Annotated in this window: 49 protein-coding genes and 3 pseudogenes (1 of these 52 cut by a window edge); 22 read left to right on the forward strand and 30 right to left on the reverse strand. The window is 58.9% G+C overall.

Going from position 1 to position 57454, the window contains the following annotated elements:
* The coding region (scpA, locus tag KX729_RS29010) for a methylmalonyl-CoA mutase (RefSeq protein WP_219745954.1) at positions 1-1769 on the forward strand (1769 nt) is incomplete at its 5' end.
* Between the two features lie 391 nt (positions 1770-2160).
* Here scpA and KX729_RS29015 read toward each other — a convergent pair.
* From KX729_RS29015 to KX729_RS29050, 8 genes are all read right to left on the reverse strand, one after another.
* Positions 2161-3108, reverse strand: a complete 948-nt coding sequence (locus KX729_RS29015) for a dihydrodipicolinate synthase family protein (protein ID WP_219746029.1) — start codon at positions 3106-3108, stop codon at positions 2161-2163.
* Between the two features lie 8 nt (positions 3109-3116).
* Positions 3117-4070: an ABC transporter ATP-binding protein gene (locus KX729_RS29020; RefSeq protein ID WP_219745955.1), complete on the reverse strand. Its 954-nt coding sequence runs from the start codon at positions 4068-4070 to the stop codon at positions 3117-3119.
* Positions 4067-5110 carry an ABC transporter ATP-binding protein gene (locus tag KX729_RS29025; protein ID WP_376776092.1) on the reverse strand — a complete coding sequence of 348 codons (1044 nt, stop codon included), beginning with the start codon at positions 5108-5110 and terminating at the stop codon, positions 4067-4069. Before KX729_RS29025 ends, KX729_RS29020 begins: the two co-directional genes overlap by 4 nt.
* Positions 5110-6027: a dihydrodipicolinate synthase family protein gene (locus KX729_RS29030; protein ID WP_219745957.1), complete on the reverse strand. Its 918-nt coding sequence runs from the start codon at positions 6025-6027 to the stop codon at positions 5110-5112. Before KX729_RS29030 ends, KX729_RS29025 begins: the two co-directional genes overlap by 1 nt.
* Positions 6028-6063: 36 nt before the next feature.
* Complete coding sequence (locus KX729_RS29035) at positions 6064-6939, reverse strand: ABC transporter permease (protein WP_219745958.1); 876 nt, start codon at positions 6937-6939, stop codon at positions 6064-6066.
* 3 nt (positions 6940-6942) lie between these two features.
* Complete coding sequence (locus tag KX729_RS29040) at positions 6943-7902, reverse strand: ABC transporter permease (protein WP_219745959.1); 960 nt, start codon at positions 7900-7902, stop codon at positions 6943-6945.
* A gap of 72 nt (positions 7903-7974) precedes the next feature.
* Positions 7975-9561, reverse strand: a complete 1587-nt coding sequence (locus KX729_RS29045; protein ID WP_219745960.1) for an ABC transporter substrate-binding protein — start codon at positions 9559-9561, stop codon at positions 7975-7977.
* Positions 9558-10289 (reverse strand): FadR/GntR family transcriptional regulator, encoded by a 732-nt coding sequence (locus KX729_RS29050; protein WP_219745961.1) that lies wholly within the window; start codon positions 10287-10289, stop codon positions 9558-9560. The genes KX729_RS29045 and KX729_RS29050 overlap by 4 nt, the downstream gene beginning before the upstream one ends.
* Positions 10290-10402: 113 nt before the next feature.
* Between KX729_RS29050 and KX729_RS29055 the strand changes: the two genes are divergently transcribed.
* The 3 genes from KX729_RS29055 (at position 10403) to KX729_RS29065 (ending at position 13200) form a co-directional block, all read left to right on the forward strand.
* Positions 10403-11926, forward strand: a complete 1524-nt coding sequence (locus KX729_RS29055; RefSeq protein ID WP_312992581.1) for a putative N-acetylmannosamine-6-phosphate 2-epimerase — start codon at positions 10403-10405, stop codon at positions 11924-11926.
* Positions 11927-12410: 484 nt separating this feature from the next.
* Entirely contained in the window at positions 12411-12566 is a 156-nt protein-coding gene (locus KX729_RS29060) for a hypothetical protein (RefSeq protein WP_219745963.1), read from the forward strand.
* A gap of 364 nt (positions 12567-12930) precedes the next feature.
* On the forward strand, positions 12931-13200 hold the full coding sequence (locus tag KX729_RS29065; protein WP_219745964.1) for a hypothetical protein: 270 nt from the start codon (positions 12931-12933) through the stop codon (positions 13198-13200).
* Positions 13201-13993: 793 nt separating this feature from the next.
* On the opposite strand, the gene KX729_RS29070 is transcribed toward KX729_RS29065, so the two are convergent.
* Both KX729_RS29070 and KX729_RS29075 read right to left on the reverse strand, forming a co-directional pair.
* A complete protein-coding gene (locus tag KX729_RS29070) occupies positions 13994-14218 on the reverse strand; it encodes a hypothetical protein (protein WP_219745965.1) in 225 nt (74 codons plus the stop codon).
* A gap of 826 nt (positions 14219-15044) precedes the next feature.
* Positions 15045-15311, reverse strand: a complete 267-nt coding sequence (locus tag KX729_RS29075; RefSeq protein ID WP_219745966.1) for a hypothetical protein — start codon at positions 15309-15311, stop codon at positions 15045-15047.
* 298 nt (positions 15312-15609) lie between these two features.
* On the opposite strand from KX729_RS29075, the gene KX729_RS29080 reads away from it, so the two are divergent.
* The 4 genes and pseudogenes from KX729_RS29080 (at position 15610) to KX729_RS29095 (ending at position 19746) form a co-directional block, all read left to right on the forward strand.
* Positions 15610-15831 (forward strand): DUF982 domain-containing protein, encoded by a 222-nt coding sequence (locus tag KX729_RS29080; RefSeq protein WP_219745967.1) that lies wholly within the window; start codon positions 15610-15612, stop codon positions 15829-15831.
* 126 nt (positions 15832-15957) lie between these two features.
* On the forward strand, positions 15958-16095 hold the full coding sequence (locus tag KX729_RS29085; protein WP_219745968.1) for a hypothetical protein: 138 nt from the start codon (positions 15958-15960) through the stop codon (positions 16093-16095).
* A 301-nt stretch (positions 16096-16396) separates the two neighbouring features.
* Positions 16397-17871, forward strand: a pseudogene (locus KX729_RS29090) (methyl-accepting chemotaxis protein); the annotation flags it as partial.
* A gap of 1629 nt (positions 17872-19500) precedes the next feature.
* Positions 19501-19746 (forward strand): hypothetical protein, encoded by a 246-nt coding sequence (locus tag KX729_RS29095; protein WP_219745969.1) that lies wholly within the window; start codon positions 19501-19503, stop codon positions 19744-19746.
* 36 nt (positions 19747-19782) lie between these two features.
* Here the strand turns inward: KX729_RS29095 and KX729_RS29100 are convergent, their stop codons facing one another.
* Positions 19783-20019, reverse strand: coding sequence for a DUF6894 family protein (locus KX729_RS29100; RefSeq protein ID WP_219745970.1), 237 nt, complete (start codon positions 20017-20019; stop codon positions 19783-19785).
* 785 nt (positions 20020-20804) lie between these two features.
* Positions 20805-21161 (reverse strand): hypothetical protein, encoded by a 357-nt coding sequence (locus KX729_RS29105; RefSeq protein WP_219745971.1) that lies wholly within the window; start codon positions 21159-21161, stop codon positions 20805-20807.
* Positions 21162-21674: 513 nt separating this feature from the next.
* On the opposite strand from KX729_RS29105, the gene KX729_RS29110 reads away from it, so the two are divergent.
* Positions 21675-22046: a hypothetical protein gene (locus tag KX729_RS29110; protein ID WP_219745972.1), complete on the forward strand. Its 372-nt coding sequence runs from the start codon at positions 21675-21677 to the stop codon at positions 22044-22046.
* Between the two features lie 160 nt (positions 22047-22206).
* Here KX729_RS29110 and KX729_RS29115 read toward each other — a convergent pair whose 3' ends face one another.
* A complete protein-coding gene (locus KX729_RS29115) occupies positions 22207-24081 on the reverse strand; it encodes a diguanylate cyclase (protein ID WP_219745973.1) in 1875 nt (624 codons plus the stop codon).
* Positions 24082-24236: 155 nt separating this feature from the next.
* Here KX729_RS29115 and KX729_RS29120 point away from each other — a divergent pair, with 155 nt between their 5' ends.
* The gene (locus KX729_RS29120; RefSeq protein ID WP_219745974.1) at positions 24237-26399 is read left to right on the forward strand and encodes a bifunctional diguanylate cyclase/phosphodiesterase; all 2163 of its coding nucleotides are present in this window, start codon (positions 24237-24239) and stop codon (positions 26397-26399) included.
* A gap of 849 nt (positions 26400-27248) precedes the next feature.
* On the opposite strand, the pseudogene KX729_RS29125 reads toward KX729_RS29120, so the two are convergent.
* Positions 27249-27482 (reverse strand): annotated as a pseudogene (locus tag KX729_RS29125) (hypothetical protein); the annotation flags it as partial.
* Positions 27483-27686: 204 nt separating this feature from the next.
* Here KX729_RS29125 and KX729_RS29130 point away from each other — a divergent pair.
* Entirely contained in the window at positions 27687-27983 is a 297-nt protein-coding gene (locus KX729_RS29130) for a BON domain-containing protein (RefSeq protein WP_219745975.1), read from the forward strand.
* 309 nt (positions 27984-28292) lie between these two features.
* Here the strand turns inward: KX729_RS29130 and KX729_RS29135 are convergent, their stop codons facing one another.
* The 7 genes from KX729_RS29135 to KX729_RS29165 all read right to left on the reverse strand — a co-directional run bounded on the left by KX729_RS29135 (position 28293) and on the right by KX729_RS29165 (position 35136).
* The gene (locus tag KX729_RS29135; protein WP_219745976.1) at positions 28293-29057 is read right to left on the reverse strand and encodes a FadR/GntR family transcriptional regulator; all 765 of its coding nucleotides are present in this window, start codon (positions 29055-29057) and stop codon (positions 28293-28295) included.
* Between the two features lie 30 nt (positions 29058-29087).
* Positions 29088-29801 carry an ABC transporter ATP-binding protein gene (locus KX729_RS29140; RefSeq protein WP_219745977.1) on the reverse strand — a complete coding sequence of 238 codons (714 nt, stop codon included), beginning with the start codon at positions 29799-29801 and terminating at the stop codon, positions 29088-29090.
* Positions 29788-30567: an ABC transporter ATP-binding protein gene (locus KX729_RS29145; protein WP_219745978.1), complete on the reverse strand. Its 780-nt coding sequence runs from the start codon at positions 30565-30567 to the stop codon at positions 29788-29790. The genes KX729_RS29140 and KX729_RS29145 overlap by 14 nt, the downstream gene beginning before the upstream one ends.
* Positions 30564-31532 carry a branched-chain amino acid ABC transporter permease gene (locus KX729_RS29150; RefSeq protein WP_219745979.1) on the reverse strand — a complete coding sequence of 323 codons (969 nt, stop codon included), beginning with the start codon at positions 31530-31532 and terminating at the stop codon, positions 30564-30566. Before KX729_RS29150 ends, KX729_RS29145 begins: the two co-directional genes overlap by 4 nt.
* The gene (locus KX729_RS29155; protein ID WP_219745980.1) at positions 31532-32407 is read right to left on the reverse strand and encodes a branched-chain amino acid ABC transporter permease; all 876 of its coding nucleotides are present in this window, start codon (positions 32405-32407) and stop codon (positions 31532-31534) included. Before KX729_RS29155 ends, KX729_RS29150 begins: the two co-directional genes overlap by 1 nt.
* 26 nt (positions 32408-32433) lie before the next feature.
* Entirely contained in the window at positions 32434-33552 is a 1119-nt protein-coding gene (locus KX729_RS29160) for an ABC transporter substrate-binding protein (RefSeq protein WP_219745981.1), read from the reverse strand.
* A gap of 192 nt (positions 33553-33744) precedes the next feature.
* Positions 33745-35136, reverse strand: coding sequence for an FAD-binding oxidoreductase (locus tag KX729_RS29165; protein ID WP_219745982.1), 1392 nt, complete (start codon positions 35134-35136; stop codon positions 33745-33747).
* Between the two features lie 142 nt (positions 35137-35278).
* On the opposite strand from KX729_RS29165, the gene KX729_RS29170 reads away from it, so the two are divergent.
* Positions 35279-36058, forward strand: coding sequence for a hypothetical protein (locus tag KX729_RS29170; RefSeq protein ID WP_219745983.1), 780 nt, complete (start codon positions 35279-35281; stop codon positions 36056-36058).
* A 9-nt stretch (positions 36059-36067) separates the two neighbouring features.
* Here the strand turns inward: KX729_RS29170 and KX729_RS29175 are convergent, their stop codons facing one another.
* The 5 genes from KX729_RS29175 to KX729_RS29195 form a co-directional block, all read right to left on the reverse strand.
* Positions 36068-37243 carry an alpha-hydroxy acid oxidase gene (locus KX729_RS29175; RefSeq protein ID WP_219745984.1) on the reverse strand — a complete coding sequence of 392 codons (1176 nt, stop codon included), beginning with the start codon at positions 37241-37243 and terminating at the stop codon, positions 36068-36070.
* Positions 37243-39120, reverse strand: coding sequence for a dipeptide ABC transporter ATP-binding protein (locus KX729_RS29180; RefSeq protein WP_219745985.1), 1878 nt, complete (start codon positions 39118-39120; stop codon positions 37243-37245). The genes KX729_RS29175 and KX729_RS29180 overlap by 1 nt, the downstream gene beginning before the upstream one ends.
* 1 nt (position 39121) lies before the next feature.
* Entirely contained in the window at positions 39122-39979 is an 858-nt protein-coding gene (locus KX729_RS29185) for an ABC transporter permease (protein ID WP_219745986.1), read from the reverse strand.
* Between the two features lies 1 nt (position 39980).
* Complete coding sequence (locus tag KX729_RS29190; RefSeq protein WP_219745987.1) at positions 39981-40997, reverse strand: ABC transporter permease; 1017 nt, start codon at positions 40995-40997, stop codon at positions 39981-39983.
* Between the two features lie 69 nt (positions 40998-41066).
* Positions 41067-42602 (reverse strand): ABC transporter substrate-binding protein, encoded by a 1536-nt coding sequence (locus tag KX729_RS29195; protein ID WP_219745988.1) that lies wholly within the window; start codon positions 42600-42602, stop codon positions 41067-41069.
* A 439-nt stretch (positions 42603-43041) separates the two neighbouring features.
* Between KX729_RS29195 and KX729_RS29200 the strand changes: the two genes are divergently transcribed.
* The 5 genes from KX729_RS29200 to KX729_RS29220 are packed head-to-tail and all read left to right on the forward strand — an operon-like array spanning position 43042 to position 48358.
* The gene (locus KX729_RS29200) at positions 43042-44655 is read left to right on the forward strand and encodes an AMP-binding protein (protein ID WP_219745989.1); all 1614 of its coding nucleotides are present in this window, start codon (positions 43042-43044) and stop codon (positions 44653-44655) included.
* Positions 44656-44713: 58 nt separating this feature from the next.
* Positions 44714-45151, forward strand: a complete 438-nt coding sequence (locus KX729_RS29205) for an organic hydroperoxide resistance protein (protein WP_246617946.1) — start codon at positions 44714-44716, stop codon at positions 45149-45151.
* Entirely contained in the window at positions 45151-46326 is a 1176-nt protein-coding gene (locus KX729_RS29210; protein ID WP_219745990.1) for a thiolase family protein, read from the forward strand. The genes KX729_RS29205 and KX729_RS29210 overlap by 1 nt, the downstream gene beginning before the upstream one ends.
* Positions 46326-47570 carry an SDR family NAD(P)-dependent oxidoreductase gene (locus KX729_RS29215; protein ID WP_219745991.1) on the forward strand — a complete coding sequence of 415 codons (1245 nt, stop codon included), beginning with the start codon at positions 46326-46328 and terminating at the stop codon, positions 47568-47570. The genes KX729_RS29210 and KX729_RS29215 overlap by 1 nt, the downstream gene beginning before the upstream one ends.
* Complete coding sequence (locus tag KX729_RS29220) at positions 47567-48358, forward strand: cyclase family protein (RefSeq protein WP_219745992.1); 792 nt, start codon at positions 47567-47569, stop codon at positions 48356-48358. Before KX729_RS29215 ends, KX729_RS29220 begins: the two co-directional genes overlap by 4 nt.
* Here the strand turns inward: KX729_RS29220 and KX729_RS29225 are convergent.
* On the reverse strand, positions 48337-48870 hold the full coding sequence (locus KX729_RS29225; protein ID WP_219745993.1) for a winged helix DNA-binding protein: 534 nt from the start codon (positions 48868-48870) through the stop codon (positions 48337-48339). The genes KX729_RS29220 and KX729_RS29225 overlap by 22 nt on opposite strands.
* Before the next feature lie 99 nt (positions 48871-48969).
* Between KX729_RS29225 and KX729_RS29230 the strand changes: the two genes are divergently transcribed.
* Positions 48970-49776 (forward strand): aspartate/glutamate racemase family protein, encoded by an 807-nt coding sequence (locus KX729_RS29230; protein ID WP_219745994.1) that lies wholly within the window; start codon positions 48970-48972, stop codon positions 49774-49776.
* Positions 49777-49802: 26 nt separating this feature from the next.
* Here KX729_RS29230 and KX729_RS29235 read toward each other — a convergent pair whose 3' ends face one another.
* Together KX729_RS29235 and KX729_RS29240 are read right to left on the reverse strand one after the other, a co-directional pair.
* Positions 49803-50729 carry an NADP-dependent oxidoreductase gene (locus KX729_RS29235; RefSeq protein ID WP_219745995.1) on the reverse strand — a complete coding sequence of 309 codons (927 nt, stop codon included), beginning with the start codon at positions 50727-50729 and terminating at the stop codon, positions 49803-49805.
* Positions 50730-50733: 4 nt separating this feature from the next.
* Positions 50734-51528 carry an aldolase/citrate lyase family protein gene (locus KX729_RS29240; protein ID WP_246617947.1) on the reverse strand — a complete coding sequence of 265 codons (795 nt, stop codon included), beginning with the start codon at positions 51526-51528 and terminating at the stop codon, positions 50734-50736.
* 169 nt (positions 51529-51697) lie between these two features.
* On the opposite strand from KX729_RS29240, the gene KX729_RS29245 reads away from it, so the two are divergent.
* From KX729_RS29245 to KX729_RS29255, 3 genes and pseudogenes are all read left to right on the forward strand, one after another.
* On the forward strand, positions 51698-52405 hold the full coding sequence (locus tag KX729_RS29245) for a GntR family transcriptional regulator (RefSeq protein ID WP_219745996.1): 708 nt from the start codon (positions 51698-51700) through the stop codon (positions 52403-52405).
* Positions 52405-53499: an LLM class flavin-dependent oxidoreductase gene (locus KX729_RS29250; RefSeq protein WP_219746031.1), complete on the forward strand. Its 1095-nt coding sequence runs from the start codon at positions 52405-52407 to the stop codon at positions 53497-53499. Before KX729_RS29245 ends, KX729_RS29250 begins: the two co-directional genes overlap by 1 nt.
* A pseudogene (locus tag KX729_RS29255) lies at positions 53496-53681 on the forward strand (flavin reductase); the annotation flags it as partial. The gene KX729_RS29250 and the pseudogene KX729_RS29255, both read left to right, overlap by 4 nt.
* 63 nt (positions 53682-53744) lie before the next feature.
* Here KX729_RS29255 and KX729_RS29260 read toward each other — a convergent pair.
* Entirely contained in the window at positions 53745-54485 is a 741-nt protein-coding gene (locus KX729_RS29260) for an SDR family NAD(P)-dependent oxidoreductase (RefSeq protein ID WP_219745998.1), read from the reverse strand.
* Positions 54486-56763: 2278 nt separating this feature from the next.
* On the opposite strand from KX729_RS29260, the gene KX729_RS29265 reads away from it, so the two are divergent.
* Positions 56764-57454, forward strand: the 5' portion of a protein-coding gene (locus KX729_RS29265) for an SDR family NAD(P)-dependent oxidoreductase (protein ID WP_219745999.1). Its footprint extends 68 nt past the window's final position; only the first 691 of its 759 coding nucleotides appear in the window; it begins with the start codon at positions 56764-56766; its stop codon lies beyond the right edge, outside the window.

The raw sequence follows: 57454 nt of genomic DNA on the forward strand, positions 1-57454 counted from the left end.
TCGGCAAGGCCGGCGTGGCGATCGACAGTGTCGAGGACATGAAAATCCTGTTCGACGGCATTCCGTTGAAGGAAATGTCCGTCTCGATGACGATGAACGGCGCCGTCATCCCGATCCTCGCCTCCTTCATCGTCGCCGGCGAAGAGCAGGGCTGTTCGCGCGCCGAGCTTTCCGGGACCATCCAGAACGACATCCTCAAGGAGTTCATGGTCCGCAACACCTATATCTATCCGCCCGAACCTTCGATGCGGATCGTCGCCGACATCATCGAATATACGGCGAAGGAAATGCCGCGCTTCAATTCGATTTCGATATCCGGCTACCATATGCAGGAGGCGGGTGCGACGCTGGTGCAGGAGCTGGCCTTCACGCTGGCGGATGGCCGTGAATATGTGCGCGCCGCGCTTGCCAAGGGCCTGAATGTCGACGACTTCGCCGGTCGCCTGTCCTTCTTTTTCGCGATCGGCATGAACTTCTTCATGGAGGCGGCGAAGTTGCGCGCCGCCCGCCTGCTCTGGTCAAAGATCATGGAGGAGTTCGAGCCGAAAAAGGCCTCGTCGCTGATGCTGCGCACCCATTGCCAGACATCGGGCGTCTCGTTGCAGGAGCAGGACCCTTACAATAACGTCATCCGCACCGCTTACGAGGCTCTGTCGGCGGTGCTCGGCGGAACGCAGTCGCTGCACACCAATGCGCTCGACGAGGCAATGGCCTTGCCGACCGATTTTTCGGCGCGCATCGCCCGCAATACCCAGCTCATCCTTCAGCACGAAACGGGCGTCACCAAGGTCGTCGATCCGCTGGCCGGCTCCTATTACGTGGAAAGTCTCACCAACGAACTGGCGGAAAAGGCTTGGGTCTTGATCGAGGAAGTCGAAGCCATGGGCGGCATGACCAAGGCGGTCGCCGAAGGCTTGCCGAAACGTCTGATCGAGGAGGCCGCGACACTGCGTCAGGCAAAGGTCGACCGTGGCGAGGAGATCATCGTCGGCGTCAACAAGTACCGCCTCGAAAACGAGGACGAACTCGACATTCTGGCGATCGACAACACCGCCGTGCGCAAATCCCAGATCAAGCGGCTGGAAGAGGTGCGCCGCCAGCGTGATCCGAAAAAAGTGGAGCAAGCTCTAAGCGCGTTGTCCGAAGTCGCCGGGACAGGCCGGGGCAATCTGCTGGAGGCTGCCATCGAGGCGGCTCGTGCCCGTGCCACGGTCGGCGAAATCTCCGATGCGATGCGCAGGAATTTTGGCGATCATTCCGCCGTGCCGGAAGTGGTGGGCGATATCTATGGCGCTGCCTACGAGGGTGATCCGGAATACGAGACGATCGTTACCCGGCTTGCCGACTACGGTAAATCCTCTGGAAAGAAGCCGAGGATCATGGTCGCCAAGCTCGGCCAGGATGGTCATGACCGCGGCGCCAAGGTGATTGCGTCGGCTTTCGGCGATATCGGCTTCGACGTTCTTGCCGGCCCGCTCTTCCAGACGCCGGACGAAGCAGCCGATCTTGCGGTCAAGGAAAAGGTGCAGGTGGTCGGCATGTCGTCGCTTGCTGCAGGTCACAAGACGCTCGCGCCGCAACTCGTGCAATCGCTAAAGGACAAGGGCGCCGAAAACATCGTCGTCGTGGTCGGCGGCGTCATTCCCCGGCAGGATTATGACTACCTGATGCAGAACGGCGTCGCCGCCGTCTTCGGGCCCGGCACCAACGTGCTGGATGCCGCCAATTCGATCATCGACATCCTCGAAGGCAAACGACGGAATACATAAGCGGCAAAGATCAGTGGCAAGTCCGCTAAGCACATGGTTGCGATGAGCGCGGAACCGATGAGAAAGAGTTTAACGTCCATGGCAGTCTCCTTTCTTCAAGGAAAGCGCCACTTGTCTTTGGCTTTAACGAGCATCACGCCTCAAAGTTATGCTGATGGTTGACCCGGCACGATATCTTTTTGTAGCGGAGCGCAGGGCCGCAGCGAGTAGCTACGCTTTTTACAAGCAGGGGTAGCCCCACACTCCGCGTGTCTAACCTCCCAAATCGCCGATAGTTTCAGTCTGCCGGCAGGAGCTGCGTGAAACGGTCGATCATCGTGGTCGGGCCTGGTCGGTGCACGATCGTGAGCCGCTAACGCTCTTGTCAAAGCGCCGATACGTCTTCCGTCAGTCAATCTGACGCGTCGGGAAAAAGCTCCGGAAGCATCGCAGTCACCGTCCCGCGCAACCGGCTGGCCGCTCGTTGCTCGATGAACCGATACGGCCAGCGCAAGCGAGTTCCGACCGGTCCCCAGCCACCGACCGCAGCGAGTAGCTTATCCAGTGCGGCGTTGGAATATCCGTGGTCTCGCCGAAACGGGACGATATGATCGTCCATGAAGGCGCAGATGCGGCTCTCGATTTGCAAGGCGGTCTCGATGTCGGTGCGCATCATATCGGTCCAGAGCTGCGCGCCCCGCGGATTGAGGCAAGCGACGTTCGAGAACGCGCCAGCGGCAATCCCTTGCTTGATACCCGTTGCCAGATGGTGGCCGGGAATGAACAGCGCGTATTCCTTGAGATGGCGTTTCGTCTGCGCATACCAATCTGCGTCTCCATCGGCCAGCTTGATACCAACCACCGAAGGGCAAGGGCCGCATACGTCCGCAAGCTCGCTCGGCGAAAGCACTCGTTTGGCATGCGGAGGATTGTAGAGGATGAGTGGGATGCCGTCAGCCGCGTCTGTGACACGTTTCAGAAACTCGATGGCTTCCGGATTGGTAAGGGGCCACCAGTCGGGGAGGATCACCTGGATGGCCAACGGCTTCAGCGGCACCGCTCGGCGCAGGCGGTTCAGCATGATGATTGGATCTGGCTGGCAGGCCCCGATCACGAAGGGCATGCCGGCAGCGTCGCAACGTCCCGCCAGCATGTCCTGTATCCGGTCGTATTCCGTTTCCGTTTGGTTGTGGAATTCGCCTGCCGTGCCGTTTGAATAGATACCGTCGACGTCTGCCGCGATGAGGATGTCGATCTCCGTGCCAAGCGTGCCGAAATCAATGGTGTCATCGTCTGCGATCGGCAGGAGCAGGCTCGCCCAGTTGCCTGCGATGGGATGGCGGCGTGTTTGCGTGGTCATCTCGTCTTTCAATCCAGGTCGTCGCGAATGCAGGCCTTGAAGCGGCCCGGTGCCATTTCGCGCAGATCGGGTACGATCTGCGCACAGGCGGGCAGCGCGAGCGGACAGCGCGTACGGAATACGCAGCCGCTAGGCGGATTGGCGACGCTTGGAATATCGCCTTTCAGGATCTGGCTTTCACGCGGCGCATCAGGATCAGGCGAGGGGATCGCCGAGAGAAGTGCCCGCGCATAGGGATGCAGTGGTTTGGCGTACAGCTCGGCGCTCGGAGCGATCTCCATGATCCGGCCAAGATAAAGAACGATCACGCGATCGCAAATATACTCCACGACTGCCAGATCGTGGCTGATGAACAGCATGGTCAGGCCCAGATTCTGCTGCAGGTCGCGCAAAAGGTTGATCACCTGGGCCTGGATGGAGACGTCGAGCGCCGAGACCGGCTCGTCCGCCACGATGAATTCGGGCGCGAGCGTTAGCGCTCGCGCAATGCCAATCCGCTGGCGTTGACCGCCGGAAAACTCATGGGCGTAGCGGCTGACGGCGTCCGGCGGCAGATCGACTTGCTCGAGTGCCTTGCGGGCACGGTCCATGCGCTCAGAGGACGTCGCGATGCCCTGGATTTTCAGGCCCTCGGTCAGGATTTCACCAATCGTCATGCGAGGCGAAAGGCTCGCAAACGGGTCCTGGAAAATATACTGCATGCGCGGCCGAGTGCGGCGCATCTCAGACTCAGAAAGCGTGGTCAGTTCGGTTCCGTCGAAACGGACGCTGCCCGCCGAAGGCTCGACAAGGCGTAGCACAGAGCGGCCTATCGTCGTCTTGCCGCTACCGGATTCACCGACCAGACCCACGGCCTCGCCCTTGCCGATATCAAAAGAAATGCCATGCAGGATCGTCAGGTTCGTGCCGCGCGATGTGTAATGTTTGCCCAGATCGCGCACGGATAAAAGCGGTTCGGTCATTGGCCTATCTCATCTGATATTTCTCGCCAGCGATTACAGCGGGTCTGATGGTGCCGATTGACGTCGAAGAGTGGTGGTACCGCCTCACAACAGTTTTGCTTGGCGAACTGGCAGCGCGGCTCGAAAGCGCAGCCCTTCGGCATGTTCATCAGGCCCGGTACCATGCCGGGAATGGCATAGAGCTTTTTGCCGGCCTGTTTCATTCGGCTTGCCTCGCCGATCTTCGGCATCGAAGCCAAGAGGCCCATCGTATAGGGGTGTCTCGGATTGCGGAAGACCTCGGCGACCGGTCCGGTCTCGACGATCCGCCCGGCGTACATAACCGCGACGCGATGGGCGATTTGCGCAACGACGCCGAGATTGTGGGTGACGAACAGCATGGCCATGCCGCGTTCCCGCTGCAATTTCTGCAGGAGGGCGAGTATCTGTGCTTGAATGGTGACGTCGAGCGCCGTTGTCGGTTCATCGGCGATCAGCAGCGTCGGATCGCAGGCGAGCGCCATGGCAATCGTCGCGCGCTGGCGCATGCCGCCGGAAAGCTCGTGCGGATATTGGCCAGCGCGGCGCACGGCGTCAGGAATGCCGACACTATCCAGAAGCGATACGGCCGCATCCATCGCCGCCTTCCGGTCTGCCCCGCGATGGATTCGGATCGGCTCCGAAATCTGGTCGCCGATCGTGTAGACTGGGTTCAGGCTCGACATCGGCTCCTGGAAGACCATGCCGATATCGTCGCCGCGAACCCGGCGCATCTCCCGCTCGCTGAGCGAGACGAGGTCGCTGACGGCACCGTTCTTGCGTTTCAGGCGCACGGTGCCGGCGGCGATCATGCCGATATTGCGGGTCAGCAGGCGCATGACCGAGAGGCTGGTCACGGATTTTCCCGAACCGGATTCGCCAACGAGCGCAAGTGTCTCGCCCGCTCCAACGGTGAGGTCAATCGCGTTAACAGCCGTCAGTTCTCCGGAGCGAATGCGAAAGACCGTTCGCAACCCCTTGACGTCGAGAATGGTGTCGGGCGCCTGCTGCATGGTGTCCATCAGGTCAGAAGACCGGCTGTGCGCAGGATTTCGTCTATCCTGGCGGTTTCAGCATCGTTAAGGGCGGCGCGTGGGCGCGGCATGAGGGCAGTATCGATGATGCCGAGGCTCTTCATCGCCGCCTTGAACGCGCCGATGCCCGATGCTCCGCCGCTGACGCGGCCGGCCCCGACCCAGACAATTTCGAAAAGACGGCACAGACGTTCCTGCTCCTTGCGGGCCGCAACCCAGTCACCACGTTGCGCGGCTTCCCAGAGGCGGATGTAACCATGTGGGTCGACATTGGCGATGCCGGGTACCACGCCGTGGGCGCCCATCAGAAGCGCGTTGTCGACGACAATCTCGGAGCCGGTCATCAGGAAGATGTCCTTGTTATCGGCAAGATCGAGAAGCAGATAACGGAAATTGCCGTCGTCCCCGCTGGAATCCTTGACGCCAATGATCGTGCCTTCCTTGGCCAACGTGACCGTGGTCTGGCGCTGCAGCTTCACGTGGACGCAGACCGGAATATCATAGGCAATCAGCGGTATGTCGACGCCGTCGCGGATAAAGCGGAAATGGTCGAGGATTTCCGCCTGGCTGGTCACCGTGTAGTAGGGCGCGGTGACGACAACGGCATCGGCACCGGCCGCCTTGGCGATCCTTGCATGGTTGATGACGAGGTCGGTCGTGGCGTCGATGACGCCGACGATCAGCGGCACCCGGCCGTTGATGACCGTGGCCGAGTGCTCAATGATCTCCTTGCGCGTGCGGGCGTCATGGAAAACCACTTCGCTGGTCGAACCCAGCACAAAAAGGCCGTGGCAACCTGCCTCGATCAGGTTTTCGAGCACCCGCGTATAGGACGGGTAATCGACAGTGAAATCCGTGTTCAGCGGAACGATGACGGGAGGAACGACGCCCTTGAACTTGCTCATTTTCGGTTTCTTTCAATCGTCGGTTTGAGACTACAGTCAGTGTAATTCGGCGCGGGGATCAAACGCGTCGCGCAGACCGTCGCCAATGAAGTTTATGGCAAGGACGGTAACGACCAGCGCACCGCCGGGGAAAAGCCATTGCCAGGGATACTGTTCGAGAACCGCGGTGGAGCGGGCAGCATTCAGCATGTTGCCCCAGCTCGCCGCTGGCGGCGCGATGCCGAGCCCAAGGAAGGACAGGCCGGCCTCGAGAAGGATAGCATTGGCGATCTGCAGCGTCGCGAACACCACAAGGATGTCGATCGAGTTCGGCAGACCGTGGCGGAAGAGGAGGTGCGGGAGACCAGCACCCATGCCTCTCGCCGCCAACACGAAGTCCCGTTCGCGAAGTTCGAGGAGCCGCGAGCGTACCATTCGCGCCAATAGGGGCCAGGATAGAAGCGAAATCACCAGAATCGTTGGCCAGATGCCTGTGCCGGCGATCGAGGCCAGCACCAGCAGGAAAATGACCGGCGGCAGCGTCATCACCAAATCAACGAATCGCATCGTCACCGCATCCGTCCAACGGCCGGCGAGTGCGGAAATGGCACCGACAAGAAAACCGATGGCCGCCGAGATCACCGTCGAAGCGGCCGCAACCAGAAGCGAGATGCGGCCGCCTTCCATCGCTCTGGCAAAAACATCGCGGCCAACACCGTCCGTACCGAACCAATGCTTGGCACTCGGACCCGCATTCATGGCCAGAAGGTCGATATCGTTCGGCTTGAAGCTCCACCAGAACGGGTAGGTCAGGATGGCAACCACCAGCGGGACGATCAAGGAGACGCCGGCCATCGCCGCGCGGTTTAAGCGGAAACGTTCGAAAGCGCGGGCAAGCGGGCCGGGACTGCGGTGAGATGTTCGTCCTAGCATGTCTCAGCCCACCTTGATGCGCGGATCGATCACCGCATAGGCGAGATCAGTGAGGATGTTGACGAAGATGACGCAGGCACCAATCACCAGCGTCGATCCCATGATGACGGGATAGTCGCGGTTCTCGACGGCATCGACCATCAACAGACCCATGCCCGGCCAGTTGAAGACGCTTTCAATGAAGATTGCCCCGCCGATGGCAAGGCCGATGGTCGACCCGATCAAGGTCACCACCGGCAGGAGCGCATTGCGCAGCGCGTGCTTGGTGATGACCCAGAATTCATAGACGCCCTTCGCGCGGGCGGTGCGCACATAGTCCTGATTCAGCACTTCGAGCATGGAGGAGCGCATGTAACGCATGATCAGTGCCGTCTGCGCTACCGCCAATAAAGCGGCCGGCAGGATAAGGTGATGCAGCAAGTCTGCGATTGAAAAATCACGGCCGGGCGTCAGCATGCCGCCGGAAGGTAGCCAATCGAAATAGACGGAAAACAGATAGAGCCCGACCAGCGCACTCAGGAACGGCGGGCTGGATATGCCAGTAACTGCAAACAGTGAAAAGGAAAGGTCAACGACCGAATTTCGGCGAACCGCACTGATCATGCCGCTGGCAATGCCCGCGATGATCGAGATGACGATGGCGGATCCCATAAGCAGGACCGTTGGGCCGATCCGCGAAAAGACGAGGCTTAGCACCGGCTGGTCGGGCCGCTTGATCGAATAACCGAGATTGCCCATCACAGCTTGCTGCAGCCAGGCGAGATACTGCACCGGCAGCGGCGCATCAAGCCCAAGCGTATCGCGCAATTCCACAAGATCCGACGGCGACATCGGGACATTGGGATCGATATAGGCATCGATGGGATCACCTGGGGTAAGGCGCAGCATGACGAAAATGAGCATGCTTAAGGCAAGCAGCATGCCCGCCCCGATCAGCAGACGCCGGAGACTGTATTGCAGCATGGGAAATCCGTTCCTGTGAGCGTGGACGGATCAGCGACCCGCCCACACTTCGTTTCTCAGGAGTGGTTGCGCTTATTCGGCGATCGACCATTTTTCCGGATGCGCCTGGTAGGGGCCGCCGCCGGGGGCGGGGGTCCAGACGAAATCCTTCAGCTTTGCGGACGCGACGCCGTAGCGGTTCGCTACCCAAAGCGTTCCCCAAGGCAGGTCCTTGTTCATCACCTTGCAGACCTCTTGGTAACGGGCATCGCGCTTGGCAGCGTCGGTTTCACCAAGGGCTGCATCAAGCGCCTTGGTCAGGTCCGGCATGCGCACGCGGGCGACGTTCGGGCCGGCCGGCGGAATCTGCTTTTCGTTGAGACCGACATTGATACTGCCCGCATCCGGGCCGTTCTGTAGGCCAGCATAGACCATCTGGAACTGGGACGTATCGGGTGTCGGGTTGAGCACGATACTGTTGTAGGTCGGCGTATCGACCGCGCGTGGCGTAACATTGATGCCGGCCTGGCCGAGCATTGCCTGAACCGCAGCCATGACGTTGGCGGCTAGTGGCGTGGTGTAGTATGTCAGCAGCGTGATAGGCTTGTTGCCGTTGATCTGGTCCCAGCCGGCCTCTTTGAGAAGCTGCTTGGCTTTTTCCGGATTGTAGGCATAGGGCTCGATATTTTTCGGCACGACTTGTTCGGAAACATAGGCGCAATTCGCCGTTTTCGCGGCACCGCCGTACAGGCTTTGAATAATCGCGTCGCGGTTGATCGCATACATCACCGCCTGGCGGACACGCGCATCCTTCCAGATCGGGGAGTCATGGTTGAAGCCAAGATAATTGACGACAAAGCTGTCGCCTTCGATGATGCGAAAGTCCTTGTTGTTCTTGAACGCTCCAAGGTCATTCGAGTCCACATAGGTGAACTGGATCTCGCCGGCGCGTAGTGCCGCAATCGCCGCCGCCGGATTGGCGAAATAGCGGTTGATGACCTTTTCGAGCGCAGGTTTTCCGCCGCGGTAGTCGCTGTTGGCAGCCATTTCGACATATTGGTCGGTGACGTATCTGGTGAACTTGAACGGACCCGTGCCGATCGGCGTCGTCGACCACCAGGTATTCTTGGCCAATTGGTCCGGCGCGATCTGCGACAGCGCGTGTTCCGGTAGCATCATCACCTTGGTCAGCGTGTCCATCAAGCTCGAGGATGGAGCCGAAAGCTTGATCACCAGCGTTTTGTGGTCCACAGCCTCGACAGAGGAGACTGCCGTCAAACGCGCCGCCAGAACCGAACCGGTCTTGGCGTTCTGGGCGAGGCCCATGGTAAACTTGGCGTCCTTTGCGGTGAACGGCTTGCCGTCATGCCATTTCGCATCGGCAAGCTTGAACGTATATGTCAACTGGTCGGCACTGACCTCATAGGATGAGGCCAGCAGGCCGACCACCTTCTGCAGCTTTTCGTCATAGGTGACCAGCGGCTCGAAATAGACGCTGAGCCAGGTGAAGCCGCTCGTAGCTGCAAGCGGATTGAAGTTGCCTTGAAACCCTCCCGGGCCGACATCGAAGCCGCCCGACAGGGTCGCGGCCTGCGCGGGAGCGGTCAGCATTGGCATTGCGGTCGTGGCCATCATCGCGGCAATCGCGATGGCGGATGATATTTTCGACATTGCGTTCATTGTACTCCTCCCACATTTGAACTCGTTTTGTTGGCAGCGATCACCCGGGAAATGCCTTCGTAATGGCGGTCCAGGCGCTTTTGTGCTTCCGTGACGTTCTTCGCCTCCACCGCATCGACGATCGCTGCGTGATCCCTCCACGTTGCGATCGGGTCGACATTGTCGAGGTTCACGAAATCCGACGCCTTGTAGAAGGCGAGCCAGAAGACATCGATGAGGCGCCCAAGCGTATCGTTGTTCTGGCAGCGGAAAAGCAGAGTATGGAAAAGCTGGTCCTCGTCTGCGAAGGACCTGCCGCGCTCCGCCAGAACGCCCATCCGATCGACGGTGATGCGCAATTCGGCAATATCTTCGTCACTGATCATCTCAATCGTCTTGCCGATCAGGCCGACTTCGAGGGTGCGGCGGATCTCGATGACTTCCTCGATCTGGCGAAGGGCGCCACCAAGGCCATAAGCAAGATTGTCGAGAAGCGGTTCGAACGAGAACGCCTTTACGAAAATGCCAACGCCGCGGCGTGATTCCAGGACACCGAGTGATTCGAGCGCCTTGATGCCTTCACGCAGAGAGTTGCGGCTGACGCCGAGTTGGTTGGCCAGATCCGCTTCCGCCGGCAACAGCGTGCCGGGCTTGAGGCCATTGTCGCCTATAAAGGCGCGAAGACTTTCCTGCACGGAAACGTGGAGGAGCGGCGCGCGGGCCAACGGCTTGATGGACTTGAGCGACATGCCAGTCTCATTTCCTATCTTCATCATGCGAGGCGAAGACATATCCACTTGTAGGATATCTGTCAATCGGATATCCCTTTCGCGCTCAGTGTGTGAGATTTAAGGAGGAAGAGGTGGTGCTGCAGGGCTTGGTGGTTTCGTGTCAACCGGTTCCCGCCGGTCCTCAGGACAATGCCGATTTCGTGGTCGGCTACGCCAAGGCGGCACTGGCATCAGGGGCGGTGGCGCTTCGGATCGAGTCGATCGCTTATGTCTCCGCGGTTCGCGCGGTCACCGATGCGCCGATAATAGGTCTCATCAAGCGTGACCTACCCGATAGTCCGGTACGCATTACACCGTTTGTGGCGGACGTTGAGGCGCTTGCGGATGCGGGAGCAGACATTATCGCCTTCGACGCAACGGATAGGGTTCGTCCTGCTTCCATCCAGGCGCTTATCGGTGCCGTCAAGGCCAAAGGGCGAGCCGCCATGGCCGACTGTTCCTGCCTTGACGATGCGCGGTATGCGCTCGCAGCCGGCGTCGATTTCGTCGGGACGACACTTTCCGGTTATGTCGGGGGGCCTGAGCCGAGAGAGCCGGACCTGACTTTGATCTCGGCAATCCGCGCATTGACCTCAAATGTGATCGCCGAGGGTCGTATCCGCTCTCCCGATCAGGCCGCCGATGCGGTGCGAGCAGGGGCTTCAGCTGTCGTTGTCGGCTCTGCGATCACGCGTACCGAGCATGTAACCAACTGGTTCAATGAGGCGGTTTCCAGAGCCCTTGTCGACAAGGACGAAGAAGCGGTTCTCGCGATCGATATCGGCGGCACCAAAACGATGGCCGCTCTGGTATCGGGCTCCGATGTGCTCGAAGTAATTACGGTCGCTACAGATCGAAGCACGGGGCCCGATCTTTGGCTGGCTGGCATCGCTGACAGCACCGCCGCATGGAACGGCCGTTATCGTCGCGTAGGCATCGCTGCAACTGGCCTTGTTCGCGAGGGCTGTTGGCGGGCGCTCAATCCGGCGACATTGACCATACCGGGGGACTATAACCTGAGCAAAAAGGCGCAGCGTGTGTTCAAGGCGCCCGTTTACGCGATAAATGACGCACAAGCTGCGGCTTGGGGCGAATACCGGTTCGGCGCCGGAAACGCAGAGGACATGGTCTTTCTCACCATTTCCACGGGCATCGGCGGCGGGATCGTTATGGACGGTCGGTTACGGAGAGGACTTGCGGGACATTTTGGACTTGTCCGCGGTCGCGCACCGGACGGTGAGCCCCTGGAAAACGTCGTTTCTGGGCGCTGGATGGCGGCCTGCGCCGCCCAGTCAGGTTATCCTGTCGACGCAATGGAAGTTTTCGCCCGGTGGCGTCAAGGCGAGGAATGGGCCACTAAAATCGTGTTGCAGTCGGCGAAGCATATGGCTTTGCTTTGCGAAGATATTCAACTGACGCTCGATCCTGAAACAATTGTCATTGGCGGAGGCATCGGTCTCGCCAAAGGCTTTATAGAGGAGATGTCTCGACACCTCTCATCGCGTTTTAGGCCGAACCTCGTGGCGGCCAAGCTTGATCGCCAGGCTGGTACAATTGGTGTTGCCGACCTGGTCAAAAACCAATACCACCGCAGGGCTCATATACTTCAACGGTAGTTTTTTTGGGTGCTGCAACTTTTGTGCGCCGTCGACCATCCATTGACCCACTCCCCTCGGCATAAGGAACGTCACGTCATTCGGATCGTTCTTCTCATGGTCAACCGCTCCACCGTTCAGAAAGTGCATAACTTCAGGATCAAGCTCAAGATTAATGAAATCAGCGCGGTCATCCGGGCAACTGGGCCTAAGCGTCAGTCGCATCGTTTGTAAGACAGAAATTTTGAGCATTTCACATGTTAACATCAACCGGAGCCACTGACCAAGCGGTTCACGAACGACGGTCACTTTTCGTCAGGCACGCCCGTCCTTCGGACGAATCGCAACTAACTCCAAAGAAAGGCTTCCGTTACGCCGTCACTGAAGAAGGCGGCGAAGAGGCCGCCAGATAATCAAGTGGATTGAGTTGCGACACGGCTAGTGTCAGTGCCCCTTGACTCTCACGCCAACCAGAACATAATGAGAACATCAAAAAGGATGTCTCATGGGCGTAGTGCTGAAATATCTCGTCTTACCTATCAAAAAAGCTCCCGCCAGCACCGTCCCTGCTGAAGTGCGGCAAGCCTCGGATGCTGCTTCTGCCGAACGAATTGCACCTTCCGCTGGCCCGGTGTTCGAACAGGAGGTGTCCAATGGATGATGGGCTGAGACATCTTGCAGAACCGATCTGCGGAGCTTGCGGAGGCGGCCTTGAATACGACGGCGGCGAACCTCGGCCGGAGGACGTTGTCGCCTGCGAAAAGTGCGGCGCCTCTGCCACATACGCGGAGGTCGCCGAAGACCTCACTGCATTTTACGATGAATGGAACCGGGGCGTACCGCATCCCCAACGCCGGTTTGCCATGCGCATTGTTGCCGTTGGTCGCGAAGAGGATTTTACATGCAAGCCGGTTCGCCTGAACTACTGAGCGACCTCGCTTGGGCGGTAGAAGCTGAACTAGCCTTCCACGACGGTGACGCAAAAGCGGCTATTGCAGCGTTGATCGAGGATCGCAGGCAACTTCATGACCAACTGGAGCTCGCCGATGCCGCCATCAGCAGAGGCTACACTCGCGGATGGCGGCCAGGGCATGGCCGGTGATACCCGCACCGCCGTCCTCGACCGCATTCGTGACCTGCCGGAAGTCGCAAGTCTGTATGAGTTCGCGGTGGTCGTGAATGCTGGCCATGACCAGGACCGCATCGTCAATGTGCTCTTTCAACTGGCCAAGGAGGGCGCGGTCGAATTGCTGACGGGGAACCGACTGCGGCGGAAAAACCTCCCCAATATGTGAGCTTGCGCCGCATTTGACTCGACCTTTCCAATTTTTTGCTTACATTCGCACTATCGTCACCCGTTTTTGAGCTGTGACGGCAGGGGGATTCGACGCGCTCTCGCTCGCTAGGAGCCAGCATGATGACCCCGCATGGATTGCAGGATAGGTATTTCGTTGTTCAGGAGATCGATCGGACTTGGTCGATTTGCGACCGAGATATTGTCGAGGTGGAGCGAAATCATCGTATCGTTACATCACTGACGCCCGAGCACGCGATCCGACTTTTGCGGAAGCTGAACGAGGCTCAAAGCGAAGCGGTCCTTTGAAATCGAGCTTGCGGTTTCGGGTGCCGACCGAAGCAGAAAGTCCCGCTGAGTTGCGCCGCGGGGGGGATCGAGTCTCAGACAGCCCGGCATTGGGTTAGGTCGCCCGCAAAGATCGTTTTAGCCTTAGGCAGGAGTTTGTGATCTGATTTCGCGATAGTCGTCCAAAAATCACGACCCAGAGCGCTCCTCATCACCAGATACCGGACTACCGGTTCGCCCATCACGGGCCGCCTTATTGATAGACGGAAACGCACGCCTTCCACTTCGCGCTCAATAAGTTCTCGAGTCATATTGTTCCCCTTTTCTCAACCTTGGGATGAAACAAGGGTTTTTGCATTGATTTACATCAAAACCTTTTCTCGCGAAGGTCGCTTTAATGCGTGCGGCGGAACCAAATCCCGGCCCCTGCATTTTATGTCCGTCGCGGCGGCATGCTCGTCCCCCTCCGCAGAGATCTCTCAATCTCCGCCGCCGCGACGCCCCCCTCAAGCAAGCCTCTCCGCCGTGTAGCTCTTGATCAGCGTCTCGCCGACCTGGCAGACATTCATAAAGCCACCGACGTTCGGCGAGCCTGCCTGGTGCCGCATGAGCGCCGGCATGCCCGCAACCGGATCGTCAGCGAACCGATCGAAGACCCCAGCCGGTACCGTTGGCGTGACGAGGCAGTAGGGTATGTCCTGTTTTTTACCATCCGTATTCGCTGCTGACACGATTAGGGAGGCCGGACCATCCTTGCCCCAGCCAGCGACAACAATTTCGACGTCGTCGAAGCCGAGCCGGCAGTATGCGTCGAAAAGGAATGCTCTCGCCGAGTGTTATCGAAGGCGCCGACGCAGATCGCGCCGACAACCGAGCGGGTTCAATAGTTTAGCTTTATCGGCATAAGCCAGCGACGGCGACAGACGCCTGCAAATACTTATCCGCCGGATCGCCGCTCTCCGACTCTGGTTCGACCGCGAACCGCGACGATGCTGGTGTTCCGCCCATTGAGCCGAGGCACCGCAACAGCAGCGTCTGCCCCGGTACGCCGAGCTCGCCGGTTGCGTGACGCCGTGTGCTCTGTTCCAAGCATTCTAGTATTTTCTTATGTCGGCCGAGAGGCTGACGACGAGTTTTTCAAGGTCGGTCGCGGGCATCAGCGGATGCCTCTAATGCGCGCACGACGGCGCGCCGCCGCCGGAGCGGTGGTGAAATGGTTCATGGAAAACCTTTATAGCACGGTGGCCGCGATTGATTGGCGCCGCGGAATATGCTTAAATCCCTTTAGATCAAGGGGATATGGTCATGATGACCGCGATGACATGGCCGGAATTTGCAGCGCTGACCGTTGTGCCAACTCTGCTGGCCTTGGTAGGGCTGGCCGTAGCATTTCTGGGAACGGACGATCGGACGCGATTATAACGTTCGCCTATGTTTCAACTTTCTCGGGGAGAAGACATGATGTCATTTCTGCTTGGATGGATGATGCCGTTTGGATTGGCCGCAACGGCAATCGGGCTGGCTTACGCTCACGAGCGGCTTATGCGGCGCGGCTAGTCAGAAATACTTGTCCGCCGGATCGCCGCTCTCCGCTTTTTGTTCGACGGCGAAACGCGATGACGCCGGCGTTCCACCCATCGATCCGAGGCACCGCAACAGCAAGGTTTGGCCCGGTACGCCAAGCTCGCCTGATGCGTGACGTCCCTGAAGGATGCTCGCGCCGCGGACTGTAATACGGCGCGGCGGCTGCCATTCGATTTCAGTTGCGGATAGAACGCACGGCGTGTCGCGCCGGTCAAACACAGGCGTTTCTTCTAATTCCAAGGCCATCACTCCTGGATTGGTAGATCTGCGGGCCATTCGGCCTCATCGTTAGCGAGCTCACGGAGAGCAAATCTATCTAATGTTGGCGCGGCAAACGGCGTAGTGCGACTACGAAAAATATTGCTGGCGTTCACATCGGAGTGGGTCAAACGGCCGCAGTTCGGATTTCGAATTTTGCGGACGGGAAAAATTGCCTAGGCCGCCGGTTCAGCGGCAAACGGGCCGAGCGATCGCTTACACCCTCCCGTTCTTGCTTCCGCCGAGCCGCGCCCTATGTCCTCATCAGGAGGAAACGACAATGAATGATAAAATTTGGGATCAACCTGTCAGAGTAGGCGACGCTTTGATCTTCTCGCCGATCGATGCGCACCGCTTCCTGCAATCACAATGGCCGGACCGCAAGGACATGGCTTTCGCCGACGCTGAATCAGCCATTCGAGCGGCGCTCGACGGTCGCGTCACGGTTGATGAAGCACGTGTGAAGTTCGAGAAGGCGTTGAAGTCAGCCCATCTCAACTGAGCCAAAAAACCCAATGATTTCTCGCGCTCGTGCGCTTGTGCGCGCGTGTGTCAGGATTTTTTGTAACCGCCCGGAACTTCGTCCTCTGCTCAGCGTTCACGCGCGAGAATTTTCAGGGGGCTGAAGATGAAGCTAATTCTTCTACTAACTGCCATGGGTTTTTTTGCGGCGGCAATCGCCGCGACTGTCACACTGCCAGGAGGCTACAAGCCGAAGCCGTTTAGTTTTGCGGCTGACATCGGATCGGTCGAGACCGCGAGCTGAGGCAAAAATCTGTAATTGCGTTTGCGCTGTAGGATGCCGCCGGTCTGCGGTTGAGCGATGGGGGACCGTGAGGCGCCCCTGGGGCAGGGACTGCTATCACTCTGTGGATTGTTTCACACCCATAGGTGCCGACAGAGATACGTGATGCTACCTTGAATTACTGAGGAGTATCGGCACAGAATTCGTCGATCCTGCGATCATTGCGCGTCTTGATGGTTTCATGCAGTCGACAACAGGCAAGGCTTTGCAGCAGACGATCGATGACATGACCAAGAATACTGCTGTGGCGCCTTCGCCCGCCAGCCTTGAACGCTGGACGAAGGATATGGCTGATCGGCGCAATTTTGTTGGTCAGCTGCTGTTAGATACGGCGACCAAGGTTCACGCCGAAGCCAAATCGAAGTTTGAAGACGCCCGGTTTATTCTAGCCAAGATGATCGGCGGGCTCGCCATTTTCGTCGTCGCTGCAATCGCTCTGTCGGTTTCTATTGCAGGCTTCCTCTCGCGTTCGATCCGTCGCATTGGCGAACGGATGTCGAGCCTTGCTGCCGGCAATACGGATGAGGTTATCCCCTTTGCCAATCGCAGGGACGGTATAGGTGACATGGCTCGCTCGGTTGAGGTGTTCTGCAAGTCTGCTATCCATAACCGCGATCTTGAGACTGAAGCGGACGCTACCCGACGTCGTTCGGAAACCGAGCGTGCCGAACTGCAGCAGCAGACAGAAGCAGAAGCGGAAGCCCGTCTGACACAGGCAACCGGCGCACTTGCCACGAACCTTCGAAGCGCTGGCGCCGCAATTCGAAGGCCTGCGTCACGACTTCAATACGTCGGTCCGCCAGTTGCGTGATGCACTGCTCAGCGTCGGCAACTCGGTCGCCACCGTCAACAGCGGCTCGAAGGAGATTTCCGACGCGTCTGACAACCTGTCGAAGCGCACCGAGCAGCAGGCTGCCTCGCTCGAGCAAACTGCCGCGGCACTGGAGGAGATCACTTCCAACGTCGTCTCGACGTCGAAGCGCACCGCCGAAGCCCGCGATGTGGTGCGGGATTCCCGCATCCGCGCCGACCAGTCCGGCCTGGTGGTCCGCAATGCGGTCGCAGCCATGGAGCGGATCGAGAAGTCGTCGCAGCAGATCGGCCAGATCATCGGTGTCATCGACGAGATCGCCTTCCAGACCAACCTTCTGGCGCTGAATGCCGGCGTCGAGGCGGCTCGCGCCGGTGAGGCCGGCAAGGGGTTTGCTGTCGTCGCTCAGGAAGTCCGTGAACTGGCACAGCGTTCGGCAAATGCCGCCAAGGAGATCAAGGGCCTGATCTCGAACTCGGCCGTGGCCGTGTCCGAAGGCGTCAAGCTGGTCAGCGATACGGGCGAGGGGCTTGCAGCCATCGAGAAGCTGGTTCAGACGGTGACCTCGCATATGGACGCGATCGCGACCGCCGCTCAGGAACAGTCGGTCGGTCTTGCGCAGGTCAATACCGCAAGTCAACCATATGGACCAGTCGACCCAGCAGAATGCCGCAATGGTTGAGGAGATGAATGCTGCGGGTGCCGGCCTGGCGCACGAAAGCACCAAGCTCAGCGATCTGCTTTCGCAGTTCCGGCTTGGGGGCGCTGCCGCTTCAAGCCAGTTGCGCGAGACCGCGAACCGCATGCGTGCTCCGGTTTCGCCTGCACGTCCCGTCGCCCCAGCGCCGAGCCGTCAGGCTACCCGTGCGCCGGTTTCTTATGGTAATGCCGCAGTCGCTCAAGGCACCGACGACTGGCAGGAATTCTTAGCTTCGACTGAGATTGATAGCGGCGGATCGCTTTACGACCCAAAGAAGGCTGTCTGCCGCCGTCGGCGAAATCGACCCTGTTTCGGTCCATCGATTAGATCCGGCCGATCGTTCAGCTCGAATGAGAGTTGACCTCTATCTGGCATGTCCAATCGTGGTTATCGAGGCAATTGCCGCGTTTGACGGCTTCTTGAACCGCATAACCGGTGTCCATATGTGGCGAGATCCAATCTGGCAGCAAGGCAATTGCAGGAGCTTCCTCCTCAAAGACACAACACTGGTGGGCTCATCCGCAATCATCGAACGAAAGGTCGCTTTGCAAGGTATGAAGGCGTCACGCGAACGTCACAAAATGGCTGGCGCCAACGGTGAGAGCGTCACGGAATGGGAAACACGAGACCCAACTCGAGCAAAACTCGGTCTGGTCCTTGTAAGCCTGGAGAATAGCCAAAGTGTGTGGGGCGTCCTGAAGCCTGCAATTCTAGGAACTGGGGGTGCCGGACCTCAGGCCGCCAAGAGATAGGTAGAATGAACTTTGATATTCGTCAATTTCGAACAGAAGCGGTTCGAGTTTGAGATTTGGATCGCACATCCCAAATTAACCTTGAAGCATAACCTTAATTAGTGAATTCTATTGAAAGGTCGTGCGTTTCGCGTTTTTTTCAAGGTGCGGAGGCTGTCATGGATATCAAACTGTTTCTCATCGGGTCGGCACTTCTCACAATCGCTTGGATAGGGGGCGTAGCTATGGTGTTCTGGTCTTTCTGGCCGGTCCTATAGTGAAGCGTACAGTTTTGAAGTGTGGCTTGGCGAAAAGTTGCAGGCGCCTTCCGATCGTCTGGTTCGTCGCATCGCAAAATAGACGACAGTGGCTTTCGGGCCGAGCCGGACGCGCTTGCTCTATTCTTGATCGTCGATCGAACCCGAACACGACGGTGGTAAAACCGGCGAAGGAACGCCAAGCGTCATCGGAGGCGAAACGCCTTGCAGGCGGTCACAATTCTCCGCGTGCAACCGCATAAATGTGCCAACGTCCAGAGCCAACCCTGATCTCCGCGATCTCAATGAATGAAATCAAAAAAGCGATCAGCGCTTCCCGGATGAAACGTCTTGTCGCCATCAAACGTAGATAGGATGCAACGGGGAACTTTCAGCCCGATCGTGGCTCGCCGTTGGCTATGCGGTTCTATCGATTACGCAAGGTTATCAGATATATGCAGGACAGCGCACATCGACGCGTTCGGATCGCCAGGGATTTTGACAGGGCAGCAATGGCGTTTTCACATTCACTTCCCTCGTTCCTGATCAACTGGTCGCCATGCACGCACAAAATTATCAAATCATCTCGCCGCGTCCTATCAGCGATGAAAACGCCTTTCGAGACGTGTCCGTCAGTTGCTGCTACGCAGAAGGCCTCACTCGCTGAAGGCCATATATCTGTATCGAGAATGCGGACAGCCGGATTCGTCTATCGGTTAGTCGCGGAGAAACACGAGCGTTCCGTGCCTATGTCAAAGTACATAGCCAGCGTTTTTGTATTACGTTATTAGTATCTGATGACGGCTGGAAGCTTGAGGGCCGACGGTTATGTTCAGCTAATACCGCCCCACATTCAGGAGGCGCGTGATGAAACGCTCATGTGTAGACGTAATCCCTCGCAACGGCCAATACATTGTGCGGATCATTGAGAACGGTGAGACGAAGGATCACACGTTTGATTTTGAGCTACACGCGCAGGCATTCGCCGATGGCCAGCATTTCCGCCTATTAGCGCTGGAAGCCCAACCGATGGTGGATGCCGCTGAATTTGAGCGTAAGCCCGATGCCTCGCCGCTTTCGCACGATCGTAGTCGAGGTCCAGCCGTTCGATAACAACTAAGCTCGTCTGAGAACTGCTTGGGCTGCGGCTCACGACTGGTCGGTCGTATCTTGCACGGTCAAATTACCCTTGTATACGCTGCGACCTGCAACATCTCGAACGTTGACGCGGATCCGTCGTTCGCCATCACGCGGCAGTTCGTCCTTGGCAAGATCAACAAGGAACCTGCCAGCTTCTTCGATGACTTTATCAGAAGAGATTTCAATGCCGGTATCGTCGCTATGGCTGTCTGGTCCATTGTCGATATCAAAGAAAAATCTAGGCATTTACGCACCACACTCGTTTGATGTGATCAAAGCATTTATACCGGGCTTTGGTTCCGAGGATTTCGCAATGGCGTCGCGGCCGCCGGCCCATGGTCGATATCATTTTCCTTCGCTAGGTCGGTGAGTTCTGCTTCCAGTTGCCGACCGTAACCGTTTGCTAGCCGATATTCGCATACGCGCACGCTTTGTGCTGTACCTCGGAATCTCCACCTGGCTTTGGGCGAATCCTCTTCGGTAACATACCAGCTTCGTCATCCATGGAACGACAGCCTCAGACGGCTCAGTGAGCCCGGTTTTGCCGCCATGCACCTGATGGAGTGTATTGTCCACGAGGTCAGCTTCCTATTCTTCAGGATCGGCTTTCGCGTAAAGGTAGCGATTAGCAGTCACGCGAGGAGGCGCAACTGGTGACATCAGGTGTTGGGCGGTTGCACAGGAGCTTACATCTTAGGCCCGGCAACCTTGCTTGACATGTTGTCTATGTCTTGTTCCTTTTACGACGGCCTGCCGCCAAAGGGGCGGCATAAGCCGAGCTATCGACCCCACTCCATGCCTTTTGGGCGTCTTGTCGCTCACGATGTTTACTACGAGCTTATGGTTGAATTGAAATTGACGAGGTGTGTTCTCGCGACGTCGCATGCTGGGAGGACAACTCGCGAGCGGCAAAAGCGATCACAAGCAGGCTGGCCGCTACGACAATGACCGTCCTGATGCCCATCTCCTCCGCCTTACAAAAAAAAGAGCCCGGCGATGCCAGGCTCCTACGCTCATTCAATGCCCAAGCTTTACTTGCCACAAGCCGGGTTGGTTGAAGTCGTGTCGTTAGCAGGAGCGCCCTGCACGCCTGCGCCCGGAGTGCCAGGTGCGCAGTTCGGGTTCGAGCCGGATGCCGAGCTACCCGAAACGCCACCAGAGCCCATCGTGCCCGAGTTGCCCATCGTACCGCCGGTGGTGCTGCCGGTCGTGGTTTTGTCAGCCGGAGCTCCCGTCGTGGCCTGTGTATCGGTTTTCGGGGCAGACGTGCCGGGCGAAATCGTCGCCGCACCGGATCCGCCGCCCTGGTTGGAGTTGCCGCTCTGGGCAAATGCCGACGTAGCCATACCGATCGAAAGTGCCGTTACTGCAAGAATCTTGAAAGACATGTGTTCCTCACCATTAGGTTTATAAACCCTACATCCACCAAACCCGCCGGACTGCACTTCGTTCCAGGGAACAGCAGTTGAAGTTGAGGGTTTTGCAGCGGGGCAGGAGGAAAACACTTGCCCCTCTCACCGGGAAGGGCTCGCTTCGGCGAGCCCTTCTTTGAACCACCGCGATACGTGGTCCGAATGAGCAAATTCTTCTCACCCGTTGACGATATGCCGCCTGGTCTGCGTATCCTTCATGGTGCTGCCAATCGCGGCTCAACGCGGATCGATAATACATTATGACCATCCACGCAGTAATATATGCACTGTTGAGGCGGCCCTTAACGTGCGGTATTGGCGGGCTCAAGGTCCGACATGAAAACAGCGCCGAAGACGTCAACAGAGAAGCCGGGACCCTAAGCCAATCAATATAGGACCTGATACTGATATTGGGGGTGTGATGGCCTTGACGGCGCGGGTCGTTGCGGTCGATGACGTCAACTCGCGCGAAATTGAGAGCAGTCCCCCATGCCCTATTACCTGGTTACTCAGACGTCGCTGGTGGAAGGCGAGGATGAGGTCAGGGCAGCTCAGAAGGTTCTGGCGAAGTTGCAGTCGGAAGGCTCGACCGAATTTACCGTGAAGTTCGATGCAGAGAACATCCGGCGAGTGAGGGTCGCCAACCATTTAGCCTCAGAGCTAAACCAGCAAATTCCGTATAGCCCAACCCAATTCGTGGAGGCGCTCCCGGAAAAGATCACGCATGGCGCGCCGGTTTTAACCCAAGGTGAAATGCGCGACCCCACGCAGTCGAACCTATCCGCTAAAGGCATCGTGTTTGGACTGAGCCTATTTGGCGCTGGCCTAATCACGGGGCTGGTTGCAGACTTTCTCAATTAAAACCGCTCGTTATGGGATCGCTGCGTAGTGTCTCTTGTGGAGTAGCCACCGCTTTCGGTGCCTGCTGTTGACCGTTTTGAGTCGGTACTATTCACTGGCATCGCGTTTTCCATGCTTACAGGGCCCCGTGACGCTCAGTACTTCTTCAAGCTTCGCGGATTCACACCGCAATCGACGCCTGTTGGGCGACATGCACGCCGCTCACAACCCGATTGCGACCATGCTTCTTTGCCCGATAGAGCGCCATATCCGCGGCGCCAAAGAATTGTTGGGAATTAAGGGGAGAGGTGGCTGTCACGTCCAGCGTTGCAGCCCCAATGCTGACAGTCACGAATTCAGGGGAGTTCCCGGCATGAGGAATGGCAAGCAACCGGATCATTTTCCGGATTTTCTCCGCAACCGCCACCGCGCCTTGCTCATCCGTGTCCGCAAGGAGAACAGCCATTTCTTCCCCACCGTAGCGGCAAGAAAGGTCAGTCGGTCGCTGGACACATCTTCGGATGACCGCCGAGAGTTGGCGCAAACACTCGTCGCCGGCTGCGTGACCATAAGTGTCGTTGTAAGCTTTGAAATGATCGGCGTCGATCATCAACAGCGACAGCGGCGCGCGGCTTCGGCGCGCTCGCTGCACCATTTCCTCGAAGCGGATGTTGAACGTCCGGCGGTTTGCAAGCTTCGTTAATTCGTCTGTACTGGCCAGAGCGTTTAGTTCATCTTCGATTGCTTTCTGGCGCGTTATATCGCGGCTGATCGCCACGGCACGTGATGGCGCGTTTCTGGTCGATGGAAGCTTATTGAGGACCGTCTCAAGCCAGACTTCCTCGCCAGTCGGTTTCGTATGCTTGAGCACGAATTTTTCATGCCGCGAACCGGCCTTTATCCGATCCGTCACATCTCGGACGATGATCTCGGCCTCTGCATCAAGCCCTGCAAACACGCTTTTTCCCACAAGCCTGTGCGGCTCGATACCTAGTATGTCCGCAGATGACGGCGAAACATATTCGCGAATGCCATTTTGATCAAAACGAGCAATCACGTCGCTCGAGGATTCAGCCAATAGCCGGAATTCTGCCTCACTTGAGGCCAGCATCGCCTCGCTCTTCTCCCGCATGGCCGAAACATGTCGCCAGACACCAATCGCCACAAAGACGGCAAGCATCAGCAATGCCGTGTAGGTCCACCGAATGCGCGCAGTTTGGAGCCACTGGGCAAGGACTTGGCTTTCGGAGGCCGCAGCAAGCACGACGATCCCCGACCTCGCACTTTGCGTGTAAGCACCAATTCGCCATGTTCCGTCGAGCGGTGATTGGTACCGGTACGCGCCTCCGGGTGCCGCTTTGAGATAATGCGAGAACAGTTCCGTTGGGGAGATGTTTGCCCCCATCAGCGTCTCTTCCATCGGCCCGCGGGCTAAGATGATCCCGTCACCCCGGGCGATCAGAAAAGAGCCTTCGCTACCGACATTAAAGCGCCTGAAGAAATCGATGAAGTGACCGACTCGGACCGTGGAAACGACAGCCCCGCCGAAAACTCCGCCAGCCAACACGACTTTTTGCGTAACAGGGATCACCCACTCGTTTGAAAGACGGCTGACGATTGGCTTACCCACGACCGGCAACGGGAAAAGGCTTTTCTGATGGAATCTGAAATATTCCCTTTCCGAAAGGTCGATTGAGCCGGGTTGAAGCTGATCGGTAGACGCGATCAGTGCTCCTTCGGCGTCAATATAGGAGAGCGTGTCGAGTGTGGGGGATGCCTTCATTTGCTGCGTGATCAGTAACTTGATCTTCGACGGCATGTTAGGCACGCCTTGCTCATCCTTGATCTCTGCAATCATGCTCGACAAAGGCAGGCGAGACATTTCGATGAGATCGTCGGTGTGTTGGGCGATCGATTCTGCGGTCTGGCGCAGGGAGGCCTTCACCCGACTGACTTCGGTCGTCCAGTTGGAATATTCGGCCCATCCAAGCAGGGCAGCAAAGCCGCAGCATCCCGTGATAACAGCTCCTGCTAGCAATGTGGCTCTTGATATCACTGGGGCTCCTCGATGTATGTGACGAGTCTCTCACGTAGTGTTTTAGAAAGCCTAAATTGCGAAGCAGAAGTGCAGCATCTTGCTGCTCGTCCTTAATTAGTAATTGATAAAATGCGTGCATCCTGCCCTCTGAATGCCAATTGCAGGTCAGTGCCATGGAATTACTGTCGAATACGCGCGCTTCTTCAGAAAAGAGGCGCGTTGCCCTCGTAACGCTCTTTTTTACCTGCGTCATCGGTCTGATCGCCGGCCTCGTTTTCACGGCCGTGATTAATATGAGGGACCAAGCCGATCACATCGATGACGCCCGCGCAAGTCGTGCTGTCACAGCTGCCATTCGTTCTTTTCAAGCACGGATCAGTTCCACAGTCCGCGACAATGCCGTCTGGGACGACGCTTTCAAAAACATCGGATCTGCCGACGCAGCCAACTGGGTCTATCAGAACTGGGGCAAAACCAGCGAGGATTATCCTCTCTATGATGTTGTCGTTGTCCTTACCCCTAACCGAACCATCTTAGGCGCCTTCAAGAAGGGTGCGGAATTCAACGCCGCCTCCGATTTTGGTCAGAGCCTCACGCAATTGGCGGCGCGGGCGTCCACATCGGGCAAGCGCCCAGTTACCGCTTTCGTGCCGACAGCCGAGGGGATTTATCTGGTCTCGGCAGGCGCCATCCGGCCGTTCAGTGACAACCCTCCGGAGGGAACGTTAAGCACCCTTTTCTTTGCGAAACGCTTGACGCCTGAGGTTATTGGTCAGCTCGACGACACATTCGACATCGGCGGACTAAGGATCACGGCTTCCCCAGACCGCCATCTGTTGAGCATGCCGCTCCTCGGTGATAGCGGCCGCGCAGTTGCATATTTAGAGTGGCCGCGTCGGACCCCCGGAAGCCAGACATTTGATGGCGTCTATAGGTCGCTGCTTTTGGCGGGGGTACTGTTCATTTCTTTTATCTTGGCGATTATTGCGACGGCGGTCGCGATAATACGTAGTTTGCAGCGCGATGCTGTTTCTGCCACGTTCAGGGCTACACATGACGGACTCACAGGCCTGCTCAACCGTGCTGGCCTGCTAGATGGAATCGACACGGCAAAAATTTCATCTGGGGAGCAACCTGCGTTGGCGCTGATCGATTTAGACGGCTTCAAGGAGGTAAACGATGCCTGGGGCCACGCGATCGGCGACGAGCTCATCAAGCTCGTCGCACAGCGGCTCAAAGAGAACCTTCCGCATGCGAGAATGATTTGCAGGCTTGGGGGCGATGAGTTTGCACTCGTAGATGACGCTAACGATATCGGCGCCAACTCGGCTGCATTAATACAAGCGTTGCACGAGCCCTTCCGCATTGGCGGCCGCACGATTGAGGTGGGCGCCAGCATCGGTACAGCGTTGTTTCCTTCGGATAACCCTGATGGTTTCGAACTCCTGCGTCGTGCCGACATGGCACTTTATGAGGCTAAGGAAAGTGGTCGAGGACGCGTTGTCAACTATCGCACCGCCCTCGATTTCCAGCGCCACCAACGGACAGAGATGGAGGCCAAACTCCGGCTAGCGATAGATAGGCGAGAGGTCCGGCCTGCGTTTCAGCCACTTGTCGACGCCAAGACTGGTTCCTTGCGAGGCGTCGAAGCGCTCGCACGCTGGACGCCCGAGACCGGACCTGTCAGCCCGGACGTATTCATCGCTGTTGCTGAACGGGCCGGTCTCATCGACGAGCTTGGCCGGCAAATCGTGGAGATGGCCGTTGAAGTGGTGTCACCGTGGAATAACGTTGGATTGTCCATCAATGTCTCGCCGGTTCAATTGCGAAACCCTGACTTTGCCGCACTCGTCCAGACTATTCTCGATGCGAAACAATTCGATCCTAATCGATTGACGCTCGAGATTACAGAGGGGGTGCTGATGTCAAACCCAGAGCAAGCGAAGCGGACGATTGCACGGCTGAAGGCCATTGGGGTTAAGTTCGCGCTCGACGACTTTGGCTGCGGTTATGCCAGTATTGGCGCCCTGCGCGAGTTCGGGTTTGACCGTATGAAGGTAGACCGTTCGCTTGTTACTGCATTGAAGGATAAGAAGGGGGCCGGCGTCCTCAGTGCGACGCTTTCGTTGGCCAAAGCGCTCGATATTCCGGTAACTGCGGAGGGCGTTGAAACCCAAGAACAGGCGGATATCCTGACCAGATCCGGATGCGATCAGCTCCAGGGTTATCTGGTTGGAAGGCCCATGGGGTCCAAGCAGGTTGAGGAGGCTTTTCTCAACTCCATTGCTTCACGCCAGCGCCGCGCGACAGCCAACAAAAGGAAGCAAACCGGCTGATATGATGGTGGTCGTGTGGTCGCCAGCGTGTATCGCTTTGCCGGCCATCGTCTGGAAGTTAGCAGCCATGAAATAGGCCGACGAACCGCTTGCTCCGTTCGCTCGACATCGCAATTCGAGACCGCTAGCGCCAGGCTTATAGCTTTACAGGAGCCCTCGGCTTACAACCGACGGGCAGTAGGTTCGAAACTCGCAGTGCCGATCACATAAGTCAGGCTCGCTGCACAAAGTGCGCCCAGATGTGATACCCATGTGTCGCAGTCCCAATGGTCTCAGCAGCACAGGTTTCGGCCGATACGGATGGGGTATGCTAACTCTCGACGGCCTTGAGAGGAGCTAGCTGACATCTGAATCTTCTTCTCGGACAACTACAATCCGCATCGCGAACCGGCATTGCGAACGCGGTACACGGAATTCTACTCGTCGTATAAGGGTGTCGTACAGTCCGATGCGACCTCAGTAGAGTTAGCCGACCTTCAGCAGCTCTCGCAGGTAACTTTATCTCTGGCGCGCTTTGCCGCCCTCGTATTCCAAGCCGCTATCACAGATCGGCTTGGCGAGGTACCTTAGCCGTGGTCATGCATGGGATTCCTGTTCGAAGAGCGGGCCCGCTGATGGTGCTGGAGGCCGCAAGCGCTTCACAGGTGTGTGTGCCCCGCGCTTGACGCTTGTAGGCTCCGGTGGCGCTGTAAGGATCAGTGACGAGGCCTCGGGTATCAATGGCGGCGCTGGATCCGGCGCGGCCGTCGCAGGTTCAATCTTGTCGGTAACCGCATTGGATATCTCTGTCGGCATGGCGTCCGCGACCGGCTCCGGTTCGGCCTCATCGTCCGACGCAAACTCTACCATACTCGATAGATCGGCCGTTTCGCCATGGGAAGCTAGAAGACGCGCGCCGGTCAACTCACCGGACTCGTTATCAGCTATTGCCGACAACGCCACAACACCGACAAACCGGGACGCCATCGACGCCGCGATCCTTTCCGCGGACGCGGCGTTCGAGGCCTGCCGCATCTCCGTCGGGATGATCCCGGCGCGGGTCTTTTTGAAGGGCATGACAATGAATTTTTCGGCGGTAACCATAGGGAATCCTTCGCGATGTTCTTATTATGTTCTCGCGGCCAAGGGAGTCAAGGTGCTTTCTGGGCCTAGACAGCCGAACGCGTCGTTTGCATCTGGAGCGGCATTGTTGCCAATCAGAAATCACATATGGCGCCTAGACGGGAACATAAACACGAGACAACAGTTCATTCATCTGAGGTTCATGTTCATCAGGAGTACTCCCCAATGTTGCTTAATACGTTCAACGCCGGCACTGGCTTTAACTTCGGTCGCAATCCTTCAATTTCTTTTGCTAAGCCCGCGGTTGAAGCGGAACTTAAGTACTTGGCTGACTTCGATTCAACTTCGATCACCGTTGAAGAGAGTGGCTCTTACATTGTCCTTGAGGGCTGTGTGCGGTCGTCCAAGGACCTCTACCGTGCACTCAAGGTCGCAGGCGATGTCGTCGGCGCTGAGAATGTGATTTGCCAGCTCGCAGTTGTGGTCGATACGGCCACCCAAGTCGACATGATCCTCTACTGAGATTTGCGTCGACCAGCAAATAAGGATGTCGGCATCCGCGCCGCAACGAGCGCGGGACAGGGCGGGGAAGAAGAATTTTCAGGGCAATCATCTTAGCCACTACGTTGTGCGAAAAAAACGCACCGCCTCCCACAAAATAAGACAGCCGACCCACAGATATGGTGGCTAACTCTGCGGCGCTTGCCGCGAACCGACATGCGCGACTGAGACCGCCGTCCTGGCCATCTTAAACGGCATCGTCGATCCAAGCGTCCGGTGGTGATTGCTCTTCAACGGGCGGATCGGCTTCCGGGTCGCGATAGCCTCAGCTCAGTCGACGAGGCGCCGGCGATTGCGACGAAGCTTGCGACCGGTCTTCTTCTCCAGCGCCTGTTCCAGGATACCGAGACGACGTTCGGTGATCTCGGTAATGCGCTCGGGATCGGCGGATTCGATCGTCTGCATCATGGTCTCAACCAGATCGAGAGACAGCGTCAGGTCCGCGTAAACGTGTAGCGTGTCATGGCGCATCGGTTCTACCCAGCGCAGCAGCAATTCCATCAGATGCAGGACAAGGCCATTGCGTGTCGCCTGGGCAAGCGCCAAATCGAACCGCATAGTGGCGATAATCACCGAGCTGATAGCCTCCGGCGTGACGGCTTCCGTCTCGGATGAGGGCAGCGCATTGCGACCGAAACGGATCGCCTCGCGCATTCTCTCGAAATCGGCTTCCTCGGCATATTGCGAGGCGATCTGCGCCACCCAGGGCAGAATCAGCCGGCGCACCTCGATCGCTTCGTCGAAGCTTGTCGGCTTGATGTCGGGCGTCGTGAAAAAATCGAGCGGCACGACCTCGCTGGCCACAAATGTGCCGCCACCGGCGCCGGGCCGAACGGTCAGGAGATCGGCCTCAACCAGCTGCTTGACCGCCTCGCGCACCGTCGGGCGGCTGACCTGCATCTGCTCGGCGATACTGCGTTCGGAGGGCAGGCGGGACCCGATGCGGAAAAAGCCCGTCCGGATTGCATCGGCAAGTCTGCGCGCGACCTCCTCGCTCGGAAGCAGCACCCTGACTGGCTGAAAGTGTCGGTTCACCGGCAAATCTCTGTTCTGTTAGTTATCTGGTCAGGCCCCGAGATAAGCTTTTTCAATCGCCGGATCACGCGAAATCTCGTCCGGCGTGCCCTGGGCAACGATCTGGCCGAGTTCCATGACATAGACGTAGTCCGCAATCCGCATGGCCTGTTCGGCATTCTGCTCGACCACAAGGAATGTCGTCTTTTCGCGGCGCTTGATTTCAAGGATCGCCGAGAACATCGCCTCGAAGATCAGCGGCGCGAGGCCGAGCGAAGGTTCGTCCAGCAGAATGAGTTTCGGCCGCGCAACCAGTGCGCGGGAAACTGCCAACATTTGTTGTTCACCGCCGGAAAGCGACCAGCCGAGCTGGGTTTCGCGTTCCTTCAACCGAGGGAAAAGCTCGTGGACTTCCTGGAGGATGGCGTTGAAACCGCCCGGCCGCTTCTTTGTCTCGGCGGTGCGGGCGACGAGCAGATTTTCCTGGACGGTCAAGCCGGGAAAGATACGGCGGCCCTGCGGCACATGGCTGATGCCGAGCGAGACAATCTTTTCCGGCTGCAGGCCCTGGATGGGCTGTCCTTCGAACGTCACCACCCCGGAGGCCGGTTTCAGCAGGCCAGACAGTGTGTTCATCAGCGTCGTCTTGCCGGCGCCGTTGGCACCCAGAACGGCGACGATCTGCTCTGGCTTCACCTCCAGCGAGAGATCGCGCAGCACGGGCACGTCGTTATAACCCGCATAGAGCCTGTCAATTTTCAGCATGTCGCTTCTTCCGCCCGAGATAAGCTGCAATCACGTCCTCGTTTTCGCGGATGGAGCGCGGATCGCCCTCGGCAATCTTGCGGCCGAAATTGAGCGCCACGATGTGGTCTACGAGACCCATGATAAAACGCATGTTGTGTTCGATGACGATCACCGACGTGCCCTGCGCCGAGACGGTGCGAATGAAGGCGGCAAGCTCGTCCGCCTCGCCTTGGCTTAAGCCGGCGCAAGGCTCGTCCAGCATCAGCACCGAGGGTGACGAGGCGAGCGCGCGAGCGATTTCCAGGAGCCGGCGCTGGCCATAGGAAAGCATTGACGGCGGCTCGTTTATGAAACGGTCAAGGCCTACCAGCGAAAGCAATGAGCGCGCCTGTTCCTTCGCCTCGCGCTCCTCCTTCCGGGAGAAAGACGATCCGAATATGCTGCCGACCAGCGTCGAGCTCATGCGGCAGGTGCGACCGACCAGCACGTTGTCGCCAACAGAAAGGCCCTGGAAAAGTTGCAGGTTCTGGAACGTGCGCGCCATACCCTGGGTGGTGATGAGATAGGGTGCAAGCCCCGTGACATTGCGATCGTGTAGCGTCACTGAGCCATCTTCAGGCCGGTAGACGCCCGAAAGCACGTTAAGCAGCGTCGACTTGCCGGAGCCGTTCGGCCCGACCAGTCCCAGCACCTTGCCTTTTTCGAGTTCGAAGCTGACGCTATCGAGCGCGGTCAGGCCGCCGAAGATTTTTGTAACGCCGGCAACTTTGAGGACCGTGCTCATGTCGAGGTCCTCGCACGCTTGAAGAGACGTTTTCCGAGACCCGCAAGCCCGTCAGGGAGCAGGAGCACGCACATCCAGATCGCCACGCCGAAGGCAAGGAGGTAATATTCCTTCACGAAACGCAGCGCCTCGGGCAGCGTGATCAGCAGCGCCGCGCCGATGACCGGACCGATGATCGTGCCGCGCCCGCCGATCAGCACCATGGCAAGCAGGATGATGGTGAGGCCGAGGCTGAAGAATTCCGGGCTGATGAAACGCACCGTATGGGCGTAAAGGCCGCCGGCGATGCCAGCAAGAACGGCGCTGATCGCAAAAGCCAGCATCTTCATCGCCGAGATATTGACGCCCGAGACATCGGCGCCGATTTCGGAATCGCGGATCGCGTTGAAGGCGCGGCCGAAACGCGAGCTTCGGAGCCGCCAGACAAAGAGGATCGTCAAAACGGCGAAGGCAAGCAGCAGGTAATAGAGCGGCACGGCCTGTCGGAACGAAAATCCGAGGATTTCCGGCCGCGGAATGTTGGAAATGCCGTGCGAGCCGCTCGTCAGCCATTCCATGCTGCGGATGACGAGGCGGATCACCTCGCCGAGCGCCAGCGTCAGCAGCGTCAGCGAATGGCCCTTGATACGCAGTGCCGGAATGGAGATGAGAAAGCCGATCAGGCCGGTCAGCACCGCGGCCGCCATGATGCCGACCATGAAGGGCGCACCGGTGGAGGTGACCATGATGGCGCTCGTATAGGCGCCAATCGCAAAAAGCCCGATATGGCCAAACGACAGGAGCCCGGTAAAGCCAAGCAGCACGTCGTAGCCGGAGGCGAGGATGATAAAGATCAAAGCCTGGTGCGCAATGCCGAGGTAATAATTGCTCTTTAGGACAAAGGGCAGGGCGATCGCCAGGGCGAGCAGTACGACGATGCCGATGGCGCGCCAGACAATATTGCGGGATGCACTTTGTGTGGTCATCACAGCTTCTCCGCAATCCGCTCCGGAAACAGACCGCGCGGCCGGAACAGAAGAACGACAATGATGATCAGGAAGGCGATGACGTCCTTGTATTCGGACGAGATATAGGCGGCGCCGAGCGCCTCGACGATGCCGATGATAAGCCCGCCGAATACCGCACCCTTGAGGCTGCCCCAGCCGCCGACGATGGTGGCAGCAAGCCCCTTCAGCATCAGGCCAAAGCCCATCGTCGTGGTGACGACGAAAAGCGGCGCGACGAGGAAGCCGGAAAGCCCGGCGAGGCCTGCAGAGAGACAATACGCAAAGGTGCGCATGCGGCGCACCGGAATGCCCATCAACCGTGCGGCATCCGGATCCTGCGCCGTTGCCTGAAGGCGAAGGCCGATATCGGTTTTGGTCAGGCAAAATTGCAGCACGCTGATCAAGGCGATCGCCAGCACGATGATCAGGACGTTGTGCGGGAAGAAGGAAATGCCGCCGAACTCGACGGTACCATTGCCGAAGAAGGTTGGCAGGGTCAGCGGGTAGGGACCCCAGACGAGTGTCGCCAGCGCACCCATCGACACCGAAATGCCGATTGTGGCAGTGACGATGGTGAGGAAGTGCCGCCCTTCCAGCGGCCGGAATACCACCCACTGGAAGACGTAGCCCATGATGACGCACAGGATGACCGTGCCGATCAGCGCTGCCCAGAGTGGCAATCCGACGATGCTGTACAGCGTGACGCCGAAGAAGCCGCCATAGGTGACCCATTCGCTGTAGGAGAAATTGACGACGCCGGCAGCGGCAATCGTCAAGGTGAAGCCGAGCGCCACGAAGGCATAGATACAGCCCATCGTGACGCCGGCAATCAAGACTTGCAGGAACGTGTCCATCTGACCTTCTTCAGGCGATCGATTGCTTACTTGATGGTCGCGGCGAGCGTGAGCTTGCCGTCGCCGATCTGCACGATCGCGACGCTGCGGCCACCATCACCCTTGTCGGCGTAGCTATAGGTATTGCCGATACCGGCATAATCCTTGATCGTCCGCATTTCCTTGACCAGCGCCTCGTGATCGGTGCCGACCTTGGCGATCGCAGCAGCAACCATCATGACGCCGTCGTAATATTCAGCGGCCGAATAGTCGGAGTCGATGTTGAACTTCTCGCGGTAACGCTTGGCCCAATCGGCCCGCGCCGGATCGATCGCCGGAACCGAGTCCACGGTGCCATAAATGCCGTTGGCCGAGTCGCCCTGATAGAGCTTGATCGTCGTCGGCAGCACGCCGGCATTCGAGAAGATGACCTTAGAGGTGAGGCCGAGCTGCTTCAGCTGCTGGACGGCGACCACGAAATGTGGCGGGTCGCCGGAGACGATGACCACGTCTGCGCCGGCATCCTTGATGCGCAGGATTTGCGGAGTGAAGTCCCGGTCGGCAACTTCGAAGCTTTCGACGGCAACCGGCTTGACCGATTTATCGGTCAGCACGGACTGGATCTGGTTCAGCCAGCTATTGCCGAATTCGCTGTTGGCGCGCAGCACGGCGATCTTCTTGCCACCGAGATTGTCGATGGCAAAACGCGCCGCGGCCTTGGCGACATAAAGGTCGCTGGTGCGGACGCGGAAGAGCGGCTCGACGCCCTTCTTGTCGAGAGCGAGCTGGGCGGAAGCGGCGCCGGTCAGCGTCGGAATGCCTTCGTCGCCGATCGTACCCATCTGCGACAGCACGAAACCACTGACGGTGGTGTTCATGATCGCCGACGGCTCCTGGTCCAGGATGCGGTTATAGGCGTTGATCGCGCCGGTCTGCTCGCTGCCGGTGTCCTCGATGATCAGCTGGATCTTGTTGCCCTTGATGCCGCCCTTGGCGTTGATGTCCTCGACGGCCATTTTGGTGCCGTTCACGAGCGGCGCCTCACCGCCGGCAAACGGGCCGGTGGTACCGATGACCATGCCAAGTTTGATGTCGTCGGCGAAAGCGACCTGCGCGAAGCTCATGGCAAGCGCTGCGGCGATGACGGATTTCGAAAGAATGCGCATGATTTCCCTCCTGAAAACGCGCTGCACTCTTGTGCTACCGCGCCGTTGCTCGATGGCGGCATTTCTGCCGCCGATACCCCTTTGTTGAAAGGTATGATCCATCAACCAAATTTGGCTGTCAACTTTACCTTTGGTTTTCGAAAAAAAATTTCAAGTTTCAAGCAAGCTTTGAAACCGGTAGCGGCCGGCGTCTCAGAGCGTCAGAACCTTGCCCGTGTTGAGAACGTTATTCGGGTCGAGTGCCTGCTTGATCTTCGCCATCAGCGCCAGTTCCTCCTGCGTCCGCGAGAGCTTGAGATATGGCTTCTTCAGCAGTCCAATCCCGTGTTCGGCGGAGATCGTGCCGCCTTCGCTGGCGACGAAACCGAAGACGAGTTCGCTGATCTCCTTGTGCGGCTGCTCCTTGCCGGCAGAGGGAATGTTGCAGACGACATGCAGGTTGCTGTCGCCGATATGGCCGTAGCTCAGCGCGATCGCATCCTGCCAGCGCGCCTTCATCGCCGCCTCGATGTCATCCACCACCCTGCCGGCAGCGCTGGTTGGCAGGCCGACGTCGAAGGCCGTCAGCGGCCCCATCAGCTTGCTGTATTCTGAAACGCTCTCACGCACCGCCCATAGATCGCGGGTTTCGCGTTCGGAAGACGGCAGGACGGCATCGGACACCCAGCCTGATTCCAGCGCATCGGTGAGGACCTGCTCGAGCAGCAGACGGTTTTCCGATGCATCGCGGCCCCCGGTTTCGATCAGCACGTAGACGCCATACGGCTCGTTAAATGCTCGGCGCAGATCCGGCAGGCTGCCGGTCATGAAGTCGTAGAAGCTCGGCCACATTACCTCGAAAGAGGTAAGGGCAGAACCCATGCGCTGGCGGGCGCTTTTCAGAAGTTCCAGCAAAGACGGGAAATCCGGGCAACCGCAGAAGGCGCTGGCAAGCTCGGCGGGCTTCGCCTGCAGCCGCAACACGGCACGGGTGATGATGCCGAGCGTGCCTTCCGAGCCGATGAAGATTTGCTTCAGGTCGTAGCCGGCGTTGTTCTTTAGCATTTTGTTGAGTGAGGTGACGATCGTGCCATCCGGTAGCACGACTTCCAGGCCGAGCACATGTTCGCGCGCCATGCCGAAGCGGATGACGCGATTGCCGCCGGCATTGGTGGAAAGATTGCCGCCGATCATGCAGGAATCGCGCGCGCCGAGATCAAGCCCGAGGAACAGGCCTGCTTCTTCGGCCGCCTTCTGGGCAACCCCCAACACCACGCCGGCTTGCACCGTCATGGTCGCCATGACGGTGTCGATTTCCTCGATGGCGTTCATGCGATCCAGTGAAAGAGCAACTCCGCCTTCGATCGGTCGCGCGCCGCCGTTGAGGCCGGTCAATCCGCCTTGCGGGGTTAGCGGCACTTTGAACTCGTTGCAAATCCGCATGGCGGCCGCCACCTGCTGCGTCGTCCGGGGCCGGACCAGGGCAAGCGGTAGGACTGCAGACAAGCCGGCCCAATCATTATGATAACGAAGCGGGATATCGTCGCCGAAGAAGACGTCTGACCCAAGCTCGACCTTTAGGGCTTCGACGATATTGCTAGGCATGACTGCTCCATCCGCATATAGGCAAATTCGTGACCGTTATTGGTCAGTCGAACATACCTTTGACCGATCCGCAACCGCATTCCTACGTGCTGCGCCATAAAATAGTTTAAGTCTAAACTTGTTTTTTGTATCGGGCAGCCTGATGATGCGCCATCCGATGGGGAACGAGAGGGCCGGCAAAGATGGGCGCTTCTCGGAAAAGCAGGAGGATTTCGCCATGCGCTTTGCCTATTTCGCCTTTTTCGAAAATACCGATAGCAGCAAGCTTGCTGTCAGCAAGGCTGACGTTGAAACCGTCGCCGAGATCGTCAAGCTGACGCCGGGCCTGACTTCAGCCAATCTTTACACGCCGGAAGTCACCAAGGACATGTACAACAAGGACGAACAGTCCCCGGTTTTCGGCATGCAGCTGCATTTCAACGAGCTTTCCGAACTGGAAGATGCGATGGCGCCAGCCGGTCACCTGCAGCAGCTTGCAGCCAATGGCGTGCTTTCCAGCATTCGTGGTGCCAGGGCGACGCAGCAGGCCATGTATGCGCGGCATTTCCCGGTCGATGACTCGACTGTCGATATCGCCAGGAACGGCAACCCGTGCTCCTATGTCGTTCACTATCAGGGGCCGGCGGAGGACCTGAACGTCTGGATGCATCATTACGTCACCCATCATCCTGAGGTGATGCGGACCTTTCCGGGGATCCGCAAGATCGAAGTCCTGTCGCGGATCGATTGGTGTGGCTTCCTGCCCTGGGAACGGGTTAATCACATGCAGCGCAACCGGGTTATGTTCGACAGCCCGGCGGCCCTACAAGCCGCGCTGCAATCGCCGGCGCGCATTGCCATGCGCGAGGATTTCAAGACCTTCCCGCCCTTCGAAGGCGGCAATTCGCACTTTCCGATGGAAACCCGGATCGTCTTGCCCTGAGAGCTGCGATTACAATCTCAAGCGGTCGCGGTCCAGTTCCGCGATCGAGCGGCAACCGATCAGCGCCATGGTGCGGCGGGTTTCTTCTTCGAGGATCGTGAGCGCGCGTGCCACACCCGCCTCACCACCTGCAGCGAGACCATAAAGTGCGGCCCGGCCGAGCATGATGGCATCGGCACCAAGTGCCAAGGCCTTGACGATATCCGTGCCGCGCCGGAAGCCGCTATCCGCGAGTATGGCAATCCTGCCCTTCAGCCGATTGGCGATCTTCGGAAGAATGTCGATTGGCGACGGCGCGCCATCGAGCTGACGGCCGCCGTGATTGCTGATGACAATCCCGTCCGCGCCGGCTTCGGCCGCCAGTTCCGCATCGCGCGTCGACATCACGCCCTTGATGATCAGCGGCCGCTTCCAGATCTTTCGGATATGCCGGATGTGGTTCCAGCTGAGATCAGGTTCGACCTGTTCTCGCGACCAGATGGCGGTGCGGGCAAAAGTCTGCTGGTCTGCAGGCAGGAAATCCAGAAGATTACCGAAAGGCGGAATGCCGCGCGCCATGACCGATATCGCCCAACGTGGATGGAAGAGCATGTCCAGTTTGTGGCGCAGCGTCGGGTCCATGCCGGAGCGATAGTTACGGCGGTCCCATTCGCGATTGCCGAAGGTCGCGGCGTCGGTCGTCACCATCAGCGCCTGGCAGCCGGCTCTTTCGGCACGGCCGACCAGGTCCTCCATGAAAGTCTGCGAGCGGAAGACGTAAAGCTGTATCCAGTGCGCAAGATCGGGAATGCCGGCAAGCTGCTCGATCCGCATGTTCGAGACGGTACTCTGGGTGAAGGTCACGCCGGCTTTGGCCGCCGCCTGCGCCAGAAGCCGGTCACCCTCATATTGCAACAGGCCATTAAAGCCGGTCGGCGCGATGATGAAAGGCAGGCGCATCTTTCGGCCGAGAACGGTCGTCGAAAGGTCAGGCACACCGACACCGGTCAGTGTCGAGGGACGGAAGCCGATCGCAGAAAACACGTCGCGATTGCGGCGCAGCGTCAGCTCGTCCTCCGCTCCGCCTTCCAGATATTCCAGCACGAAGGCGGGCAGGCGGTCGCGTGCCATGGCCTGCAGATCGGCAATCGTCACCGCCCGCTTCACATCCCGGCCGCCGTAGTATTTCCTGCCTGCAAATGCCATCACTCGACCTGATATCCCGCTTCCGCCAACACCGGCGACCATTCCGAATTGACATCATCCGGTGGCACGGCCGCAAGCAGGCTTCTCGTATAGTCGTGCTGCGGTTTGGAAAAAACGGCCTCGGTGCGGCCGCTTTCGACGACCTCGCCGCGATACATCACCATAACGCGGTCACAGAGATAGCGAACCACGGACAGATCGTGACTGATGAACAGCATCGAGAAGCCGTGCTCGTCGCGCAGCTTAAGGAGAAGGTCAAGAAGCTGTGCCTGAACCGAGACGTCCAGACCAGAGACGATCTCGTCGGCAACCAGGATTTTCGGCAGGGTGCAGAGCGCGCGGGCAATGTTGACGCGCTGCTTCTGCCCACCGGAAAGCTGTGAAGGAAAGCGCATCGCCGCATCCGGCGGCAAGCCGATCTCCTTGAGTAGTTCTGCGGCGCGAACCATGCGCTCGCGATGGCTGTTGAGCAGGCCGGTCGCCTCGTTTGCCTGCGTGACGATGCTGCCGATCCTGCGGCGCGGGTTAAGTGCAGATTGCGGATCCTGGAACACCATTTGGATATAATCGCGACGGAACGCCTTGTCGGCATTGCGATTGGCGGTAACATCGCGCCCGGCAAGGGTGATCTTGCCATCCGTCGGCGTGTCAAGGCCAACCACCAGACGGGCGAGCGAGCTCTTACCACTACCGCTCTCGCCGACGATGCCGACGAACTCTCCTTCGCCAAGCGTAAAATCGACGCTGTTGACGGCCTTGAAGCTGCTGCGGGAGGCGAACGGGCTCCAGGCGGTCGTATAGGCCTTGGTCAGCCTCTCGCCGTTGAAATGTATATTGGCCGACGCGATCTCGCGGCCGGGCGCCAGTGGCGGCGGCACGATATCCGGCGTCTTTTCGGTCCGAATACAGGCAGCGATGTGGTTCGGGCCGATATCGGCAAGCGGCGGTTCGGTCTGCGTACAGGCTTCCATCACATTCGGACAGCGGGAAGCGAAACGGCAGCCTTTCAGTTCCTTCAAGACGCGCAGGCCGGGCATGCGTTCGGGAAGAATGAAAAGGCCGCGGCGCGGGCCACTGATATTCGGGTTGGCGAGCTGCAGACAGCGCGTGTAGGGATGGGCGGGATCCGAGAAAAGCTGCTTCGCCGGCCCGCGTTCGGCCGGCCGGCCGGCGTAAAGCACCATGATCTCGTCGCTGATCTGCGAGGCGAGGCGCAGGTCATGAGTGATGAAAATGACAGCCGTGCCGTCCCGCCTCTGCATTTCGCCGATCAGCTTGATGATACGCGCCTGGATGGTGACGTCGAGCGCCGTCGTCGGCTCGTCAGCGATCAAGAGACGCGGGCGGCTCGCGAAGGCCATGGCAATCAGGATGCGTTGACACATGCCGCCGGAAAGCTGGTGCGGATATTTGTCGAGCAGTGCCGCGCCATGCGGCAGATGCACGGCCTCGAACTCCTTCAGCGCCCTCAGCTTCCAGCTTTCACCAGGTTGGAGGCCGATGCGCAACAGATGTTCTTTCATCTGCTGGCCGACGCTCAGAACCGGGTTGAGGCCCGACAGCGGCTCCTGCGGAATGAAGGCGATATCGCGGCCAAGCAGATCGCGGCGGCGATCCGCCCCCATGCCGACCAGATCTTCGCCGTCGAATTTCAGCGTTCCCTTGGTTACCGCAAAACCATGCGGCAGGAATTGTGAAATCGTGCGGCCGATCATGGACTTGCCGGCGCCGGACTCCCCGACAAGACCGAGTATCTTGCCGGGCTCGAGCGTGAAATTGAGATCGGTCAGGACGGGAAAACGTTCCTTGCCGCCGAGAGATTCGACGCAAAGGTTTTGCGCCGAAAGAATAGGGCCGGAGGGGGAAGGATTGGCCATATCAGGTGCGCTCCGTCTGCGTGAGGCGGGTATCCAGCGTGCGGCGCAGGCCGTCGCCGAGAATATTGAAGCCGAAAACGGCAAAGAAGATCGCCAGGATCGGCGCGATCAGATTGAACGGCGCCTCGTAGATGTTCTGGCGCGCATCGGCGATCATCTGGCCCCAAGCCGGCGTCTCAGAGCCGACGCTCATGCCGACGAAGGAAAGGATCGCCTCCACGATGACAGCGACGCCCATTTCCAGGCTCATCAGAGTGATCAGCAGCGGCAGCGTGCCTGGCAGGATTTCGCGGGTAATAGTGCGCCAGTGCGAGAAGCCGACAAGTTGGGCGGCCGAGACATAATCGCGACGCCGCAACACGATCACCTCGCTTCGCAACACGCGACAGAAGCGCGTCCAGTCGACCAGAATGATCGCCACGACCACGTTTCTGAGGCCCGTGCCGAGGCCGACCATCAGGATCAGCGAAAGAATGACCGGGGGGAAGGAAAGCCAGATTTCCACGACGCGGCCGATCAACCAGTCGATCCAGCCGCCAAAATATCCGGCGATATGAGCCAGGGTCGCACCGATGATCATCGCGCCGACCGAAGCCGTGAAGGCGACGGTGAGGGCGACACGGGCGCCGAAGATCAGGCGCGAGAGTACGCAGCGTCCGAGGCTGTCGGTGCCAAGCGGAAACATGAGGTCGCCGCCGTCCGCCCAGGCAGGCGGCGTAAGAATGGCAAGCAGGTTTTGCTCGTTCGGATCGTTCGGTGCCAGATAGGGCGCAAAAATTGCGCAGATGCCGAGAATGAAGATAATGACGAGGCCAGTCTGGACGCGGCCGGATTTCAGCCAAAGCGGAAGCGGTCTCATGTCAGCGCACCCTCAGTTTCGGATTGAGGATCAGGTAAAGGCTGTCCACCACGATGCTGATCACCAGCACGGCAATGCAATAGGTCAAGCCCGCGCCCTGGATGATCGGTAGGTCGGCGTTGCGAATGGCATCGACCATCAGGTTGCCCATGCCGGGATAGGAATAGATGATCTCCACCAGCAGCGTGCCGCCGAAGAGAAAGCCGAATTGCACGCCCATCAGACTGAGCGTCGGCAGGATGGCGTTTTTTAAGCCGTGACGGACAAGGATGCGCTTTTCGGAAAGGCCGCGCAGGCGCGCCTGATGAATATAATCATCCTGATAAGCATCAAGCAGGCTGGAGCGGAGCACGCGCATCAGCGACGGCGACAGCGCGATACCCAGCGCCAGACAGGGCAGGATCATGTGCTGCAAAGCGTTGATGAGGCTGGAGATATTGCCGGTGATCAGGCTGTCGAGCAGCAGGAAGCCGGTGACGACTGGCCGTTCGAATCCGGGGCTCAAACGTCCCGTGAACGGCAAAACCTCAAAGAACACGCCGAAGACGAGCAGCAGGAAGAGGCTCCAGAGAAACTCCGGGAGGGAGAGAAGCAAAATGGAGAAGAAATCCATCACTGCTTCCATACGGGTGCCCCGTACATAAAAAAGGAAAAGACCGCCGGCAATGCCGAAGACGGTCGCGACCATCATGGCAATGACCGCAAGCTCGATCGTCGCCGGCAGGGTGTTGCCGATCAGCGCAGTCACATCCTGGCGAAAATGGATGGAGCGGCCGATATTGCCGTGCAGGAGCTGGTTCAGCCAGATGCCATATTGTTCGTAGAGAGGTCGGTCGAGTCCCATTTCCGAACGCATGGCCTCGATCTCCTGCACCGTCGCATTCGGCGGCAGCGACATCGCCGCCGGATCGACCGGTAGGATGCGCAGGATGCAAAATAGAAGCGCGGACACAACAAGCAGGATCGGTATCGCGGTCAGCACGCGCTTTACCAACAGCTTGGCAATAGTCGCAAACATGCGCATGCCCCGTAGGAAGGATGTATGGAGAGGGGCCGGGTTGCCAGCCCCTGTATCGGTGCCGTGTGCTCAGGACCAGGACATGGTTTTGCCCAGAACCCAGGCATTGCCGTACTTGACGTAATTAAGGTTCTTCTTGCGAACCACAGTCTGGACGCTTTGTAGCAGCGGAATGTTGGCGCCGCTATCGACGATCTCCTTGGCGAGGTCCTTATAGCCCTGGATACGCTTCTCATAGACCGGTTCGGTGAAGAGCTTGAGGATCTTGTCGCCGATTTCCATGCCCTTCCAGGCGCCGAACGGCATTTTTGGGTTCATGAGGTAGCCCGAGAAAATTTCTGGGTCGCCGGTTGCGTTGTCGAAGCTGTAGAGCGTCGCTTCCGGCAGCTGGCCACCACGATTCAGTTCGAAATACTTGGAATATTCGATCTGCTGCAGTTCCACCTTCAGGCCGACCTTTTGCCACATCTGCACGAGGGCGCGGGCGATATCGAAATCGCTCGGAAACTGGCCATTGGTGGCAGCGAGCGTGAAGGACGCCGGCTTTTCGGCCGTATAACCGGCATCCGCAAGTAGCTTCTTGGCAAGCTCCGGGTCGTAGGGAAACTTGTAGTCCGCAACGTAACCCGGTGTGCCCGGCGTGGCCGGAACCGAAAGCGGAACAGCCGCGCCGCCATAAAACGCCTTGGAAAGGGCGACCTTGTCGATCGCGTGGTGTGCGGCGAGGCGAATAGCCTTGTCGGCAAAACCTTTGTCGTTCCGCATCTGCAGGATGATAATGCGGGTGAACGGATTGATCTCGGATGTCAGTCCTTCCGTCTTGCCGAGGCGTTCGGTTTCGCGGACTGGAAGGTTGACCGTGATATCCACCTGACCGGACTGGATGGCTGCGGTGCGGGCCGACGGGTCCTTGATGATGTCGATGGTAACGCGCTTGATCTTCGGCTTCTCACCGAAATAATCTTCGTTTCGCTCCAGCACGATGCGGGAATTCATCTGGTAGTCGACGAGCTTGTAAGGGCCGGTACCGATCGGCTTTTTGGCGAATTCTTCCGCGCCGACGGATTCGATATACTTCTTCGGCACGAGATAGCTGCCGAGGAAGGCGAGCCACTGTGGCGCGGTCGGCGTCGGGGCGGAGAATTTCATCACGCCGGAGATCGGGGAAAGGATCTCGATCTCGGTCAAGGTGCGCCAGGAATTGGCGATGTCGAGCTTCAGGCCGGATTTGATACGGTCGATGAAGGTGTATTTGAAATCCTCCATCGTCATCAGATCGCCGTTGTGGAACTTCACATCGCTGCGGATCTCGAAGGGCATCGAAAGACCATCCGGCTTCAGTTCCCATTTGGTGATCAGGTTGCCGATCAGCTTCAGGTCCGGCGACTGGTCAAGCGGCTGGTCGAAGACCATCTTGAACAGCGGCTGTGCGTCCGGAACGAAACGCAGGTTCGGATCCCAGGACGGCACGTCTGATGGCCAGCCGATCGTGACGTTATCGCTGCCTTGCGCGAAGGCGAAACTGGCCTGCGACAGCACGGTGCCGCTGACGGCGGCAAGCCCAAGCATCTGCAAGAGATTTCTGCGGTCGATTTCAAAAGTCATTGACGTCCCTCTGGTTCTACCCTCGGCGTCTGCGGCCGACGGACCTGCGGCGGTTCTTGAAAAACGCGAGCCTGCAATCCTGTCAGGGGATTCTGTCATTGGTGTTCGGCCGTTCTGCGCGGCGGTCCCCTTAACAATTGAGAGGATGGTAGAACGAGGTATAGGTTACTTCAAGCCTAAAATTTCCTATCGCGTCAAATTGAAAGGTTTGGCCACCAATGCGTGCACAAGCCCTGCAAATTGCCATTTTTCACAAGGGAAAAGGTTGAGTGCGATGCAGTCTTCGGCCTGTTGTTAGAGGTTTTTCAGCGTTGACGCTGAAAATATATTGACCTTCTTACATATCATTTTATGCTTAAATCGTCTTTTGGAAGCGAGGCCGTTGTACGAGAAGGTTGCGCCTCGAAAAGCGCGCCGGAGCAAGCTTGAGGACGACGAAATGCATTCTCCCTATTTGCTCTTCGAACATCAGGCGCTGAAAGCTCCCGAGGCGCTGATGCTGACCGCGCCAAGGAGCGCGAAGCTGCCCTATGCGCCGGATGGATTTCGCTTTTCCTATGGCGAGATTTTCGCTCGCGTTAGCATTTTAAAGCAGACGTTCGCCGACGCTGGCTATGGAATCGGGTCGAGGATCGCGCTGCTTCTCGAAAACCGGCCGGAGTTCTTCGATTTTTGGCTGGCCTTGAATGCGATCGGCGCTTCGATCGTGCCCATCAATCCGGATCTGCGTCGCGACGAAATGCTCTTCCAGCTCGACATGGCAGAAGCCTCGCTGATGATCGTCATCGCGGAACGACTCGGTGAGCTGCGCGACATCAAGCCAAACGTAGTTACCGTGATTGCCGTCGGGGACGAGCTTCCCGCGTCTGCGCAAAAGTGTGAGGCGCGGCCGGGCGGGCCGGAGGCGGAATGCGCGCTTCTCTTCACCTCCGGCAGTACCGGAAAGCCGAAAGGCTGCATCCTTTCCAATATCTACTTCATCACCATCGCCGAATGGTACACGACGCAAGGCGGCATTGCGGAGATGGGTGAGGGCAGGGAAGTGGCACTGACGCCGCTGCCAATGTTCCACATGAACGCGCTTGGCTGCACGGCGGTCGGGATGATCATGAAGGGTGGCGCGATCGTGCCGCTCGATCGCTTTCACGCCAGTTCCTGGTGGGATTCGATCGCCGATTCCCAGGCGACGATCATCCATTGTCTTGGCGTCATCCCGGCGGTCCTGCTCCAGCTTCCCGCAGTTGCGGCGGAGCAGGCACATAAGGTGAAATTCGCGCTCGGGCCAGGCGTCAATGCGCGCCACAAGATCGAGTTCGAGGAACGTTACCGCATTCCGATCGTCGAAGCATGGGCGATGACGGAAACTGGCGGGCGGGGGGTCACGACGACAGCTGCGGACGATTATACGCCGGGCCTGCGCTGCATCGGCCGCCCGCGCGCCGGAATGGATTTTCGCATCGTCGATGATGGGGGCAAAGATGCCGAGCTCGGCAGGCCCGGTGAGCTTCTGGTGCGCGCTAAGGGAGACAACCCCCGCGATGGCTTCTTCAGCGGCTACCTGAAGGATGAAAAAGCGACTGAAGAAGCCTGGGAGGGCGGCTGGTTCCACACCGGCGATGTCGTTTACGCTGACGAGAAAGGCTTGCTCTATTTCTTCGATCGGAAGAAGAGCATCGTGCGCCGTAGCGGCGAAAATATCGCCGTGCTCGAGGTCGAGGCGGCGCTTGCCAAGAACCCGGGCGTGAAGGCAGCCGCCGTAACGCCGGTTCCGGACGACTTGCGGGGCGAGGAAGTGTTTGCCTTCATAGTGGAGAGCGAAGCTGTCGAGCCGGCGGAGCCTGCCGAGAAGGCCAGACTAATGATCGAGTCTGCCGCTGCAGATATCGCCTATCACAAGCTGCCCGGCTATGTCGTCTTCATCGACAGGCTGCCGATCAGCTCGACCCAGAAACTGCAGCGCGGTGAGATCAAGACCATGGCGGCGACGGCCGTTGAAGATGGAACGGCAATCGACCTGCGCAAACTGAAAGCCGCGATCCGCAAGTCCAGATAATACTACTCCCACATGGCAACTCTCTTGATACGAATGAATTCAAAGCTAAAATCCATATATGGGGGCTCGTGTGACGCCGGAAAAGATCCTTTACCAGACCACTGTCACCGCGCATGGAGGACGTGACGGTCAAGCGCGGAGCGTCGACGGCGGCTTCTCGGTTAATCTCTCCGTGCCCAAAGTCCTTGGTGGACCGGGCGGTGAGGGCACAAATCCGGAGCAGCTCTTTGCTGCCGGTTACGCGGCCTGCTTTCTCGGCGCGGTAAAGCTCGTCGCTCGCAACAGTAAGGTCGCGTTGCCGGACGATACGTCTGTCACGGCCACGGTGGGGATTGGTCCGGTACCCGCTGGTTATGCACTGGCGGTCGAACTGGTCGCTTCGCTGCCCGGGATCGAGCGTAGCGTTGCAGAAGACATCGTCTCGGGTGCGCATGAGCGTTGCCCCTATTCCAACGCCACGCGTGGCAATGTGGACGTCAAGCTGACGGTCGCCTGATGAACCTTTCAAAAGCGCGGCAAGGTTATAATGGCGTTGTGCTGGCGGTACCGGTGACGGTGCCCTATGAGCGCTATTCCATCGAGACTGCGCATTGGTGGATCGGCAAGGCGCTTCGGGCCCTGGCTGAAGGTACGGGGATAAGTCACCGCGATTTCGACGGTTTTTCCGTTTCGAGTTTCACCATGGGCCCGGACAGTGCGATCGCGCTGACCCAGCATTTCGGCCTCTCGCCGCGTCATCTGGATCACGTCCCGATGGGCGGTGCAGCAGGCATTGTCTCAATCCGACGCGCCGCACGGGCGGTGCAGGCGGGAGACGCGGATATCGTCGCTTGCGTGGCCGCCGACACGAACCAGGTCGATACGTTCCGCAAGACGCTCGCCAATTTTTCCCGATTTGCGCAGGACGCATCCTATCCCTATGGCGCAGGCGGCCCGAATGCGAGTTTCGCGCTGATCGCCCGGCATTACATGGATGCCTATGGCGCGACCCGCGAGGACTTCGGCAAGCTTTGCGTTGCGCAACGCGACAACGCGCTGAAGAACCCGCATGCACTGATGAAAAAGCCGCTGACGCTCGATCAGTATCTTTCGTCGAAGCCGATCGCCGAGCCATTTCATCTGTTCGATTGCGTCATGCCCTGCGCCGGTGCTGAGGCATTTCTGGTCCTGCGCGAGGAGACGGCAAAGGCGCTCGACCTGCCTTTCGTGCGGCTCTTGTCGGCAATCGAGCGGCACAACGCTTTTCCGGATGATCCGATCCAGGTGCGCGGTGGCTGGGTGTTGGACCGCGATGAACTTTATGCCATGGCGGGCGCCAAGCCCGATGATATGGATTTTGTCCAGACCTATGACGATTACGCGGTCATCTCGATGATGCAGTTCGAGGATCTGGGGTTTTGCAAAAAAGGCGAGGGGCCCGATTTCGTCCGAGCCAATACGTTCACAATCGATGGCTCGATGCCGCACAATACGTCCGGGGGCCAACTTTCTGCGGGTCAGGCGGGGGCCGCCGGCGGTCATCTCGGCATTACGGAAGCAATACGGCAATTGCTCGGGACTGCCGGCGCGACGCAGGTGAAGGAAGCCCAACTCGGTCTGGTCTCCGGTTTCGGCATGATCAATTACGACCGCGGACTTGCCTCCGCGGCCGCCATTCTGGCGAGGGCCTGATGACCGAGCCACTCGCCAAGCCGAACCGAAAGAACCCGTTATCGCGCACGAACCAGCCGCTGCTGCCGCCGTCCGCCCGCAGCCGCAAGGCGCATGGGCTGACGCTTGCGGCCTGCGTCGGCCGCTTCATGTTGCAATGCTGCGGTGAGTGCGGAAGATATACTTATCCGGTGCGCGAGGCCTGTCCGAACTGCCTGTCGTCGAACCTGCGTTTCATGGACGCGGCCACCGGCGGCACGCTTATTTCGGAAACGCAGATCGAGGCGAGCGGCGATCCTTATTATCGTGGACACATGCCTTGGCGGACAGGTTTGGTCCGGCTTGATTGCGGGCCGAGCGCGGTCGTGCATCTGCATGGCGAATGCGGCGGGCCGGGCAGTTCGCTCAGATTGTCGCTTCAGCTGGATCGTGCCGGCCAAGCCGTCTTTTTTGCTCACCCGATTTCGGAGACGCCGAATATGGAAGACGATCCGCAATGGCGCGAACTCACAGCCGATCCGAAAGATCGGCGCGTCCTGATCACCGATGGTCGCAGCCTCGTTGCGGTCGCGCTGGCGCGGGCGCTCGGGAAAGCAGGCGCCGCGAGGATTTTCGTCGGTGTGGCCGATGGCTGGAAACCGTTCGATGAAAGGCAGGCCCTTGAGGCGATCGAAGGCGTGGAGTTGGTCGATCTGGATCTCACTAGCGAACGGTCGGTACAGGAACTGGCTATGGATATCGGCGCCAGGGTCGAAATCCTTGTCAATACCGCCGACCACGTCCGGCCGGCGCATCTTTTCGAGGCAGGCGCGGCCAACTCGGCGCGTGAAGCTATGGATCACACCGTTATGGGCCTCATGCGGTTGGCACAGGCGTTTGGGCCGGTGATGCGGTCGCGTGGCGCCGATGGCGCAGCGGGAGCCGTCGCCTGGGTCAACGTCCTGTCCGTTCACGGTCTCAGTAGCATGCCGCAATTCGGCGTCCATTCCGCGGCGCATGCCGCTTGCCAGTCGCTGTCGCAATGGCTGCGCAGCGAGCTTCGGCAGGGTGGCGTTCGCGTGATCAACGCGTTTACCGGGCCGCTCGATACCGAGTGGTTCCAGACGGTGCCGCCGCCCAAGGTGGCGCCGAGAATGCTGGCGGATGCCGTCGTCGACGGGCTGAGACGCGGGCTTGAAGACATTTATGTCGGTGACGTCGCCAGGGATATCGAGGCGCGGTTGTTCGACAATCCGAAAGCCGTCGAGCGGGAGGCCGGCCAATGAGCGGGGATATTCTCGGATCACTCGCGGCGGCGCTGGCCGGAGGCTCCATAAAGGTGGTCGATCTCACCCACACACTGTCGCCGGACTTCCCGGTTATCGTCATGCCACCGGAACTCGGCCAGTCGGCGCCGTTCCGTATGGAAAGGATTTCCCGATACGATGCGGGTGGTCCAGCTTGGTATTGGAACAATCTTTCCTTCGGCGAACATACAGGCACGCATTTCGATGCGCCGGTCCATTGGTACACGGGCCGTAACCTGCCGCTCAATTCCGTTGACACGCTGCCGCCGGCGGACATGGTAGCGCCAGCCTGCGTCATCGACTGCACCCAACAAACATCGAAAGACGCGGACTTCCTGTTAACAGTCGCGAATGTGACGGCATGGGAGGAAGAATACGGTCGCATTCCGGCACGATCCTGGGTTTTGCTGCGCACCAACTGGTCGAAAAAATCCGGTGCGGCCTATGCCAATCTCCAGTCGGATGGCGCGCATACGCCGGGGCCGGATGCTGAGGTCATGCGGTTTTTGGTCGAAGAGCGCGGTATTATCGGCTTTGGCACGGAAACGATCGGCACCGATGCCGGGCAGGCGGGCCATTTTTCGCCGCCCTATCCCGCCCATCACTATCTGCATGGGGCAGGGCGGTATGGTCTTCAGTGCCTCACCAATCTCGACCAGCTTCCAGCCACCGGAGCGTTGATCCTGGCCGCGCCACTGAAAATCCAAAACGGTTCCGGCAGCCCGCTTCGGGTGCTGGCTCTGGTTCAGGAGCGCTCAACGGGATGAGAACCGCTCGCCACGCGCCGGGCGGCAGTGTCGTAGAAACTCGTCAGCAGTTCCAGCATTTCCGTTGCATCGCCAAGCCCTTTTTCAGCCTGATCCATCTTCTGGATCAGCGAGACGAGCAGCTGGCGTCTGAGCCCCCGGTAGTCCTGCGTCAGCTTGGTGCCCTTGCGGGTCGGCGTGTAAAGCGTGTCCTTGCGGGAGCGGCCTTTGACCCGCTCGATAAGCTGCATCGTCTGCAATTTCTTGATCGCGTATTGAATGTTGGCAGTATCGTCGCGGCCGAGCAGACGGGAGATTTCGCCAAGCCCTTTCGGCTTGTTGCGATAGCGGATCGTGTGCAGGATGGCGGTATCCAGGCCGCTCAGGCCCGAACCTGCAAGCTCGCTCGAACATTCCGACTGCCAGCGCAGAAAGGCTGCGGAAATGCGCCACAGAGACCATTCGAACTCGGTCAATGCCGCTTCCGACATCTCGACCGATGGGGCGCTCAGCGGTTTCTCGGTCGTGCTCATGCGATTCTCCGGCGTGCTTTTGAAGCGGGAGTAAAGCCTTAAAACCGTGTTTTGACGAGAGCGAATTCTCGCAAGTGACAAGAGCAAAACGAGGGGTCAATGCGCATCTTCTGGCAGAGCTTTATCGACGCAACGGCAAGCGCCGCCTATATGAAGCGGCTTTCGGATTATCTCAACGGTATTGCCGAGCCCGGTACGACGGTAGACGTTTTCGGCATCAGCCCGCCGGACCGGCATTTTGGGAGACTGGCCGAATTCCGCTGCGCCGCCGTGGCGATTGACAACGGGCTGGAGGCCGCAAGCCGCGGTTATGACGCAGTCGTCATCGGCCATTTCCAGGACCCCGGGCTCTACGAACTCAAATCCGCGCTGACGATCCCGGTCATCGGCACAGGCGAGGTCTGCATGCACTATGCCGCCCGGCTTGGTCGTCGCCTGGCGCTCGTCACGCTGGATGATGTTTTTCAGGTGTGGCATTACGAGCAAGCCGATCTCTATGGTCTCGGCAGCCGGGTACGGCATGTCGTGGGCATGAACTGCGAGCCGTCGGATTTCAGTGCGGCATTTGCGGGTGACGATGAAGCGCGCCGACGCATGCTTGCGGATTTCACCGCCTGCGCCGAACCACTGGTGCGGGATGGCGCCGACGTCGTGGTGCCGGCGGGCGTCCTGCCGGGTCTATTGGTCGGAGGCGAATTCGGATTCAAGGTGCTGCACGCGCCGGTCATCAATACGGCTGCCGTGGCGCTGAAGAGTGCGGAGATGGATGTTCGACTACAAAAGCTCAACGGTATCGAAGTCAGCCGCGGCCCGTTCTGTTCGTTGGCAAACCAGCATGCCGTCGACGACTTCCGCAACTTCGTTGCAAACGGCCGGGGAGCCCGGCTCTTTCCGAGCGAGACCTGAAGACGTCGCAACACTCGGGTACGAGATCACATCGTCAAAACCAGGCGCCCCCGCGAGATGGCGCCCTTTTCCATGAGCCGATGGGCTTCGACCGCATCCGAAAGCGGTATGGTCCGCGCGACTTGAGGCTTGATCACACCGGCGCCGGCGAGATCCATCATCGCCTGCAATGCCGACCGGTCATCCGTCACCATGACGCGGGTGACAGTGACACCGAATTCCGCGCCGCGATCATTGATCGGGTCAGCGACAAGCCAGGCCAGGCGGCCGCCTTTGGTCAGGACCTTGTAAGATTTGTCGTGGACCACGCCGCCCATGAGATCGAAGACGACGTCCTGATCCTTCACGGTGTCGGAAAAGTCATCCTCGTCATAAGCGACGACATGATCCGCACCGAGGCCAAGGACATAATCCCGGTTGGTCGAGCGGCAGGTGGTCGTCACCTTAGCGCCGAGATGATGGCAAAGCTGGATGAGCAGGCCGCCAACGGCGCCGGCGCCGGAATGCACGAGTACTTTTTCACCTGATTTGACCTCTGCGGTCTGCACGGAAAGCCAGGCACTGAGGCTCGCATTGGTCAAGGCAACAGCCTCGACAATCGAAAGGTTTTCAGGAATTTTGACGGCGCTCGCGGCATCGACGGCGATCATTTCCGCATAGCCGCCTTGGGCGAAGAAACGGGCCATGACGGCGACGCGATCGCCGGGTTTGAACTCCGTCACGCCGTTCCCGACCGAAAGTACGGTCCCGCCGCCATCGCGTCCGGGAACGCTCGGCATGGGCAGGGTGAAATGGCTTTTCAGATAACCAGCACGGAGCTTCCAGTCGAAGGGCGTGACACTGGCAGCCTCCAGCCCGACGCGAATCTGTCCTGGTTCGGCGACCGGATCCGGCAGATCGATATATTGCATGACCTCGGCCGGGCCGTGTTCATTATACTGGATAGCCTTCACGATCTCACTCCCAGGACGATACATTATTCGTTGCGTGCGGCCGCTGTGCCGCCCGCCAGGCTTGTGCCGAGAGACATCGTGTCGCTCGCCAATAGATAGACGCTGATGCCCATTTCGACGATTTGTCGACAACCTCGGGCGAGGTGAGGAAAATGCCGTCGGCCTCGCCGGTGGCACGGGCCGCCTCAGCAATCTTCAGAATCGCAGCATCCAGCGTCTTGGCGCCTTTCGGCCCGATCACATCGAGCGAAACCGAAAGATCGCCGGGGCCCATGAAAATGACTTCGACACCTTCGACAGCGACAATCTCGTCGCCACTGACCAAGCCTCTGGCAGTCTCGATCTTGATCGCTAAAACTAGGCTTTCATTGGCGCTTTCGAGGTCATCGCGAAAACGATAGCTATAGCCGGCCGTGGGGCCGGGTCCAACTCCATGCTCGCCGACCGATCGATACCGTGTCGCTATCACCGCAGCCTTGGCTCGTGCGGCGGTCGATACGCGCGGCACAAGCACGTCTGCTATGCCCGCGTCGAGTACGCCTGCAATCGATGCCCTTGTATGGCCCGGCAAGCGCACCAATTCACGAACGCTATCGATATCAAAGGCGCCAATGGGACCCCTCAATTCGTGGCCAATCTGTGCGTCCCCAGCATTGAAGTAGATGAAATCCAGCCCGGATGCCTGCGTCACTTCAAAACCGATAGAGTGAGGAATGGCGGCAAACGCATCGATTGGCCGCTCGTAACCAATACACTTCTGGCGGAAGGCGCTCATAAAATCCTTCGGGTAGCCGGCCATATAGTGTGTAGGCCCCACGGTGAATTATAGTTTAAACCTAAAATTCTTCAGACCGCAAGCAGGTTAACCGCATACTGAACGCCACGTTTTTTTCGGTGGAACGTCGGATATTGCCGAGTTTGGCTTGATTTATGCTCAGAACCGTATACGGTTTTTGCGGGAGATTGCAATGAAGAAGCCGACAGACAATTTAGTGGATGCGGTCTACACCGAGCTGCGAATGAAGCTGCAGCGGAGTGAGATTTCGCCGTCAGGACGTCTTGTCGATACGGAAATCGCAGCCAGTCACGGGATTTCCCGAATGCCGGCTCGTGAGGCGCTTCTACGGCTTGTGGCGGAAGGGTATCTGGTCGGCACGACACGCGGTTTTGCCGTTCGGGAATTGTCGCTGGAGGATATATCAGGCCTGTTCGAGGTGCGGCGGCAACTTGAGCCACGGGCCGCCGCCTGCGCGGCGCGCGACATGACGCCGGAGATCGAGGCGGAGCTTACCTCGGCGATGGCGGGCATAGAGCAGGCGCTCGACGCGAATAACATTTCAGCCTTGCTGGCCGCCAATGTCGACTTTCGCAATGCCTGGCTGAAGGCGGTAAACAACGCTCATATGGCAGCAACGATTTCGCGGTTCATCGACTATTTTCAGTCGGTTCGGCTCGGCACGTTCGCCAACGCGGCAACTGCGGAACAATATATTGACGGGCTCTCACGCATCCATGCGGCGTTTCTGGCCCATGATCCGCTAATCGTGCAGGACCGCATGATGCTTTTCATGTTTGCGGCAGAGGAGGCCTATCTCTCCGTTCGCCGGCGACAATTGGAGGAGGCAGAGACCCTGCGTCCCGCCCGCAAACGGACGACTAGGAGAGGAACAGCATGATCATGAAGCAGCATCCGCTGAAAGGTCCCAGCAAACTCAAACTCGGTGTCTTTTCCGCCAATGCGGATGGCGGGCTGGCGATCACCGATGTGCCGGAGCGCTGGCAGGCGCGCTGGGAGGACAATCTTAACGCCGTGCAGATTGCCGATCGCGGCGGGCTCGACTTCTTCCTGCCGATCGCCCGATGGAAGGGGTTCGGCGGCAAGAACCGGGTGCGTGAATGGTCGTTCGAGACATTCACCTGGGCGGCGGGCTTGGCCTCGGTCACCGAGCGGATCGGGCTTTTCATGACCGTGCATGTGCCGCTGGTGCATCCGCTTTATGCGGCCAAGGCGCTGGCAACCGTCGATCATATCAGCGGTGGTCGTGCCGGCCTCAACATCGTCTGCGGCTGGAATCCCAAGGAATTTGCCATGTTCGGCACGCCGCTGGTCGAGAAGGGTTACGATCAGGCGGCAGAATGGCTGGAGATCATGGAACGCGCCTATGCCTCGGATGCGCCTTTCGATTATGACGGTGCCTATTACAAGCTCAAGGATGTGGTGAGCCGTCCCGCCAGCCTGCAATCGCCGCGGCCGGTGACGATGAACGCTGCCTTCGGCGGCCCGGGCCGGGATTTTGCGGCGAAGAACTGCGAATATCTGTTCACCACATTCACCGAGATCGCCGACGCCGGCAAACATGTCGAGGACATCAAGGGCCGAGCGGACAAGCTTGGTCGCGATGTCGGCGCCTATACCGTCTGCCATGTGGTCTGCCGCGAGAGCCAGCAGGAAGCGGAGGATTATTACGAGCGTTATGCCGTGACGCTCGCCGATCACGAGGCCGTCGACCAGCATATGGCCGGTAAGAAGGAATTCTCCCAGTCGCATGACAAGGAGAGCTATGATCGTTACCGCAAGCGGTTTGCCGGTGGTGCCGGCGGTTATCCGCTGATCGGCACGCCGGAAAAGATCGTCGAGGATATGGTGGCGATCGCCGAACAGGGGTATTCCGGTATCGCCATGTCCTTCGTCAATTACACTTACGAATTGCCGTTCTTCTGCGATCGCGTCATGCCGCTTCTAAAAAAGGCGGGGTTGCGCGTCGAATGAGCATCGATCCTATCCATGACGAGGTCGAGGCAACGCGGCTTTCCTTCCGGGACGGCATGTCGTGGCTGGCGGCTGCCGTGCATATCGTGACGACCGACGGTCCGGGTGGGCTGGCAGGGTTTACCGCGTCGGCCGTCTCAAGCGTCACCGATCGGCCGCCGACCTTGCTTGTTTGCCTCTCTCACCAACCTCACGATGGGGCACGGTCCTTCTTCGTCAAAGGCCATGCTTGAGCGGGATGTGGCTTAAGCGATCGCACCGCCGTCCGCGGTGAGGGTCGCGCCTGTGATAACGCTTGCGGCGGAGCTTGCGAGGAAAACCACGGCATTCGCGATCTCTTTCGGCTCGCCGTAGCGTCCCAGCGACGTCAGGCTTCGCTGGAAGTCTGCAGCCGCGCCGTCTGCCGGGTTAGAATCCGTGTCTGTCGCTCCAGGCTGGACGAGATTCACGGTGATGCCGCTCGGTCCCAGTTCGCGGGAGAGGCCGCGCGTGAAGGATGTCAGTGCCGCCTTCGACATGGCGTAAGGAGTTATACCCGGGAAGGGCACCCGCTCACCGAGCGCGGAACCGATCGTGATGATGCGGCCGCCATCTCGCAGGTGCGGTATGACAGCCTTTGCAAACAGCACCGGCGCTCGCACGTTGACGTCCATGAGGTTTTGATATTCGTCCAGGTTCAGATCGACGATGTTCCCTGAATGACCGATTGCTGCGCTGTTGACGAGGATGTCCAGCCCGCCGAGCGCGGCCACGGCATCTTCGACAGCCCGCGCGATCGCCTGCGGGTCGGCGCTGTCGGCCTGGATGGCGGTGGCTCGGCGACCGCGGCTTTCGGCGGACCGGGCAACCGCCGCAGCCTTCTCCCTGGAACTTTGATAGGTGAACGCCACATCGGCACCATTCTCCGCAAGTGCTTTGACAATCGCCGCGCCGATGCCGCGCGAGCCGCCCGTGACCAAAGCGCGCTTTCCAATCAAATCGATCATATGCGTCGGTTCCTTTCTTTGTCGTCAATCGTGAAGCCGGGAGTGCCGCCTGCACTGGGGCTGCGCCCGACAGGGTGTCCGACCTATTTCGTGGCCCTGGCGCAGCGGTTGAAGTGGCGGTGAATGCGACAGCTTGTTGCACGGTGGGGAACAGCGACCGCCTTGCATCCCACCTCCTGCAAGTCTCGCAACATGGCGTCCCGGCCGGGAGCCATTTCTGAGGACCGTCCGCCCCCTACATGTTTGCAAGACTTTCCGCGGAGAGTGGAGTGAAGACGAAGGCCCAGTCTACGACAATCCGGGACCACCGTCGGTGCTCAAATACGTCGACGTGCCCGATCCGGTCTGCGGGCCGGACGAAGTCCTCATAAGGGTGGAAGCGATCTCCATCGAAGGCGGAGATCTGATCAATCGTAGATCGACGTCACAGCCCCCTCGGTGGGTGGTCGGTTATGCAGCGGCCCGCACGGTCGTGGGCGTACACGTGACCACGCGGTTCGTCGGCGACAAGGTCGCTGCTTTCAGCATGCAGAGATTGCACGCAGATCGTTGGGCTGTCGCTGCTTCGCGAACGTGGCTGGTTCCCGAGGGCCTGGACATCGCAAGAGCTTCCGCGCTGCCTATCTCGTTCGGCTCCGCCTACCACAGCGTAATTACTCGAGGCGTCGCCGTTCGGCTTAGCGCCCGACCTGATGACCCCGCCGCTGCAGGTGATCGTCGGCGGGCGCCGAGGGCCTGCCGGGCAATACGAGGCGAGAGGCGCCAATTCGACCTTTCTCCGTCGAACCGAAGCACTTCTTTGAAGTCCAAGGTGCAGGTCATCACGCCATGCACTACAAGCCGAAACACGTCGGTTCGGCGGTCGCAAGCCTCGCCGGGTTCTTTTCAGAGAACCTTGCACCAAAGGATTCCAGCCGCTCCTAACACTTCTACTTTGGGAGATTCGGGAGCCGACAAGCAGGGCAGAAAGCAAAAAAGCCTGTCGCGGGAGGAGGTGCGACAGGCTTTCTTGAACTAAATGACAGCGACTGGGAGGAGGAGTGTCGCTGTCGACAGGCGTTCCTGGGAGGAGGATGGGACGCCTGAATTCCGAAACGGTGCGGGAGGAGGTGCATCGCTTCGATGGGAAGTAGATAGACTCATGGCTAACTTGACGCAACGTGATTTGTTGCATTGCACCTATGCATTTTCGCATTGCACAAAGCCATCCTAGTATCGTGGAGGTGAACGTGCGAAGAATCTCAGCGCGGGGACAAGAGCAGTTCCTGCACGTCGTCTGTCGGACACCTCAGCGCCCTCGTAGCCTCTATATCATCAACGGGCTTAACAAGGACGCCTAGAGCGCCTTCGACCCCTTTGCGACGACCTCCGGATTGGCTGTCATGAACACCACGGATGATCCACGGGTCGCCAGCAGCCGTGGGATCTCGGGTCCGGTTGCTCCGTCGGCTAAGTTCACGTCGACGAGCGCTACGTCGACCTCATTTAGATAGCCAAGAGCCTGCTCCGTGGATTGCTATGCCTGCGACTCCACCCAACGAGATGGCCGTGTCCTCGACACTCATCGCTATCAGAAGCTCTACGGTATTTGGAGGACAGAGCATTTACGGACCTCGTGCCGGCTTACGACCTCTGGACGCGACGCGGCGAGCCTTGGCTCCCGCCCATGAGGGCGCCGAGCAGTCCGACCAGGACACACCGGTTCGTTCTGAGGGCTATGACCTCCTGGAGACGAGATGAAGCCTGGTTTGCCACAGACAGGTGAAGCGGTCTTCTCCGAATGCGATGGGGCCGGCACCGACAATGGGCACACCTGCGAAGCTTGCGCAGGCACTGGCAAGGTGCGGGTTACGGTCGGTGACGCGTAAGAACGCGATGGCGTCGCTTGCCCTGAACGGTGTGGAACCTTCAGCACACATTGGCGTTCTCGTGCCGGGCGATATACGGGGCTTCAGAATGACGGGCTGTGAAGGCGGGATGGCAGTGTACTACGACAGCGTGACGAAAGCAGTATTAATAGATTTCAGGGGCGCTCTCCACTACCTCATCGGACCCTTTAAGACGAAAGCCTCAGCTATCTTGGCAGGCGAAGCGAAATGCCGCGAACTCGGATTCCGGGCCTCTTCCCCATGCGGAGCCGAATGATGCTGGCCACTGGCTGGAAGCGGTTCCGAAGCTCGACGTTTTCGGATTATCTGGTCGCTGGGGCGATCATGTTGGCAGGGCTGATTTCGATCTGGCTTGTGAACGCATTTTAGAATCCGTTGCGAGGATAGCCATGCTACAGGGAAACGGCCCGAGCGCACCCCAGCGCACGGTACTTCTGACGGGCGCGAGCCGGGGCATCGGACACGCGACAGTGAAGCTAATGTTCCAGAACGGCTGGCGGGTGCTCACGGTATCACGCGCCGCTTTCAGCGAGGACTGCCCCTGGCCGGGAGGCCGCGATAATCACATACAAGCCGATCTAGCTGAGCCGACCTCTTATGATCGTCTAGCGGCGGAAGTTCGCGAGCGGCTGAACGGTACCGGGCTCTACGCGATCGTCAACAACGCCGCTATTTCGCCAAAAAGCGAAGGAGGTGCGCGCATGGGAGTAATGTCGACCTCCTACGATGACTGGCTAAAGGTCTTCAACGTGAACCTCTTCTCGGCCGCGACCTTGTCACAGCGGCTTTTCAACGAGCTCAAGGCGACAGGCGGCGCGATCGTCAACGTCACCTCGATCGCGGGCTCGCGAGTCCATCCCTTCGCTGGCCCTGCTTACGCGTGTTCGAAAGCGGCAATGGCTGCGCTCACCCGCGAGCAGGCATTTGAGTTCGGACCACACGGGATCCGGGTCAATGCGATCGCGCCAGGTGAAATCGACACTTCCATCCTGTCGCGTGGGACCGAAAAGATCGTGGCCGAGCAGATACCGATGAACAGGATGGGAGACCCGGCCGAGATCGCGCGGGTCATCCTTTTCC

Source organism: Neorhizobium populisoli (genome assembly GCF_019430945.1).
GTDB classification, from domain to species: domain Bacteria; phylum Pseudomonadota; class Alphaproteobacteria; order Rhizobiales; family Rhizobiaceae; genus Neorhizobium; species Neorhizobium populisoli.

What these genes read in the sequence shown, in the direction of transcription:
- KX729_RS29015 (WP_219746029.1), bottom strand. Translation starts at nt 3,108, where the DNA reads ATGACCACGCAAACACGCCGCCATCCCATCGCAGGCAACTGGGCGAGC.
- KX729_RS29020 (WP_219745955.1), bottom strand. Translation starts at nt 4,070, where the DNA reads ATGACCGAACCGCTTTTATCCGTGCGCGATCTGGGCAAACATTACACA.
- KX729_RS29025 (WP_376776092.1), bottom strand. Translation starts at nt 5,110, where the DNA reads ATGGACACCATGCAGCAGGCGCCCGACACCATTCTCGACGTCAAGGGG.
- KX729_RS29030 (WP_219745957.1), bottom strand. Translation starts at nt 6,027, where the DNA reads ATGAGCAAGTTCAAGGGCGTCGTTCCTCCCGTCATCGTTCCGCTGAAC.
- KX729_RS29035 (WP_219745958.1), bottom strand. Translation starts at nt 6,939, where the DNA reads ATGCTAGGACGAACATCTCACCGCAGTCCCGGCCCGCTTGCCCGCGCT.
- KX729_RS29040 (WP_219745959.1), bottom strand. Translation starts at nt 7,902, where the DNA reads ATGCTGCAATACAGTCTCCGGCGTCTGCTGATCGGGGCGGGCATGCTG.
- KX729_RS29045 (WP_219745960.1), bottom strand. Translation starts at nt 9,561, where the DNA reads ATGAACGCAATGTCGAAAATATCATCCGCCATCGCGATTGCCGCGATG.
- KX729_RS29050 (WP_219745961.1), bottom strand. Translation starts at nt 10,289, where the DNA reads ATGTCGCTCAAGTCCATCAAGCCGTTGGCCCGCGCGCCGCTCCTCCAC.
- KX729_RS29060 (WP_219745963.1), top strand. Translation starts at nt 12,411, where the DNA reads ATGGGCGTAGTGCTGAAATATCTCGTCTTACCTATCAAAAAAGCTCCC.
- KX729_RS29065 (WP_219745964.1), top strand. Translation starts at nt 12,931, where the DNA reads ATGACCAACTGGAGCTCGCCGATGCCGCCATCAGCAGAGGCTACACTC.
- KX729_RS29080 (WP_219745967.1), top strand. Translation starts at nt 15,610, where the DNA reads ATGAATGATAAAATTTGGGATCAACCTGTCAGAGTAGGCGACGCTTTG.
- KX729_RS29085 (WP_219745968.1), top strand. Translation starts at nt 15,958, where the DNA reads ATGAAGCTAATTCTTCTACTAACTGCCATGGGTTTTTTTGCGGCGGCA.
- KX729_RS29095 (WP_219745969.1), top strand. Translation starts at nt 19,501, where the DNA reads ATGAAACGCTCATGTGTAGACGTAATCCCTCGCAACGGCCAATACATT.
- KX729_RS29100 (WP_219745970.1), bottom strand. Translation starts at nt 20,019, where the DNA reads ATGCCTAGATTTTTCTTTGATATCGACAATGGACCAGACAGCCATAGC.
- KX729_RS29105 (WP_219745971.1), bottom strand. Translation starts at nt 21,161, where the DNA reads ATGTCTTTCAAGATTCTTGCAGTAACGGCACTTTCGATCGGTATGGCT.
- KX729_RS29110 (WP_219745972.1), top strand. Translation starts at nt 21,675, where the DNA reads ATGCCCTATTACCTGGTTACTCAGACGTCGCTGGTGGAAGGCGAGGAT.
- KX729_RS29120 (WP_219745974.1), top strand. Translation starts at nt 24,237, where the DNA reads ATGGAATTACTGTCGAATACGCGCGCTTCTTCAGAAAAGAGGCGCGTT.
- KX729_RS29130 (WP_219745975.1), top strand. Translation starts at nt 27,687, where the DNA reads ATGTTGCTTAATACGTTCAACGCCGGCACTGGCTTTAACTTCGGTCGC.
- KX729_RS29140 (WP_219745977.1), bottom strand. Translation starts at nt 29,801, where the DNA reads ATGCTGAAAATTGACAGGCTCTATGCGGGTTATAACGACGTGCCCGTG.
- KX729_RS29145 (WP_219745978.1), bottom strand. Translation starts at nt 30,567, where the DNA reads ATGAGCACGGTCCTCAAAGTTGCCGGCGTTACAAAAATCTTCGGCGGC.
- KX729_RS29150 (WP_219745979.1), bottom strand. Translation starts at nt 31,532, where the DNA reads ATGACCACACAAAGTGCATCCCGCAATATTGTCTGGCGCGCCATCGGC.
- KX729_RS29155 (WP_219745980.1), bottom strand. Translation starts at nt 32,407, where the DNA reads ATGGACACGTTCCTGCAAGTCTTGATTGCCGGCGTCACGATGGGCTGT.
- KX729_RS29160 (WP_219745981.1), bottom strand. Translation starts at nt 33,552, where the DNA reads ATGCGCATTCTTTCGAAATCCGTCATCGCCGCAGCGCTTGCCATGAGC.
- KX729_RS29165 (WP_219745982.1), bottom strand. Translation starts at nt 35,136, where the DNA reads ATGCCTAGCAATATCGTCGAAGCCCTAAAGGTCGAGCTTGGGTCAGAC.
- KX729_RS29170 (WP_219745983.1), top strand. Translation starts at nt 35,279, where the DNA reads ATGATGCGCCATCCGATGGGGAACGAGAGGGCCGGCAAAGATGGGCGC.
- KX729_RS29175 (WP_219745984.1), bottom strand. Translation starts at nt 37,243, where the DNA reads ATGGCATTTGCAGGCAGGAAATACTACGGCGGCCGGGATGTGAAGCGG.
- KX729_RS29180 (WP_219745985.1), bottom strand. Translation starts at nt 39,120, where the DNA reads ATGGCCAATCCTTCCCCCTCCGGCCCTATTCTTTCGGCGCAAAACCTT.
- KX729_RS29185 (WP_219745986.1), bottom strand. Translation starts at nt 39,979, where the DNA reads ATGAGACCGCTTCCGCTTTGGCTGAAATCCGGCCGCGTCCAGACTGGC.
- KX729_RS29190 (WP_219745987.1), bottom strand. Translation starts at nt 40,997, where the DNA reads ATGTTTGCGACTATTGCCAAGCTGTTGGTAAAGCGCGTGCTGACCGCG.
- KX729_RS29195 (WP_219745988.1), bottom strand. Translation starts at nt 42,602, where the DNA reads ATGACTTTTGAAATCGACCGCAGAAATCTCTTGCAGATGCTTGGGCTT.
- KX729_RS29200 (WP_219745989.1), top strand. Translation starts at nt 43,042, where the DNA reads ATGCATTCTCCCTATTTGCTCTTCGAACATCAGGCGCTGAAAGCTCCC.
- KX729_RS29205 (WP_246617946.1), top strand. Translation starts at nt 44,714, where the DNA reads ATGGGGGCTCGTGTGACGCCGGAAAAGATCCTTTACCAGACCACTGTC.
- KX729_RS29210 (WP_219745990.1), top strand. Translation starts at nt 45,151, where the DNA reads ATGAACCTTTCAAAAGCGCGGCAAGGTTATAATGGCGTTGTGCTGGCG.
- KX729_RS29215 (WP_219745991.1), top strand. Translation starts at nt 46,326, where the DNA reads ATGACCGAGCCACTCGCCAAGCCGAACCGAAAGAACCCGTTATCGCGC.
- KX729_RS29220 (WP_219745992.1), top strand. Translation starts at nt 47,567, where the DNA reads ATGAGCGGGGATATTCTCGGATCACTCGCGGCGGCGCTGGCCGGAGGC.
- KX729_RS29225 (WP_219745993.1), bottom strand. Translation starts at nt 48,870, where the DNA reads ATGAGCACGACCGAGAAACCGCTGAGCGCCCCATCGGTCGAGATGTCG.
- KX729_RS29230 (WP_219745994.1), top strand. Translation starts at nt 48,970, where the DNA reads ATGCGCATCTTCTGGCAGAGCTTTATCGACGCAACGGCAAGCGCCGCC.
- KX729_RS29240 (WP_246617947.1), bottom strand. Translation starts at nt 51,528, where the DNA reads ATGGCCGGCTACCCGAAGGATTTTATGAGCGCCTTCCGCCAGAAGTGT.
- KX729_RS29245 (WP_219745996.1), top strand. Translation starts at nt 51,698, where the DNA reads ATGAAGAAGCCGACAGACAATTTAGTGGATGCGGTCTACACCGAGCTG.
- KX729_RS29260 (WP_219745998.1), bottom strand. Translation starts at nt 54,485, where the DNA reads ATGATCGATTTGATTGGAAAGCGCGCTTTGGTCACGGGCGGCTCGCGC.